We start from the raw sequence: 54071 nt of genomic DNA, 5'->3' as shown, positions 1-54071 counted from the left end.
ACATCCATCCACCCCTTCGCGGCGGCCTTTTACGCAGCTGCTCCGGCAAGTGCCTCCAACTTGAGTGCCCTCCTGGCCGGCCAGGCTATCAATCCAGCTGCAGATCCGTTCGGCGGGTCGGAAACGAACAACGGCGGCGTCTCCACCGCGCTCCCCATGTACAACCAGGCGACGCCCGGCGCGACGTATTCGGCTTGTGTGATCAATCAGGCCGGGACCGGCAACAAGCTTGGAAATTTCGCCTATTTGAGGTTCACCGTACCCACTGCCCGGAACTACACCATCTCCGTCTCGGGTGCTTCAGCGACGGACCCGGATTTCGTGGTCTATCACGGCGGCCAGATCGCCGCATCTGACGGACTGGGTTCGAGCGAATCGGCTGTTGTCGCTCTTCCGGCCGGCGAAAGCGTTCTGGTGATTGACGACTTCAACAACACTTCCCAGTCGACGGCGGCCTCGCCATCGGCGCAGACACCGACATGTTTTACCGTCACCATCCAATGATCGCGTCGGCTGTACGAAAAGGCGCATACGTGAGTTCGTTCGCGTTGCTGACGCTGGCACTTTCTTCCTTCGCCAGTGCCTCCTCCGATACCAGTAAGCCCGAGAAGGCGGCCGCAGGGCGTGCCGCCATGACGACGGCGCCCATGAAGGCGAACGGCTCCGGCGTTGTGGTCCAGTTTCGGGTCGACGGGACTCCGCAGGTGGGTGCCGCCACGTCGGTTGTGCTCACCCTGGGTGGGGTGACAGATCCGGCCGGCGCCTCGCTTCGTCTGCAAACGGAGGGTGGGCTGACACTCGGGGCGGCTGCCTCAACGGTCACACTGCCGGCCGGCAGTCCTACGACTTTGACGATCGCTGTGACGCCGACCGCGGACGGCATCGGTTACGTCCACGTTTTCACGACCCAGTACGGAGCTACCAGCGCGACGTCGATTCCGATCCAGGTGGGCAAGACCTCCCCGGCGCAATCTTCCGGAAATGAGCTCAAGCAATCGCCGAGCGGCGAAAAAATCCGCTCCATGCAGGTGAAGTAGCCTTTCTTCCTGGGCGCGGGACGCAGAGTTGCAGGATCGGCAGGGCCCGGGATATAATCGCCGGCTCTGCCTAAATTGCGTCTTCGAGACGGGGTTTGCGCAGAACTTTATCAACCTTCTTTCGCACACCAAACGCTGTCGCCAATTGAAGTGGCAGCGGCGGAAGTTTTGGAGAAAACCAATGAGTCTGAGCAACTCCCTCGGGTTGCTGGGCCGCAAGGTGGGGATGATGCGTCTCTTCACCGATGACGGGGATGCAGTTCCTGTCACGGTGGTGGATGTGTCCAACAACCGCGTGACCCAGATCAAGTCCCAAGAGAACGATGGCTACGTCGCACTTCAAGTGACGTTCGGTTCGCGCAAGGCATCGCGCGTGACCAAGCCCGCAGCCGGTCACCTCGCCAAGGCGGGCGTCGAAGCTGGCGAAATCATCCGGGAATTCCGCGTGACTGCAGATGCTGCTGCCCAGCATCAGGCTGGTGGCGCGATCGCCGTCGGCAGCGTTTTTGCTGTTGGCCAGAAGGTCGATGTGCAAGGCACCTCGATCGGTAAGGGCTACGCCGGCACGATCAAACGCCACAACATGGGTTCGCAGCGCGCGTCGCACGGTAACAGCCGTTCGCACAACGTTCCTGGCTCCATCGGTATGGCGCAGGACCCTGGTCGCGTGTTCCCTGGCAAGCGCATGACGGGTCACCTGGGTGACGTCACCGTGACGACCCAGAACCTCGACGTGATCCGCATCGACGAAGCGCGTCAGTTGCTCCTGATCAAGGGTGCGATTCCGGGCTCGAAGGGTGGCTTTGTCACCGTGCGTCCGGCCGTGAAGGCCAAGCCGCAAGCCGCTGAAGGAGCGAAGTAATGGAACTCGAACTCCTGAACGAACAAGGCCAGGCAGCGTCGAAGTACGACGCGCCGGAAACCGTGTTCGGCCGTGACTTCAACGAAGACCTGGTTCACCAGATCGTTGTCGCCTACCAGGCCAACGCACGCCAAGGCACTCGCGCCCAGAAGGACCGCGAGCAGGTCAAGCACTCGACCAAGAAGCCTTTCAAGCAAAAGGGAACGGGTCGTGCCCGTGCCGGTATGACTTCCTCGCCGCTGTGGCGTGGGGGCGGCCGCATCTTCCCGAACATGCCTGACGAAAACTTCACGCAGAAGATCAACAAGAAGATGTACCGCGCCGGCATGGCGTCCATCTTCTCGCAACTCGCTCGCGAAGGCCGTCTGGCTGTGGTCGATTCGATCAAGGTCGATTCGCCGAAGACCAAGGCACTGGCCGCCAAATTCAAGGCGATGAATCTCGAGTCCGTGCTCGTGATCGCCGAGGAAGTCGACGAGAACCTGTATCTGGCATCGCGCAACTTGGTCAACGTGCTCGTCGTCGAGCCGCGTTACGCCGACCCGGTCTCGCTGGTCCACTACAAGAAGGTGCTGGTCACCAAGGGTGCTGTCGACAAGCTCAAGGAGATGTTCGCATGAGCCGCATGAACCCTACTCCCCAGCAGCGTCAGTTCGACGAAGGTCGCCTGATGAACGTGCTGGTCGCCCCGATCGTGTCCGAAAAGGCAACGATGGTTGGCGAAAAGTCGAACGCAGTCACCTTCAAGGTGCTGCAGGATGCCACCAAGCCTGAGATCAAGGCCGCTGTCGAACTGATGTTCAAGGTCGAAGTTCAGGGCGTGTCGGTGCTCAACATCAAGGGCAAGACCAAGCGCTTTGGCAAGTCCGTCGGCCGTCGCGACAACGTTCGCAAGGCCTATGTGACGCTGAAGGCCGGTCAAGAGCTCAACCTCGTCGGGGAAGGCGCTTAATCATGGCCGTCATCAAGATGAAACCCACTTCGCCGGGCCAACGCGGCGCGGTGAAGATTTCGCGTGACCACCTGTTCAAGGGCCCGGCGCACGCCCCCCTGCTGGAATCGCAATTCCAGAAGGCTGGCCGTAACAACAACGGTCACATCACGACCCGTCACAAGGGTGGTGGCCACAAGCATCACTATCGCGTGGTGGACTTCGTGCGCAACAAGGACGGTATCCCGGCCAAGGTCGAACGTATCGAATACGACCCGAACCGCACTGCCCATATCGCGCTGGTGTGCTACGCCGACGGCGAGCGCCGCTACATCATCGCCCCGCGTGGTTTGGAAACCGGCGCGACGCTGCTGAGCGGTTCGGAAGCTCCGATCCGCGCCGGCAACACGCTGCCGATCCGCAACATTCCCGTGGGTTCGACGATCCACTGCATCGAACTGCAACCTGGCAAGGGTGCGCAGATCGCTCGCTCGGCCGGTACCTCGGCCACGCTGCTGGCCCGTGAAGGCGTCTACGCTCAGGTCCGTATGCGTTCGGGCGAAGTTCGCCGCGTGCACGTCGAGTGCCGCGCGACGATCGGTGAAGTCGCCAACGAAGAGCACAGCCTGCGCCAGCTCGGCAAGGCCGGTGTGAAGCGCTGGATGGGTATCCGCCCGACCGTTCGCGGCGTGGTGATGAACCCGGTCGACCACCCGCACGGCGGTGGTGAAGGCAAGACCGGCGAAGGCCGCCATCCTGTCGACCCATGGGGCAATTTGACCAAGGGTTATCGCACCCGTAACAACAAGCGCACGCAGGTCTTCATCGTGTCGCGTCGCAAGAAGTAAGGGATAGCAAATGACTCGCTCTCTCAAGAAGGGTCCGTTCGTCGACCACCACCTGCTGGCGAAGGCCGACAAGGCCGTGACGACCAAGGACAAGAAGCCGATCAAGACCTGGTCGCGTCGCTCGATGGTTCTGCCCGAGTTCATCGGCCTGACCATTGCCGTGCACAACGGCAAGCAGCACGTGCCCGTGTACATCACCGACCAGATGGTCGGCCACAAGCTCGGTGAATTTGCGCTCACCCGCACGTTCAAGGGCCACCCCGCGGACAAGAAAGTCCAGAAGAAGTAAGGAACGACCATGTCTGAAACACGTGCAGTCCTCCGCGGCGTCCGCCTCTCGGTCGATAAGGGCCGTCTGGTCGCCGACCTGATCCGCGGCAAGAAGGTCGATCAAGCCCTCAACATCCTGCAATTCACGCAGAAGAAGGCCGCTGTGATCGTGAAGAAGGTGCTCGAGTCGGCAATCGCCAACGCCGAGCACAACGACGGTGCCGACATCGACGAACTGAAGGTCAAGACCATCTACGTCGAGCAAGGCGCAACGCTCAAGCGCTTCACCGCGCGCGCCAAGGGTCGCGGTAATCGCATCAGCAAGCCCACGTGCCATGTGTACGTGACGGTTGGCAACTAAGAGGCCTGGAAGAAATATGGGACAGAAAATCCACCCAACCGGCTTCCGCCTTGCGGTCAGCCGTAACTGGTCCAGCCGCTGGTACGCAAGCAACCGCGACTTCGCCGGCATGCTGGCCGAAGACATCAAGGTGCGCGAGTACCTGAAGAAGAAGCTCAAGAACGCATCCGTCTCGCGCGTGCTGATCGAGCGCCCCGCAAAGAACGCACGCATCACGATTTATTCGGCACGTCCGGGCGTCGTGATCGGCAAGAAGGGCGAGGACATCGAGAACCTCAAGCGCGAACTCGGCCGCCAGCTGGGCGTGCCCGTCGCAGTCAACATCGAAGAAGTGCGCAAGCCTGAAATCGATGCCCAACTGATCGCCGACAGCATCACGCAGCAGCTCGAAAAGCGGATTATGTTCCGCCGCGCAATGAAGCGTGCGATGCAGAACGCCATGCGTCTGGGTGCCCAGGGCATCAAGATCATGTCGGCCGGTCGTCTGAACGGCATCGAAATCGCACGTACCGAGTGGTATCGCGAAGGTCGCGTGCCTCTTCATACGCTGCGCGCCGACATCGACTACGGCACCTCGGAAGCCAAGACCACCTACGGCGTCATCGGCGTCAAGGTCTGGGTCTACAAGGGCGACACGCTGGGTCGCAACGACCTCCCGGCCGTCGAAACGCCGCGTCCTGAAGAAGAGCGTCGCCCACGTGGCCCGCGTCGTGATGGCCGTCCTGGTGGCGACCGTCCCGGCTCTGACCGCCGTGGCCCGCGCGCCGGTGCCCGTGGTCCGATCGGTGGCAACGCCGCTCCGGCTGACGGCAGCGACAAGCCCGCGGAAGCGACCGGTGCAGACTCGAAACCCGCCGTTAAGCGCGTCCGCAAAGCCGCGCCCGCTGCAGCAGCGGACGGTGCCAAGACCGAGTGATCGGTCTTAGAACTACGGAGTAACAAAAATGCTGCAACCTGCACGCAGAAAGTTCCGTAAGGAACAAAAGGGCCGCAACACCGGCATCGCGACCCGCGGTAACGCGGTGTCGTTCGGTGACTTCGGCCTCAAGTCGATCGACCGCGGCCGCCTGACGGCCCGCCAGATCGAAGCCGCTCGTCGCGCGATCTCGCGTCACGTCAAGCGCGGTGGCCGCATCTGGATTCGTGTGTTCCCCGACAAGCCGATTTCCCACAAGCCCGCAGAAGTGCGGATGGGTAACGGCAAGGGCAACCCCGAGTACTACGTCGCCGAAATCCAGCCCGGCAAGGTGATCTACGAGATCGTCGGCGTTCCCGAAGAACTCGCTCGCGAGGCCTTCCGTCTGGCCGCTGCCAAGCTCCCGCTGCGCACGACCTTCGTCGCACGCCAGCTCGGCGCCTGATCGAGGAGAACACCATGGCAACACGTAAGAAGAAGGACGCCGCGGCAACCGCCAAGACGTCGAAGGCTGCCGAGCTGCGCAACAAGGACGTTGCCGGCCTACAAGCCGAAATCAAGGATCTGCAGAAGGCCCACTTCGGCCTGCGCATGCAGAAGGCCACGCAACAGCTGTCGAACACCGCTACGCTGCGCGTCACCCGTCGTGACATCGCGCGTGCGAAGACCATTCTTGCTCAGAAGCAGCAAGAAGCCGCCAAGTAAGGAGTGACCATGACGGAAGCTAAAAAGTCCCTCAAGCGCACCTTGATCGGCAAGGTGGTCAGCGACAAGCGCGCGAAGACTGTGACCGTTCTGGTCGAGCGTCGCGTGAAGCACGAGCTCTACGGCAAGATCGTCGCCAAGACCAGCAAGTACCACGCCCACGATGAAAAGGGCGAGTACAAGCTCGGCGACATCATCGAGATCACGGAAAGCCGTCCGATCTCGAAGTCGAAGAACTGGGTTGTGACCCGCCTGGTTGAAAAGGCCGCTCTGGTCTGATCTCCGGCGAAGCAGCCAACGCAAAAGCGGCCCACAATGTGGGCCGTTTTTCTTTTTCAGGAGCACTTCAAATGATCAAAGTTGGCGACACGCTTCCTTCCGCAACGCTGCAAGAGTACTCGGAGGTGGAAGGCGAGGGTTGCAGCATCGGCCCGAACGCCGTCGACGTGACCAAGGCCACAGCCGGAAAGACGATCGCGCTGTTTGCGTTGCCGGGCGCTTTTACGCCAACCTGCTCGGCCAAGCACGTTCCTGGCTACGTGCAGCATTTCGATGATTTCAAGGCCGCGGGCGTCGACGAAATCTGGTGCGTGAGCGTGAACGACGCATTCGTGATGGGTGCGTGGGCGCGCGATCAGAAGACCGCCGGCAAGGTGCGCATGCTGGCCGACGGCAGCGCCGCGTTCGCAAACGCCACTGGCCTGACGCTCGACCTGACTGCGCGCGGCATGGGCTTGCGCAGCAACCGCTATTCGATGCTCGTGAAGGATGGCAAGGTCGCTTCGCTCAATGTCGAGGCGCCTGGCAAGTTCGAAGTGAGCGACGCGGATACGCTGCTCGCTCAAGCGAAGGGCTGAGTCTGGTCCCGCCTTCGCGGGAGAGCTACAGATCAACCTTGAGGTAGTGCGACCCGGGAATCGGGTTGTGATAGTACGGGGGCACTTCGACGAAGCCCAGGTCTTCATAGAGTGCCCTTGCCGATTCCATGTCGTCGAGCGTATCGAGCAGAACGCACGCGTACCCGGCACCGCGAGCGGCATCGAGGATGGCTTCGGCCAGCTGCCTTCCCAGTCCCACGCCGCGAAACTCGGGCCGCACATAGAGGCGCTTCATTTCCGCGGCGTTAGGGTAGTCGGCAGAGTCCAGCGGGCGCAGCGCGCAGCAGCCCGCGACGTGTGCTAGACCGCCATTGGCTCGCTCCAACGGTTGAGCCTGCACCGGCACGGCGGTATCCGAAGTGCTGACGAGCGCCAGGAGCAACGCACCACGCGGTTCGGCGTACTCGCCAGGGAGGGCAGCCAGTTCCTCCTCGAAGTGCTGAAACCCGAGATCGATGCCCAGTGAGGCAGCGTAGTCGCGGAAGATGGCGCGAGTTGCGTCGAACTCGTGCGGCTCGTCTGGCGTGAGCAGGAGGATCTCCGGCATGTCTGCCAGCGGCAGCGGACGCGACGTCGAGTGGCTCATACGCGAAGCGACGCAATCCACGCGGCGAAGCCACCGCAGACGATGAACACCACGAGCGCGAGCGCCCGCGAGCCGGCATCGTCCCGACTCGGTGCCGCGGGCTGCGCGTACACCTGCTTGTCGCCGTCGATCATGGGGCGCAGAAGCTGCAGCCGCTTCACCCGTACGTAGAAGAAGATCGCCACGATGTGCACGATCACCAGGGTGATGACGGTCCACAACCCGAAGGTCACGTGCCAACTGCTTGCAAGACTCACAACAGCGCCCGAAACGAATCGCGTCAGCGGTCCCGATGCCGAGATCTCGTCATCGGCGACCAGCCCGGTCGACACCTGCGCGATCAGGATGGCGAGCAGCGCGAAGACCGACAGCGCACCCAGTGGCGTGTGTCCGACGAGGTGGTTCGGATGATGAGGCTGGCCTCGCAGATAGGCGATGAGCGAGCGGGGCGCGTAGACGAAGGACGAAAAGCGCGACCAGCGCCCGCCGATGAAACCCCAGATCACTCGGAACAGCAGAAGCGACAGCGCCGTGTAGCCGAATCGAAAATGCCACTCCATCACGCCGCCGAACCCGGTTGCGAGCAGGCAGATCACGGTGAGTGTCAGTGCCCAATGAAACAACCGCGTCGGCAGGTCCCAGACACGCACTGAACGCGCGCTGGCGTTGTCCGGCCCCGGGTGGCGTCTCGCGGGCTCGAGAGAAGCGGTCATGGATGGCGGTGGGCGCATTGCTGCGGGAAGCGGAGATTAGCAAACTTCGGCGCTGGCCCGCCCTGCGGGTTCTCTCTAATCTCGCCCGCCAGCAAATCCCTTAACTTGCCCGCGGCACCGTACCCCCCACGATCCATCCACAAGAAGGGTTCCCATGAAACGTCTTGTCACGCCTACGCTGGCGATTCTTTGCGCTGCCTTCTCCGTGTCGTCCCATGCCCAGTTCGCGAAGACCGAGGACGCGATCAAGTACCGCCAGAGCGCCATGTTCATCCAGAGCCAGCATGTGGCCCGACTCGGCGCGATGGCCAGCGGCCGGGCACCCTACGACGCCACAGCGGCAGTGGCGAATGCCGAGGTGGTCGCCCAGATATCCAGGCTCCCGTGGGCCGGATTCGCTCCGGGTACGGAAGGTGGCAAGGCGAAACCCGAGATCTGGAAGGAGCAGGCCAAATTCAAGGAGCTGAGCGAACGCCTCATGGCCGACACGGACAAGCTGCTCGTCGCCGCAAAAGCCGGCAATCTCGATGCGCTGAAAGCCGCCATGGGCCCACTGGGCGAGACCTGCAAGGCCTGCCACGACAGCTTCAGGAACCGCTGAAAAAACAAAGGCGCTGTCTGGGACAGCGCCTTGTCTTCCGGGATCACGAGGCCTGCTTCATGCCTCGGCGAGCAACTTCTCGATCAGCTTGTGCAGCTCGGCGAAATCCGGTTCGCCAACATACCGCTTCACGATCTCACCGCGCTTGTTGACCACGTAGGTGGTCGGCGTGAGCTTCACATCGCCCCAGGCCTGCGCCACGGCCCCGGTGTTGTCGATCGCCACCTTGAACGGCAGCTTGCGGGTCTCGGCGAAGTTGACGACATAGGCCGGCGGGTCGTAGCTCATCGCCACGGCCAGGGTGTCGTAGCCCTGATTCTTGTACTTGTCGTAGGTGGCGATCACCTTGGGCATCTCTGCCACGCAGGTGACGCAACTCGTCGCCCAGAAATTGACCAGCGTTACCTTGCCCTTGAGGTCATCGGTGCTCTTCTTGCTGCCATCGAGCAGGACGAAGGTCGATGCCGGCGCGGCAGAACTGCCGGTGTTCAGGTAAACGCCCGCCCCGGCAGCCAAGGCAACTGCCACAAGGGCGACGGGAATGAGCTTCTTCATCATGGGCGGTCAGGTCGGTGCCCGCGATTTTAGTTCCGCCGCGCGGATTGCGTGTGACGGCGGGCTCCCGCGATCGGGGCGGGTTCGATAATGACCGTTCCATGTCAATCCCCCTCCGATCGGGCCGGCCCGCGCTCTTCGCCGCAGCGGTCGTTCTCGCCGCCTGCAGCCCCACCTTCAACTGGCGTGAAGTCCCCATCGGCGACGCAGGTGTGATTGCGCTGTTGCCCTGCAAGCCGGAGCGAGCGACACGGGATCTTCCGCTCGGCACCGGAACGATCCCGGTCGACATGGCCGGCTGCAAGGCCGGCGGCGCGACTTTTGCCGTGGCGCACGCCCGGGCGGAGAGCGCCGAGCAGGCCGAACTCTGGCTGCGTGCCTGGCACACGGCGACTCGCAGCCAGCTGGCCGACGCGCCGGTCGTCGAATCGTCGCCGGTCCTTGCCAGAGCCGCACCGTCGCCCGCGCCGGCCCGTCTCGATACCCAAGCCACAACCGGTGCGCATGTGCTGTGGTTTGCCCATTTCCGCCCGGACGGCAAGGCGTCCGTCTATCAGGCCACCGTCTCGGGCGCGCCGTCATCGGGGGAAGCCGTGGCGACGTTCTTTGAGGGATTCCGCATTCCGTGACCGCCAAAAATCAAGCCCTGCGAACGAAGCCGCTTTCGTGGATGCCCCCGCATAATCGGCAAGCAGCAGATCGACCCGCATGAACAGCATCTTCATCATCGCCCACGTGCCGCTCGCGAATGCGCTGCGGCAGTGCGCGCTGCATGTGTTTCCGGATTGCGAGTCGTCGATCGCAGCGCTCGATGTGCTGCCCAACGTTTCGCCGGACGAGACCCTTGCGGCGGCGCGCATCACCCTGGCGCAGCTTCAGCGGTCGCCGCGGTCGCAGGTGCTCGTGCTGGCCGACGTGTTCGGCGCGACGCCCTGCAATGTTGCTCAGAAGCTCGTCGACGGCGTCCGCTCGCGTCTCGTGGCGGGGGTCAACCTGCCCATGCTGCTGCGCGCAGTCAGTTACCGCAACGAGCCGCTCGAAACCCTGGTGCAGCGCGCGCTCACCGGTGGCACCGCGGGCGTCATGCAAGTCGCAGTCACCGCTCCCCAGAACCAGGCAAGAAGAAAGCACAGTGATCAAGACATCCGTGACCATCAGCAATAAGCTGGGCCTGCACGCACGCGCCTCGGCCAAACTCACCAAGCTCGCCGGAAGCTATCCTTGCGAGGTCTGGCTGGCGCGCGGCGATCGCCGCGTCAATGCCAAGAGCATCATGGGCGTGATGATGCTGGCCGCCGGCCTCGGCGTGACGGTGGACGTCGAGACCAACGGCGAGCGCGAGCAGGAGGCGCTCGACGCGATCGTCGCGCTCATGAACGACAAGTTTGGCGAAGGTGAGTGATGAAGGCCCACCCCCAGCCTCGCCCACTTCGTGTGGCTCTGCACCCCCTCGAGGGGGCGCACCTGGCGGTCCGGCGGAGCCGGTTCCGCGGGTGCCTGCGAAGGGGCCTGCTTCGCGGCCTCGGCGGCCACGGTGGCGTTTGCGGGGGGTGGCGCTTGGCGCCTTGAAATCATGACGTTCTCGATCCACGGTCTTCCGGTTGCGCGTGGCATTGCCATCGGGCGCGCGGTGCTCGTGGTGTCGAGCCGGATCGATGTCGCGCACTACTTCATCAAGCCGGAGGAGGTCGAAGCGGAGATCGACCGTGTGCGCGTCGCGCGCAATGGCGTGGCGGAGGAACTGCAGAAGCTGCAGGCGAGCGTCGCGCTGATGGGGCCGAACGATGCGCCGCATGAGCTTTCCGCGCTGCTCGATGTGCATCAGATGCTCTTGCAGGACGAGGTGCTGACCACTGGCGTGAAGCATTGGATCGTGGAGCGTCTCTACAACGCCGAGTGGGCGCTGACCACGCAGCTGGAAATCGTCGCACGACAGTTCGACGAGATGGAGGACGAGTATCTGCGCGAGCGCAAGGCCGATCTCGAGCAGGTCGTCGAACGCCTGCTGCACCGGATGAAGGGCACGGCCGCGGTTCTTGCGCCTCCTCCTCCCAAGCGCAAGCGGGCCGCCGAGCACCACGACGAGGACCACACCGACCCGACCGCTGGCGAAGCGTTCGATGCCCCGCTGGTGCTGATCGCGCACGACCTGTCGCCGGCCGACATGCTGCAGTTCAAGAAGAGCGTGTTCGCCGGATTCGTCACCGATGTGGGCGGGCGCACCTCGCACACGGCGATCGTCGCGCGCAGCATGGACATCCCCGCGGTGGTCGGCGCGCGCAGCGCGAGCCAGCTCGTGCGGCAGGACGACTGGGTCATCATCGATGGCGATGCCGGCGTGGTGATCGTCGACCCGTCGCCGATCATCCTGGCCGAGTACGGCTTCAAGCAGCGGCAAGGCGATCTCGAACGCGGGCGGCTCTCGCGGCTGCGACACAAGCCTGCGGTCACGCTCGACGGGCAGCGAGTCGAACTGCTCGCCAATATCGAGATGCCCGAGGACACGCTCGGCGCCGTCAAGGCAGGCGCAGTCGGCGTGGGCCTCTTCCGAAGCGAATTCCTCTTCATGGGCCGCGAGTCGCAGAGCAAGACACGGCTGCCCGACGAGGAAGAACAGTACGAGGCGTACAGGCGTGCGGTCGATGGCATGCAGGGCATGCCGGTGACCGTTCGTACCGTCGACGTAGGCGCGGACAAGCCGCTCGACGGCAAGTCGGTACGCGACGACGCCCACCTCAACCCAGCGCTTGGTCTGCGTGCGATTCGCTGGAGCCTCGCCGATCCGGCGATGTTCCTCACGCAGTTGCGCGCGATCCTTCGCGCCGCCGCGCATGGCGAGATCCACATGCTGATCCCGATGCTCGCGCACGTGAGCGAGATCCGGCAGACGCTGTCGCTCATCGACTTCGCACGCGCCGAGCTGGACAACCGGGGCGTCGCCTACGGCCACGTGAAGGTGGGCGCGATGATCGAGATCCCCGCGGCCGCGCTCACGCTGCGCACCTTCCTGAAGTACTTCGACTTCCTCTCGATCGGCACCAACGACCTGATCCAGTACACCCTGGCGATCGACCGCGCCGACGAGTCGGTGGCGCATCTCTACGACCCCACGCACCCCGCTGTGCTGCGCCTGGTGGCCGACACCATTGCCGAGTGCCGCCGCCAGGGCAAGGGCGTGAGCGTCTGCGGCGAAATGGCAGGCGACGTGATGTTTACGCGCCTGCTGCTCGGGCTGGGCCTGCGCAGTTTCTCGATGCATCCCTCGCAGATCCTCGCGGTCAAGCAGGAAGTGCTGCGCGCGGACGTCAGCAAGCTCGAAGCGTGGGCGCGCGAAGTCGTCGACGCCGAGGATCCCGCGGCCGCCTTGGCACGCTAGAGCGCTGCGGGTCGCCGCGCTGCAATAAAACGAAACACAGCGAAACGGCCCCGAAAGGACTTCGGAGCGCCTCGCCGCGAGCATCGAGTCTTCCGATCGATCCCCGATCGCAACGCAAGGAAGACGCTCATGAAACCCTGGTTCAAACGATCCCTCTTCGGCCTCGCCGGTGCGGCGCTGGTCGCTGGCAGCCTCACTGGTTGCGGCTATCGCCACGGCGGATGGCACAACGCCACCGAGCAGGATCGCGCCGAGTTCCGCGCACGCATGGTCGAGCGTGTCAGCAGCAAGCTTGAGCTCGACGCCACGCAGAAGGCCAAGCTCGCGACGCTCGGCGAGAAGATCCAGGCCCAGCGCGCGGCGCTGCGCGGCGGCGGTGATCCGCGTGCCGAGTTCCGCTCCCTGTTCGCCGGCGCCAAGCTCGACCAGGAGCGCGCGAAGAAGCTCGTCGAAGACAAGACCGCCGCCATCCAGGCCGGCAGCCCCGATGTGATTGCCGCGGCGGCCGATTTCTTCGACAGCCTCAATCCAGATCAACAGCAGAAGGTCCGTGACTTCATGGACCGTGGACGTCGCTGGGGCCGGGGATGAGCTACGTCCCGCCTTCGTCCGGCGTCTCGCGCGCCGGGAGCTGGCAGCCGGCGTGGACCGCTCGCCGGCATGCGACCGATGTCGTCCCCGAGGGCGCCGTCTCCGGCGGCGTCCGCACGACGCTGCGCCTCGAAGGTCTCGCGGTGCTGTTCGCTTCCGTCATTGGCTATTCGCAGCTCGGTGCCGGCTGGGGCGCGTTCGCGATGCTGTTCCTCGTGCCGGACCTGTCGTTCCTCGGCTACCTGGGCGGCGCGCGCACCGGCGCGGCGATCTACAACCTTGCGCATTCGTATGTCGGTCCGGTTGCGCTCATCGCGCTCGGCTTGCTGGCCGACATGCCGGTCGCGCTCGCCGTCGGCCTGATCTGGAGCGCACACATCGGCTTCGATCGGATGCTCGGCTATGGACTGAAGTACGCCTCGGGCTTTGCGGCCACGCACCTGGGGCGCATCGGGCCGACCGATCCCTGGTGAAGCCTTGACCGGCGTATGCACAATGCCCGAATGCCACGCATCCTGCTGATCGACGACGACGAGCACCTGGGCGCGCCGCTCGCGAGCTACTTCGCGCGTTTCGACTACGTGCTGGAAAGCGCCACCCGCCCGAGCGATGGCCTCGCGAAGCTGCGCGCCGGCAGCTACGACGCCGCGATCCTCGACGTGATGCTGCCCGAGATGGACGGCTTTGCGCTCTGCCGCGAGATCCGCAAAGAAAGCGACATTCCCATCGTGATGCTGACCGCGCGCGGCGAGGTGATGGATCGCGTGGTCGGGCTCGAGCTTGGCGCGGACGACTACCTGCCCAAGCCATTCGAGCCGCGCGAGCTCGTGGCGCGGGTGCAGACCATCCTGCGCCGCCAGCGCACCGCGCCACCCGCACCACCGGCGCAGCGCAGGGATTTCGACGGACTGTCGATCGACCTCGACAAACGCGAAGTGCTGCGCCACGGCGAGCGCGTCGAGCTGACCGGCACCGAGTTCGAGCTGCTCGCATTGCTGGCCGACCAGCCCGGCAAGGTCTGGAGCCGCGACGACATCCTCAACCGCCTTCGCGGCCACGAGGCCGAGCTCTACACGCGAGCGGTCGACATCGTCATCAGCCGCCTGCGCAAGAAGCTCGAACCGCTGGACTGCATCAAGACGCTGCGCAACGCGGGCTACACGCTCGCCGTGGGCAAGAGCGCGTCATGAGGCGTCGCTACGGACGGCCCTCTGAATGGCGCCATCGCTGGGGCCACTCGCTGCGGGTGCGGCTCATCACGGTGTTCGTGCTCCTCGCGCTGGCGATGACGGCGGTCTTTCTCGGCGGCATGCAGCACGCGTTCTCCAGCGGTTGGCGCGATGCCGCACGGCCCATCGTGACCGACTACATGGACCGCCTCGCCGCCGACCTCGGCACTCCGCCCGACGTCGAGCGCGCAAAGGCCCTGGTCACTCGACTGCCGATTTCGATCCGCATCGAAGGACCGGTGGTGAACTGGGATTCACATCCGGATCGCCGCCGCTATGGTTTCGGCCCGCGCGGCGACTGGCTCAGCCGAACCACCGCGGACGGCCACCGCATCACCTTCGGACTCGGCACGCTGCCCTGGCAGCGCGAACCGCAGGGCATCGGCTGGATGACGCTTGCGCTGCTGCTGGGGCTCATCGTGCTGGCCTATGCGTACGTGCGGCGGCTGCTGAGGCCGCTGGACGACATCCGCGCCGGTGCCGAGCGCTTCGGCCGCGGCGCGTTCGATGCGCCGATTCCGCTGCGACGGCGCGATGAGCTTGGCGACCTCGCAGCGCGCATCAACACCATGGCTCGTGACATCCAGGGCATGCTCGATGCGAAGCGCGCCTTGCTGCTGGCGCTCAGCCACGAGCTGCGCTCGCCGCTCACCCGTGCGCGGCTCAATGCCGAGCTGCTGCCCGCAACGCCGGAAGGCGCCACCGAGCGTGCCGCGCTGCTTCGAGATCTGGCGGAGATGCGAGACCTGATCAGCGATCTGCTCGAAAGCGAGCGGCTCGCGAGCCCGCATGCCGCGCTGCATCGAGAGCCGGTCGATCTGGCGGTGCTGGTGCGCGAAGTGGCCGGGGAGCTCGATGGTGGCGAACGCGTCGTCATCGACCTGCCGGTCGATCTGCCGCCACTGTCGCTGGACCGATCGCGCATCCGCCTCCTGGTGCGCAATCTGCTCGACAACGCCATGCGTCACGGCACCGAAGGCCCGCAGCCACCGCACCTGACGCTGCGCCGTGCGGGTCAGGGCGTGGAACTTGAAGTGCGCGATTTCGGTCCGGGCGTCGATGCGGCGCAGCTCGATCGGCTGACCGAGCCCTTCTACCGCACCGACAGCGCACGTCAGCGCGCGACTGGTGGTGTCGGCCTTGGGATGTACCTGTGCCGTCTGGTCGCCGAAGCGCACGGGGGCCGGCTTTCAGTGCGCAACGCCTCGCCCGGGCTCGCGGTCACAGCAGTACTGGCGTGACCGAATCCACCTTCGCGGCGCCTGCGCGCTGGGCCTGCTGCACCGCGTCGTCCACGCTCCACGCCGCGTAGGCGCTCGGCGGCAGATCCCCGGATCGCACCTGGTCGAGCAGGTCGCGCAACCTGTCCTTCACGCGGGCAAGCGTCAGTTGGGCGCCGCGCTGGTGGACATGGGCCGCGAAGTCGCACAGGGCCTCGATGCTGGTGCCGTCCAGATCGGCCGATTCCTCGAGAACCAGCACCACGTGATCGAGACCTCGCACCTGCTCCAGCTTCGCCTGGATCGCGGAGAACACCGCTTCGACATTGCCGAAGAAGAGCGGCGTGTCGGGCCGCGCGATCAGCATGCCGGTCGGCACGCGCGCTTCGGGGTGCCGTGCGATGTCGACGAAATCGTGACCCTCGCCGAGTCGACCGAGCCAGCTCACGTGGGCCGTCGACATCCCGCGCAGCAGCAGCAGAAGGCTGACGCCGATCGCGGCGAGCAGGCCGTCCAGCACACCCAGCAGCAGCACCGCGACAAAGGCCACGAGCGCGACCAGCCGGTCGCGTCGCCACGAGAAATACGGTCTCAGGCTGCCGGGGTTCAGCGTGTGGCCGACCGCGTGGATCACGATGGCCGCGAGCAGCGGCTCAGGCGTGTGGGCGATCCACGGCAGCAGCGCGATGGCCGCCAGCAGGACCACGCCGCCCGCGATCAATCCGGCCGCACGGGACTGGGCGCCGGCGGCTTCATTGGCCGAGGTGGCCGAAAAGCCTGCGCCGACCGGCATGCCCTGGAACAGACCCGAGGCGAGATTGGCCGCGCCGAGCGCCATCAAATCGCGGTTGGCCGAGATGAGGTCGCCATGCCGCAGCGCGAACGTGCGGATCGATCCGTACGACTCCGCGTAGAGGATCAGTGCCATCGCAAAGGCCAGCTCGCCCATGCGCAGCCACAACTCGCGCGAAAGCTCCGGCAGGCTCGGTGCCATCAGCTTGAAATCGATGGGCCCCACCGCGTCGATGCCCCATTGCCGGCACACGCCGGCCAGGTCGAGCGCGATGCCTGCCGCGATCACCAGCAGCGCCGCCGGCACGGCGCGGGTCGCCCGCCAGTGGCCCAGTCCCTGCAGCAATGCCACGCCGATCGCGGCCATCGCGAGACCTGCGAGGTTCCAGTGCCCGACGCTCGCAACCAGCTCCCATGACAGCCGCAGGAAGTCGCTGTGTGCCGTGTGCACATCGACCACCTTGGGTATCTGCTTCACCACGATGGTCAGCGCCAAGCCCAGTGCGAAGCCGCGCAGGACCGGTTTGGCGATCAGGTTGGACACGGCGCCGAGCCGCGCCGCCGCGGCGATCAGGAAGAACACCCCCGTGAGCACGACGATGCCGGCGCCGAATGCGACTCGCATCGCGAGCTCGCCCGGCACCGCCGAGTTGGTGGCCGCCAGCAGCACGGCCGCGGACGACGATGTGGCCGAGACGATCGCGAAGCGGCTGGTGCCGAGCAGGCCGTAGACGAACAGGCCCACGAGCAGCGCGACCACACCGGCCTGCGGCGGCAGCCCCGCAATACCCGAATAGGCCACGGCCTCGGGCAGCAGCAGCCCGGCAATCGACAGGCCCGCCACCCAATCGGCCGCGCGAAAGGGACGAGGCGTGGACGGTGCGTCCACGCTCAGGCTCCGCGCCTCGCCTGTTGCCTGAACTCGCTCGGACTGCCGCCGGTGTGCTCGCGGAACACCCGGCTGAAGTGCGAGAGATTGCTGAATCCCGAAGCCAGCGCGATGTCGGTGATCGAGCGCGTCGCGTTCGACGGGTCCTGGAGGTCGCGGATGCACGCAGCGAGCCGCTGCTGGAGGATGTAGCCGGTCAGCGTGTCGTCGTCGCCCGCGAAGGCGTTGTGAAGCAGCCGCTTGCTGCACCGCAACGACTGCGCAATCGCCTCGATCGACAGGGCCGGGTCATGCAGGTGCTGCGCGACGTGGCGGTGGATGCGGTCTTTCAAGGCCTCGCGCTGGGTGCGCGGCGTGTCCTGTCCGGCCAGCTCCATCAGCGAGAGCCGCACCAGCTGGATGATGAGATCGCCCGCCCCGCGCGCCGCCGCCTCGCTCATGCAGGGCAGCTCCTGGTAGGTGTTGCGCATGGCCTCCAGCGCGACGCGCGAGATCCCGCTGCCGCCGCCGATGCGTCGCGCCACGAGGCCGCCGAGCGGCAGTCCCGGCGCGGCGATCTGGTCCTTGGGCAGCATCACGATCAGGTGATCGCTGCGCTCCGGATTGGCGACGGTGTAGTCGGTGGTGGTGTCGTAGAGCGTCCAGCCGCCGGCACGCACGGCGGCTGCGCGGCCGCATTGAACGACTTCCGCCGAGCCTTGCCATGGCGCGACGATCTTCAGGTAGGGCGCCTCGCTGGTCCGCGCCATCTGCCGGGTGCGCAGCACGCGGTGCCGGTTGGCTTCGAGACGCGTGAGGATCACGTCGCCCGCATTCGAGGCGGCGAGATGCCCTTCGAACTCGGTGTCGCCGTACAGGTCGGATTCGAGCCCGCCGAAATGGCGCCACACCCAGTCGCGCCACACCGGCGCGCGTTCGCGCGAGGGCACTTCGTCGGTCGACAGGAGTGAGGAGGCGGTCATGGATCGGAGTTTGAAAGCCCGCCTATTTTGGAGCGCGCGGATCGCTGCAAGGCTTGCGGGTTAACCACTAGCGGCTTGCACGCTGCGACAAGTGCTTTGTGCGCACAAGGCACAGCACGCGGCCGGCGTCCTTCCTACGATGCCCGCACCGGGCGCATCTCGACGCCGGGGAAGGAGACCGCATGCTTCACAACACCAATCGCCGCCGCTGGATCCAGGGCACCGCCACCGCGCTCGGCGCCGCCGCCGTCGCGCCGAAGCTCTTCGCGCAGAGCGGGCCGGTGCGCGTCGGTTACGCCATTGCCCGCACGGGCCCCTGGGCGGCCGGTGCGCAGGTCAGCCAGGAGCCCAACTACCTCTTGTGGGCCGAGCAGGTCAACGCCGCGGGCGGGCTTTCGGTGAAGGGCACGAAGCGGCCGATCGAGCTGATCGGCTACGACGATCGCAGCGAGACCGAAACCTGCGTTCGCACGTTCGAGAAGCTCATGGGCAGCGACAAGGTCGACCTGATCCTGCCGCCTTGGGGCTCGGGCGCGAACTTTGCCGTCGCGCCGCTCGCCAACCGGTTCGGCTATCCGCTGCTCGCGCCGACCGCGCTGTCGCGCAAGCTGATCGACATGCACCTGCCGTACTTCTTCTCGCTGCTGCAGCAGCCCGACAAGATGATGGGCGCGCTGGTCGACATGCTGGTCGCCAACAACGTGAAGTCCATCGCGATCGTCTACATGGACGACCTCTTCGGGCTCGAGAACTTCGCCGCGCTCAATGCCGCGCTCAAGAAGACCAGCATCCAGGTGCTCGACCGCAAGAGCTATCCGCTCGGCGTGAAGGACCTCGCACCGGTGCTACGCACCATCAAGGACCTGAACCCCGACGCCTTCATCGGTATCACCTATCCGCCGGACACGATCCTCGTGAGCAAGCAGTCGCGTGAGATCGGCTTCAACCCGAAGTTCTTCTACGCCTCGGTCGGCACCGCCTTCCAGCTCTATCCGACCGTCATGCAGGCGAACGCCGAAGGCGTGATCGGCATGGGCTCCTGGAACGCGAAGACCAGCCCTGAAGCCAAGGCCTACTTCGACGCGCACACCAAGAAGTTCGGCAAGGAGCCGGACCGCTGGGCCAGCGGCCATGCATGGGCGGGTCTGGAGATCCTGCAGCAGGCCGTCGGCAAGGTCGGTCTCGATCGGAAGGCGCTGCGCGACCAGATCGCGAAGAACGAGTTCAAGACGATCCTCGGTCCGATCCGCTTCGAGGGCAGCGAGAACGCCTCGATCCCCGGCACCGTCGCGCAGTGGCAGGGCGGCGAGTTCGAAGTCGTGTGGCCCAAGGACCGCGCCACCGCGCAACTCCAGGCCCCGAAGCCAGCCTGGAAATAACGTGTCGTGGAGTGGATGGGCCGAGCTGCTGGCCGGCGGATTGATCACGGGCGGCATCTATGCGCTCGTGGCGATCGGGCTGAACCTGCAGTACGGCCTGATGCGCATCATGAACATCTCGCACGGCGAGTTCCTGATGCTCGGCGCCTTCCTGACCTGGTGGGCGCACACCATGTGGGGCATCTCGCCGCTGGTGTTTCTGCCGGCAGCTTTCGTGGTGCTCATGGTGATCGGCATGGCGGTGCACTGGCTGTGCTTCCGGCAGGTGGCAGCACGCGCACCCAATGTGGAAGTGTTCGAGGCGCGCAGCCTGATGGTCGGCTTCGGCCTGATGTTCTTCGTGCAGAACACGGCGTTGCTCATTTGGGGCGGTGACCTGCGCGGCTACGACTATCTCGCGGAGCCGGTGCAGTTCGCCGACATGCGCTTCACCGCGAACAAGCTGGTGCTCTTCGGCGTCGCGCTGGCGTTGAGCCTTGCGCTTATTGCGCTGCTCAAGCTCACGCTGCTGGGCAAGGCGGTGCGCGCGTTGATGCAATCTCCGGTGGGCGCACAGCTTGTTGGCATCAACACGAAGCGCCTGCATCCGCTGATGTTCGGCATCGGGCTCGGGCTTTCAGGCGTGGCGGGTGCACTGCTGTCGATGACCTATGAAATCTCGCCTTCGATGGGCGAGCCCTACACCGTGACCGCGCTGATCGTGATCACGCTTGGCGGCTTCGGCAGCATCGCGGGGAGCCTCGTCGGCGGACTGCTGCTCGGCGTGGTCGAGGCGCTCGGGATGCACTTCACGAGCCCCTCTCTCAAGATGCTGCTGTCGTATGCCGTGTTCATCGGCGTGCTGATCTGGCGGCCCAACGGATTGTTCTCCCGATGAAAGCGCAGTTCGCCAACAGGCCCTGGCTGGTGCTGGGCATCGGCGTCGCACTTGCCGCGTGCATACCGTGGCTGGCTTCGGATTTCGTGGCCTCGGTGGCGCTGAGCTGCCTGATGTACATCGCGCTCGCCACCAGCTGGTCGCTGTTCTGCGGCGCGACGCGGTACCTGTCGCTAGCGACATCGGCCTTCTTCGGCCTCGGCGCGTATGCGAGCGCGATGCTGCTCGAAGTGCTGCCGTGGCCGCTTGTCATCCTGAGTGGGGCCTTGCTGGCGAGCGTGATCGCGGTGCTGATGGGGTCTGCCGTGCTGCACCTGCGTGGCACCTATTTCGCGGTGCTGACTTTCGGCATGACGGAGCTGATTCGCCATGCGGTGACCTTCGTCGAGAAGCAGGTCTCGGGCACTGTGGGCCGCGTGCTTGTGGTGGTGCCATCGAATGAGACTGTCTATCTCACCGTGCTCGCGATCGCGGCTGGTGCCATCGCGACGGCCATCATCGTCAAGCGCAGCCGCTTCGGACTGGCGCTGGCTGGCGTCGGTGCAGACGAGCAGCGCGCGCAGACGCTCGGCGTGGACACGCGGCGTATCAAGATCGCGGGCTTTGCGCTCACAGCCGCATTTGCCGGTGCGGTCGGCGCGGCGATGGCCGTGCGCTGGACCTATATCGAGCCGCCTGCGGTGTTCAGCCCGTTCATCGGCTTCCAGACCGTGCTGATCGCGCTGATCGGTGGCGCCGCAAGCATCGGCGGGCCGGTGGTTGCGGCGATCGTCTTCAGCCTGCTGGCGGAAGCGCTGCGGCTGCAACTGCCTTACGGCTACATGATGGTGCTGGGCCTGCTGCTGATCCTGTGCGTGATGTACCTGCCCAATGGGCTCGCGTCGCTGTGGCAGCGCAATGGCGCGCGAAGGAGGGGGAATGGCTGACGCGTCCATCCTGCTCGAAGCCCGCGATGTCACCGTGCGATTCGGTGGGCTCACCGCCGTCGATGCAGTCAACATGCAACTGCGCGCGGGGGAGTTGGTTGGCATCATCGGCCCGAACGGCGCGGGCAAGACCACCTTCTTCAACGCAGTCTCGGGCGTGGTCGCGCCAACCAGCGGACATCTCTTCGCGGAAGGCGTCGAACTCACCGGCCGCGGCCCGCATCTCTATGCGGCGCACGGCATTGCGCGCACCTTCCAGACACCGCGCGTGATGAGCGACATGACGCTCACCGACAACGTGCGCTTCGGCATGGAATTCGCGGGCCGCCGTCGCGAGCCCATCGCTGGCTTGCGCAGTGAACACGACATCCTCGACATGCTCGGGCTCGCATCGCTCGCCGATCGGCCTGCGTCTGAAGTGACGCCGTCGCAGCAACGCTTGCTCGAGATCGGCATGGCGCTCGGCACCCGGCCGCGCGTGCTGCTGCTCGATGAAGTCGCTGCAGGTCTCACGGAGGCGGAAGTGGACGCGATGGCGCGCCGCATCCGCAAACTGCGCGACGAACACGGCCTGACCGTCGTGTGGATCGAGCACGCTGTGACCACGCTGCTGAAGTACGTCGAGCGCGTGCTGGTGCTGCACCAGGGCCGCAAGATCGCCGACGGTACGCCGGCAGAAGTGGTGCGCAATGCCGAGGTGGTCGAGGCCTATCTGGGCGACGAGATGGTGGAGGTCGCCCCATGAGCGCCAGCCAGATGACCGTTCGCGGGCTCGTGGCCGGCTACCACGGCTTCCAGGTGCTGCAGGGCATCGACATCGATGTGCTGCCAGGCATCACCGTGGTCCTCGGCCCGAACGGCGCAGGCAAGACCACCTTGCTCAAGGCGCTCGCCGGACTGCTGCCGCGCACCGGTGACGTGAAGCTCGACGCTGCACCGTTGCCGGCGGAGGATGCGACCGCCTGCGTGCGCCAGGGACTTGCGCTCGTTGCAGAAGGCCGGCAACTGTTCCCGCAGATGACCGTCACCGAAAACCTCGAACTCGGCGGCTGGCTGGTGCCAGCCAAGGTGCGCGCCGAGCGGCTTGCACGTGCGTTCGACGACTTCCCGCGTCTCAAGGAACGCGCTACGCAACTCGCCGGCACCATGAGCGGCGGCGAGCAGCAGATGGTCGCGGTCGCGCGCGCCATGATGAGCGGGCCGCGTCTGCTGATGCTCGACGAGCCTTCGCTCGGTCTCGCGCCGCGCATGGTCGATGAACTGCTCGCGATCGTGCGGCGCATCGCGGCGCAGGGCGTTACCGTGCTGATGGTCGAGCAGAACGTGCGCAAGGCCTTGCAGGCCGCCGACCGGGGCTATGTGCTCGAACGCGGACGCGTCGTCGCTTCTGGCGATGCAGAGACGCTGCTTCATTCCGACGTGATTCGCCACGCCTACCTGGGCAAAACATGAGGCTCACCCCCAGCCTCGCCCGCGTCGTGTGGCTTTGCACCCCCTCGCTGGGGGCAACCCCGGTGGCCCGGCGAAGCCCGTTCCACGGGGTTCCTGGCATTGATCCCTTCGTTTGAGGAGTACTTACATGACCACCATTTCCATGCTCATCAACGGCGAGCGCCGACAGGCCGAAGGCGGCGCGACGTTCGAGCGCCGCAATCCGCTCGACGGCGGTGTTGCGACTCGGGCACCAGCCGCCACGGCACGCGACGCGATTGCTGCGGTCGAGGCTGCGCAGGCTGCTTTCGCGGCCTGGTCGCAGACCGGCCCCGGCGAACGCCGCGCCCTGCTGCAGAAGGCCGCGCATGCACTCGAAGCGCGCACCGACGATTTCGTGAAGGCCATGGCGCGCGAGACAGGCGCTTCTGCAATGTGGGCCGGCTTCAACGTGCATCTGGCCGCTGGGTTGCTCACCGAGGCCGCCGCCCTCACCACGCAGATCGGTGGCGAGGTCATCCCTTCGGACGTGCCCGGCAGCCTCGCGATGGGCGTGCGCCAGGCGGCCGGTGTGGTGCTCGGCATCGCGCCGTGGAACGCGCCGGTGATCCTCGCCACGCGCGCGATCGCCACGCCGCTCGCATGCGGCAACACCGTGGTGCTCAAGGGCTCGGAACTGTGCCCCGAGACGCACGCGCTGATCGTCGATGCGATGAACGAAGCCGGCCTGCCGCCGGGTGTCGTCAACTTCATCACCAACGCGCCGGCCGACGCGGGCACGGTCGTCGAGGCGATGGTGGCGCACCCGGCAGTGCGCCGCGTGAACTTCACCGGCTCCACGCGCGTGGGCCGCATCATTGCGCAGACCTGCGCGAAGTACCTCAAGCCCGTGGTGCTCGAACTCGGCGGCAAGGCGCCGCTGGTGCTGCTCGACGATGCCGACATCGACGCAGCGGTGAACGCGGCAGCGTTCGGCGCCTTTGCCAATTCGGGGCAGATCTGCATGTCGACCGAGCGCATCGTGGTCGATACAGCCATCGCGGATGAATTCGTCGCGAAATTCGCCGCAAAGGCGAAGAGCCTGCCGGTCGGCGATCCGCGCGAAGGGCCGGTTGTGCTCGGCTCTGTAGTAGATGCAAGCACCGTCGCGCGCTGCAATGCGCTCATCGACGATGCGCTCGCCAAGGGCGCGAAGCTGGTGTGCGGCGGGCGCGCCGAGAACACATTGATGCCGGCTACCGTCATCGACCATGTCACGCCGCAGATGCTGATCTACAGCGAAGAATCCTTCGGACCGGTCAAGGCCGTCGTGCGCGTGAACGGTGTCGAGGAAGCAATCGCGACGGCCAATGACAACGAATTCGGCCTGTCGTCGGCGGTGTTCGGGCGCGACATCGCACGTGCCTTCAACGTGGCGCGTCGCATCGAATCCGGCATCTGCCACGTGAACGGCCCTACGGTGCACGACGAGGCGCAGATGCCTTTCGGTGGCGTCAAGGATTCGGGCTACGGCCGATTCGGCGGCAAGGCCGGCATCGAGGCTTTCACCGAGCTTCGCTGGATCACGGTGCAAACCACGCCGCGCCACTACCCGTTCTGACCCTGCGCGCTTGTCGCCTTCGCTACCCACGGTGGCGCCGGCCGGGGCTACGATCCGCAGCCCCAGCCCTGAAGGAGACGCGCGCATGACCACCACCCTGAGCAACCGGCAGATCCGCCTCGCCAAGCGACCGCAAGGCGCGGCCACCCGCGACGACTGGCAATTCACCACCGAGCCGGTCGCCGATCCGGCGGATGGCGGCGTGCTGGTCAAGACGCTGTCGCTTTCGCTCGACCCCGCGATGCGCGGCTGGATGAACGAGGGCAAGAGCTACATCGCGCCGGTCGAACTGGGCGCGGTGATGCGCGCCGGCGGCGTGGGCCGCGTGGTCGCCTCGCGCAACCCGGCGTTCGCGGTGGGCGATGTCGTCTACGGCACGCTGGGCGTGCAGGAATACGCGCTGGTCCCGCAAGAGGAGATCAAGCGCTCGGGCCTCGTGAAGATCGACCTTTCGATGGGCACGATCGGCCAATGGCTCAATGTGCTCGGCATGCCGGGCATGACCGGTTACTTCGGCCTGATGGACATCGGCGAGCCCAAGCCGGGCGAGACCGTGGTGGTTTCCGGCGCGGCCGGCGCAGTGGGTCAGACCGTCGGCCAGCTCGCGAAGATCAAGGGCTGCCGCGCGGTCGGCATCGCCGGCGGACAGGCCAAGTGCGACTTCGTGGTCAAGGAACTGGGCTTCGACGCCTGCATCGACTACAAGGCCGGCCCTGCTGCGGTGCGCGACGGGCTGAAGGCCCATTGCCCGAAGGGCATCGACATCTACTTCGACAACGTGGGCGGCGACATCCTCGACGCGGCGCTCGCGAAGATCACGCGCGGCGCGCGGATCATCATCTGTGGCGCGATCAGCCAGTACAACAACACGACGCCGATCCAGGGGCCGAAGAACTACCTGAGCCTGCTGATGAACCGCGCGCGCATGCAGGGCATGGTGGTGTTCGACTACGCCGACCGCTACCACCTCGCGATCGCGGAGATGTCGGCCTACCTGAAGGATGGCCGCATGAAGAGCCGCGAAGATGTGGTGGAAGGGCTTGAAACCTTCCCGGAAGCGCTGACGAAGCTCTTCACCGGCGAGAACTTCGGCAAGCTGGTGCTCAAGGTCGCGGACTGAGTCTCAACGTGCCCGCGTGCCCATGACGGCCGCGGAGATGATGAGGACGGCCGCGAGCGCGATCGTCCAGCTCAGCGGCCGCTGTGTCACAAGCATCAGCAATGCGGTCGAAGCCAGTGGCGTGATGTAGCTCAGGATGCCGATCTGGCGCGCATCGCCGCGCTTGAGCGCCATGTCCCAGAAGAAGAATGCCGCGCCGAGCGGGCCAAGCCCGCAGAGCGCGACCAGCAGCCAGTCGCGTGCGGAGAGGGCGACGGAAGGCTCCAGCAGCGCGTGGCAGACGAGCGAAAGCGCACCCGACACCAGCCCGAACAGGCCGATCGCCGTCGTCGAAAATGCGGCGACGCGCTGCGTCCACAGCGAATAGCTCGCCCAGATGAAGGCCGAGCCGAGCGCGGGCAGAAAGCCCCAGTAGCTTCCACCGCCTGAAGCCGCACCGCGCGCGCCGAGGATCGCGATTGCCGCGCCCGTGAATCCCAGCAGCGCGGCCACGATATGCAAGGCCCGCAGCGACATGCCCGGCAACAACACTGGCGCAAGCACCACCATGAAGAGCGGCCAGAGGTAGTTGACCAGGTTGGCTTCCACCGGCGGCGCAAGCCGCAGCGCGATGAAAAGCAGGAAGTGAAAGCCGAACAGCCCATAGACGCCCAGCGCCAGCGTGCGTGCCGGCACGGCCCAGACGCGCGGATTGCGCAGCACCAGCGGCCAGCTCATCGCGCTGCCGATCATCAGCGCGAGGCCGGTGAGCAGGAATGGCGGCAGGTGCGAGAGTGAAGTGCCCAGCGAAGCCAGGGTGGCCCAGAGGGCGATGGCGGCGAGGGCGTACAGGGTCGAGGACATGGCCGCCGAGCTTAAGCGCAGCGATCGTCGCGAAACGACGGCGCGTCGTCGCGCGACGACGGTTTTTGGGGGCTTCAGCCCGCGTTGGCCGAGCGCCGCATCGCCGCCGTCAGCGCCGAAGGCGATCGGTAGCCCGTGCGCCTAGCGGTCTCGGCAACACCGATGCCACGGTCGCGCAACTGACGCGCGTGAAGCAGGCGTTGCGCACGCAGCCAGTGCATGGCACTCATGCCTTGCTCGTCGCGGCAGCGTTGCGCGAACTGGCTGGGGCTCAGGCAGACGACGGCCGCGAGGTCCGCGACGCCGAGGGGGCGATGCCAGCGGCTTCGCGCCCAATCGGAGAGCCCTTGCCAGTCGATCGCGCGGCGACGGCCGTTCGGCAGCAGCGGACCCCACGCTTCGAGCAGCAAGGCGGGCGCCTGATGCAGCGCGGTCGGCGACGTCGTGGGCTCCGACACGCACAGGGCCAGGTAGCGCGCAAGCGCCAGAAGCTGCGGCGAGAGCGGTGTTCGGCCTGCGCACTGCGCCCACAGGTCCTGCGTGGTGTCGAGGACGAGGCAGTGGCTGCCGTTTCTCGATTCGAAGTCGTGCCGGTCGCCGGGCGTCACCACCCAGCCGTCGCCCGCGCCGACGCGGTGGCCGCGTCCTTCGACTTCCAGGTCCAGCACCCCATCGAGGCCGATCAGTACCTGGAAATGGTCGTGCGCATGGCTGCCGCGCGATGCGCCGTAGCGTCGCAGCGAAAGCCCATTGGAGGAAGGAAGTGCAGCGGCCATGGAAGTCGATTGATTCTCCATGCCTCGCGCGACCCTGTCACCCGAGCCGCAGCAGCAGGGCCGTCGCGCCGCACAGCAAGAGGAACGGAATGCTGATGCGATGGAACTCGCGCAGTCCGTTCGGCAGCTTGGCAAGGCGCAGTGCGATCAGGTTGGCCAGCGAGCCCAGCACGCAGCCGAATCCGCCGACGCTCACGCCCGCCGCCAGCGCGGGCAGGTCGTGCACGAAGCCGTCGAGCAGGATGGTCGCCGGCACGTTGCTGATGACCTGCGAAGTCACGATGGCCGCAAGGTACGCACGCCAGCCTTCGCGGATCGGCAAATCCGCGAACACCGCGGTCACCGCGGGCAGATCCGCGAGCTGGCGCAGGTCGATGAACATCAGCGCGATGATCAAGAGCAGCGTCCAGTCCACCCCGAGCAGCACGCGCGGGCGCAGCAGCAGGAAAGCGCCGAACACCAGAACGAGCCCCGGCACCATCCAGTGCCGGTCCAGCGCGATCACGAAGGCGACGAACAGAATGCCGGAAAGGGTCAGCAGGCGCGGCTCGACGGGCACTTCATCGCCCGAGGGCTTGAGCAGGATCGGTGCGCGCGGCACCAGGAAGCGGATCGCGACGAAGAGCCAGAACAGCATGACCGCGACGGTCGGCGCCATCATGGTCATGAAGCCGATGAAACTGTCGCCCGAGCGGTGCCAGAGGAAGAGGTTCTGCGGATTGCCGATCGGCGTCAGCGCCGACCCCGCGTTGACCGCGAGCGCCTGAAGCACCACCAGACGCCCGAGCGGCAGGTGGGCCTGCTCGGCCAGCACGCGCGTGAGCGGCACGAGCAGAAAGAGACTGACGTCATTGGTGACCAGCGCCGAAAGCAGCGCTGCGCTGGCGGTCAGCAGGTAGACGAGATGGCGAAGCTCGGTGGTGCGAGAAAGCAAGCGCGTCGCGAGCTTCTGCAGCATGCCGCTGCGCTCGACACCCTGCGTGATCGCAAGCAGGCCGGCCAGCGCGCCGATGGTCTGCCAGTCGACGAGCCGAACGTAGTCGACAGGCGCGCGCGGCCGCACGAAAGCGAAGACGGCCGCCGCCGCGAGCAGCACCCACAACAGGCCGTTGCCGCCGCCCTCCTTATGGGCGCCGGCTGTGCCTTCAGCGGATTTCGCGTTCACGCAATTCGCGCTTGAGCACCTTGCCGATCGCGCTGCGCGGAAGCTCGTCGATGAAGTTCAACCGCGCGAGGCGCTGCGTCTTGCCCAACTGCGCGTTGGTCCATTGCAGCACGGCGTCGGCATCCGTGGCGTCGCCTTCGCGCCGCACCACGAAGGCCACAGGCGTTTCGCCCCATTGTTCAGAGGGTACGCCGACCACCGCGACGTCCGCTACCGCCGGATGGCCGCGCACCACGGTTTCGAGATCGCTCGGGTAGATGTTGAAGCCGCCGCTGATGATCATGTCCTTCTTGCGATCGAACAGCGTAAGGAAGCCGTCCGCATCGAAGCGGCCAACGTCGCCAGTGCGGATGAAGCGCTTGCCAGTGGTGTCGAACCACTCGACCTCGCGTGTCTTCGCCGGCTGGCGGTGGTAGCCGACCATCATGCCGGCCGAGTGGCCGACGACCTCGCCGGCTTCTCCAACGGGGACTTCGCGGCCCGATTCGTCGATCAACCGGATGTCGCTGCCTTCTGCCGGCGTGCCGACGGTGTGCAGCTTGTCCGGGTGCAGATGCGCTTCGAGGATGCAGGTGCCGCCGCCTTCGGTCATTCCGTAGAACTCGATCAACCCGCCCGGCCAGCGCGCGAGCACGTCGGCCTTGAGTGCAGCGTTGAATGGCGCGCTGGTGCTGAACTTGAAGCGGAAGCTCGACAGGTCGTGCGCATCGAAATCGGGCCGTGCCATCAGCCGTTGGTACTGCACCGGCACCAGCATCGTGTGCGTGACGTGGAGGCGTTCGGCGAGCTTGAGATAAGCCGCGGCGTCGAACTTGGGCATGAGCACGACGCAGCCGCCGAAGGCGATGGTCGGGAAGAACACGACCAGCGTGGTGTTCGAGTAGAGCGGCGTCGACAGCAGCGTGACGGTCTCGGGGCCGTACTCGTACTTCGCGCCGCGACGCACATGGGCCCAGCGCATGCCGTGGCCCTGCACGATGCCCTTGGGCTCGCCAGTGGTGCCGGAGGAATAGATGATGTTGAAGGGCCAGGCGGGTTGCGGCTCGACGGATGCGGGTACGCTGCCTGCCGCCGCAAGCCACGCGTCGAAATCGCTCCCGGCCTTGGAGCCGTCAATGGCGATGCGTGGGACGGAAGGCGCTGCGGCCTCTCCGATGGTCTCTGCAGCCGCCGCGTCGACGAAGAGGATGCGCGCGCCAGCGTCCTCGATCATGCGCGCGAGGCTTGCAGGCGTGGAGCCCGGTGCGAGCGGTGCCACCGCGACCCCTGCGCGAAGCGCGCCCAGGAAGATGGCGGCGTAGTTCACGCTCGATGCCGCGCAGATGGCGATGGCATCGCCGGACTGCAGCCCATCGCGCTGAAGGCTGGCTGCGATGCGGTCCATCAACGCATCGAGCGCGCGGTAGCTCAGCGTGTGCTCGGCGTCTGCGAGCGCTGGGCGTTCCGGCGATTGCTGCGCATGGAGATGAACGAGTTCGGCGATCACGCCGAAATCCCGCTCGATGGCTCGTTCGAAGTCGCTCATTGTTCTTCTGCCTGGAATGTTCGCCCGTCTCCCGGGCGAGGGCGATCAGACGCCCGCCGCGTGCGCCTGCTGGTCCGCGTGGTAGCTGCTGCGCACCATCGCACCCACTGCAGCGTGGCTGAAGCCCATCTTGTAGGCCTCGTCCTCGAACATCTTGAAGGTGTCGGGATGCACGTAGCGGCGCACCGGCAGGTGGCTGTTGCTCGGCGCAAGGTACTGGCCGATGGTCAGCATGTCGATGTCGTGCGCGCGCATGTCGCGCATGACCTGCAGGATTTCTTCGTCGGTCTCACCGAGGCCGACCATGATGCCGCTCTTGGTCGGCACGTCAGGGTGCAGCGCCTTGAACTTCTTGAGCAGGTTCAGGCTGAACTGGTAGTCGCTGCCCGGGCGTGCTTCCTTGTACAGGCGCGGCGCGGTCTCCAGGTTGTGATTCATCACGTCCGGCGGCGCGGCCTTGAGGATCTCGAGCGCGCGGTCGTCGCGGCCGCGGAAGTCGGGCACCAGGATCTCGATCTGCGTTTGGGGCGACAACTCGCGGATGTTGCGGATGCAATCGACGAAGTGCTGGCTGCCGCCGTCGCGCAGATCGTCGCGGTCGACGCTCGTGATCACGACGTACTTGAGGCGCAGCTTCGCGATGGTCTTCGCGAGGTTGAGCGGCTCGTCCTTGTCGAGCGGGTCGGGCCGGCCATGGCCCACGTCGCAGAACGGGCAGCGGCGCGTGCACTTGTCGCCCATGATCATGAAGGTCGCGGTTCCGTTGCCGAAGCATTCGCCGATGTTCGGGCACGAGGCTTCTTCGCAGACCGTGTGCAGGTTGCTTTCACGCAGGATCTGCTTGATCTCGTAGAAGCGGGTGGTGGGCGAACCGGCCTTCACGCGGATCCACTCGGGCTTCTTGAGCACCTCGCCCTGGACCACCTTGACGGGGATCCGGGACAGCTTGGCTGCGGCCTTCTGCTTGGCCGAGGGGTTGTAGTCGGCGGCACTTTGGGCCTCTCGGACCACGGTGGGTTCAGCGTGCGGGGTGCTCATGCGTTCTCTCTGGCGGGCTCAAGGTGCGAGGTAGACGTTGAGCTTACTGCCCAGCACCTGCGCCGCTTCGTCCCAGGTTGTTCGGACGCCGATTGTAAAAAGGTCGACGGTTTTCAGCCCTGCATAGCCGCAAGGGTTGATGCGGTTGAAGGGTTCAAGGTCCATTGCCACGTTGAGGGCGACGCCGTGGTAAGTGCAGTGCCGGCTCACCTTGATGCCCAGTGCGGCGATCTTGCCAAGGCCCCGGAACGGGTCGTCCGGGTGTGTCGGGCCGGTGAGCGCGGCATGCGAGAAAGGATCGTCGAGGCGCACATAAATGCCGGGGGCGCCACTTATGCGGTGCCCGGTCACGCCGAAGTGGGCGAGGGTGCGGATCACCGATTCCTCAATCCGGTAGACGTATTCCTTGACGTAGTAACCGGCGCGGCGCAGGTCGATCAGCGGATAGGCCACCACCTGGCCGGGGCCGTGGTAGGTCACCTGCCCGCCGCGATTCGTTTGCACGACGGGGATTTCGCCGGGGTTCAGGACATGGTCAGCCTTGCCGGCCAGACCTTGCGTATAGACCGGCGGGTGTTCGCAGATCCAGAGCTGGTCGAGCGAATCCGCTGAGCGCTCCTCCGTCGCCTTCTGCATCGCCGCATAGGTCCCGGCGTAGTCGACGCGACCCAGCAGCGAGACTTGCAGGGCGCTCAGAGCACCACCTTGACCATCGGGTGACTGGAAAGCGCGCGATACAGATCGTCGAGCTGCTCGCGACTCGTTGCAGTGACGGTGATCGTCACGCCGAGGTAGTTTCCGGCCTTGCTGGGGCGCAGCTCCACGGTGCTGGCGTCGAAGGTCGGGTCGAAGCGCTCGGCGACCTGCGTGATCGCATGCACGAAGCCGTCGACCTTGGCGCCCATGACCTTGATCGGGAACTTCGAGGGGTACTCGATCAGCGAATCCTTGCGGGCATCCACCGGGGTGTCGGGCGTTTCGCCGGTGGGCGGGGTGGTGGGGGTGCTCATGCTGTGACTCCGATGTCCTGGGTGCTGCGCGCCTTCGCGTCTTCCTTGGCTTGCTGGTAGGCGGCAAAAAGGGTCTGGTAGATGGGGCCGGGTTGGCCGTTGCCGATCGTGAGGCCGTCGAGCGTCGCGACAGGCAGGACTTCCTTGCTGGCCGAAGACAGCAGAAGTTCGTCCGCGGCGAAGACCTCGTCGCGTCCAATGCGGCGCAAGGTGAAAGGAATGCCTGCTTCGGCGCATAGGCGCTCGATGAGGCCGTAGCGGATGCCGGCGAGCACCAGTTCATCTTTCGGCGGCCCGATCACCGCGCCCTGCTTGACGATCCACACGTTGCTCGATGACGCTTCGCTCAGCCAGTCGCCGCGAAACATGATGGTTTCCGCCGCGCCCGCCTCGACGCTGATCTGCCGCGCGAGCACTGCGCCCAGCAGGCTGGTGCTCTTGATGTGCGCCTTCTGCCAGCGGAAATCATGCGCGCTGACGCAAGCCACGCCCTTGGCGCGCACAGCGTCCGGAACGGGCTTCATCGGGTTCACCATCACGAAGACGGTCGGCTTCAATCCTTGCGGCATGGCATGTTCGCGAGGTGCGACGCCGCGTGTGACTTGTATGTAGAGGCCTTGCATGCCGGCGCGCGCGGAGGCCGGCGAGGCTTCAATGAGTTGAGCGGCGATGGCACGCCATTGCACAGCCGTCAGTGGATTGGCGATCTGCAGTTCGGCCAGCGAGCGATCCAGCCGCGCCATGTGTTCTTCGAAGCAGAAAAGATGCCCCTCATAGACCGGCACGACTTCGTAGACGCCATCTCCGAAGATGAAGCCTCGATCGAGCACGCTCACCTTCGCGTCGCGAAGCGGCGTATAGGTGCCGTCGAGGTAACAGAGTGAATCGGGAAGAGCGTCGATGATCGGGTGCATGGGGAATTATGGTGGGGGCGCATGAGAGCTTTCCAAGCGGCCCAATGCCGATTCGGCATCCGACGCAAGGACCAAATCCCGCCATGTGTCGCCAACTTGGTCGAAGCGCGTGGCTTTCTACCTATAATCAATGGCTTTGTAGAAATTCTGGGTCGTCATCCGGGCTTCATTCGACATGAAAACAATCGCCCGCGATGTCTCAAAGGGAATCCATGAGGACACTCCCGACCTGGACGGAGAATTCAAGCCGCTGACCGCCGAGGAGGCGCAGCGGCTTCGTGACAGGAAGCCGTTGGTCTCGCCGTGGCGCGTGATCGCGATTCAGGTTGCGGCGGGACTCCTGGTGGCATTGGCCGCCTGGGGGCTCACAGGGAGGCAAAATCTGGGATGGTCCGCCGGATACGGCGCGCTCGCGGTCGTTCTGCCCGCGGCGGTGTTCGCGCGGGGGCTGACCGGCAGGTTTGCTTCACTGAATCCGGGTACTGCGGTATTCGGATTCTTTTTGTGGGAAATGGTCAAGTTGGCCTTGACGATGGCGATGCTGATCGCCGCGCCAAGGCTCGTAATGGCGCTGAGCTGGCCAGCAATGCTGATCGGCTTGGTGGTGACAATGAAGGCGGCTTGGGTGGCTGTGATGCTGGCTCCCAAGCGCCCGAAACTTTGAGACGAGTAACGGATGGCTGCTGAAAACGCTGCGGAACATGGTCAAACCGCTGGTGAATACATCGTTCACCATTTGACGCATCTTCAGAGCTCCACGCCCAAAGGTGTGGCTGATCTGTCCGTTCTCAACTTCGACTCGCTTTTCTTCTCCATCGTGCTGGGCGTGGTGGCTTGCTGGCTCATGTGGCTCGCCGCCCGCAAGGCCACCTCGGGTGTGCCTGGCCGATTCCAGGCGGCGGTCGAAATCCTCGTCGAAATGGTCGACCAGCAAGCCAAGGGCATCGTCCACAACGCGCAAAGCCGCAAGTTCGTCGGCCCGCTCGCGCTGACGATCTTCATCTGGATCCTGATGCTGAACGCAATGGATCTGTTGCCCGTCGACCTGCTCCCGTACCTCTGGGGCCAGGCCTACACCGCCACCGGCGGCGATCCGCACCATGCGTACCTGCGCGTCGTCCCCACGGCCGACCTCTCGGTGGCCATGGGCTTCTCGGTTTCCGTGCTGCTGATCTGCCTGTACTACAACATCAAGATCAAGGGTCTGGGTGGCTGGGTGCACGAGCTCTTCACCGCGCCTTTTGGCAATCACTGGGCGCTGTACCCGTTCAACTTTGCCATGCAGATCATCGAGTTCGTGGCCAAGACCGTGTCGCATGGCATGCGGTTGTTCGGCAACATGTACGCCGGCGAACTGATCTTCCTGCTCATCGCGCTGATGGGTGGTGCCTGGACGCTCTCTGCCACCGGCATCCTCCTCGCGCTGGGTCACATCATTGCCGGCACCGCCTGGGCCATCTTCCACATCCTGATCATCACGCTGCAGGCGTTCGTGTTCATGATGCTGACCCTTGTCTACGTGGGTCAGGCACACGATCACCACTGATCGTCCGTTTCAGTTTCGTTTTTCTTTTCTCTTCAACCAAAGTCCTCTAGGAGTCATCATGGAAGTTATTAGCTTTGTCGCTCTGGCCGCTGGCCTGATCATCGGTCTGGGTGCTGTTGGCGCTTGTATCGGTATCGGCATCATGGGTAGCAAGTACCTCGAGTCGGCTGCGCGTCAACCTGAGCTGATGGGCGAACTGCAAACCAAGATGTTCCTGCTGGCTGGTCTGATCGACGCCGCGTTCATTATCGGTACCGGTATCGCGCTGTGGTTCGCAACCGCCAACCCGTTCCTCTCGCAAATCGCCAACCTGCCGAAGTAATCGGTCCTAGGCTTTCTCGTCGAACCCATGTCGTTCATCGCTGAATGACGTTGGATTCATTCCCAAAGAGAGGGTGAAAAGTGAGCATTACCGGTACCCTGATCATCCAGATGATCGTGTTCCTGATCCTGGTCGGGTTCACGATGAAGTATGTGTGGCCGCCTATCGCCAAGGCGCTGGACGATCGTGCCCAGAAAATCGCCGAAGGCCTGGCTGCTGCCGACAAGGCCAAGTCCGAACTGAGCGCCGCCAACAAGCGCGTCGAAGCTGAACTCGGCCAGGCTCGGAACGAGTCCGCCCAGCGTCTTGCAGATGCCGAACGTCGTGCGCAGGCCATCGTTGAAGAGGCCAAGGCTCGCGCCACGGAAGAAGGCAACAAGATCATCGCGGCTGCCCGTGTCGAAGCCGACCAGCAGGCCATGAAGGCGCGCGAAGCCCTGCGTGAGCAGGTCGCTGCGCTGGCCGTCAAGGGCGCCGAGCAGATTCTGCGCAAGGAAGTGAATCCGGCCGTCCACGCCGATTTGCTGTCCCGCCTGCAGACGGAACTCTGATCAAGCCATGGCAGAACTCGCCACCATTGCACGCCCCTACGCAGAAGCGCTCTTCAAGGCCTCCGCGTCGGATCTGAGCGGCGCGGCAGCCTGGCTCGAAAAGGTTGCGGCCATTGGCGCCAACCCCGAACTTCAGCAGTTTGCGGACAACCCGAAGGTCACGGCCGATCAAGTGATCGGCGTGGTTGGCGGTGCGTTCGGCGCGCCCCTGCCGCCTGCCGCGAACAACTTTCTGATGGCGCTGCTCGAGAACGGGCGTTTCCATGCGCTGCCGGAAATCGCGAAGCAGTTCCGGACCCTGGCGAACGCGCAGAGCGGTACGTCCGATGCCGTGGTGTACAGCGCCTTCCCCATCGATGCGACCGCGTTGGGCAACGTCGCCGCCACGCTCGAAAAGCGTTTCGGCCGCAAGCTGCAGGTCACCGTCCAGCAGGACCCGTCGCTGATCGGCGGCATCCGTGTGGTGGTCGGCGACGAAGTGCTCGACACCTCCGTCAAAGCGCGTCTTGAACAAATGAAAGTTGCGCTGGTGGCCTGAGGCCACCAGCCCCCTTAACGAAAGAAGGAAAGAGTCATGCAACTCAATCCCGCAGAAATTTCCGAACTGATCAAGAGCCGCATCGAAGGTCTCGGCGTCAGCGCGAACATCCGCAATGAAGGCACCGTGGTGTCGGTGACCGACGGCATCGTGCGCGTGCACGGCCTGTCGGACGCCATGCAGGGCGAAATGCTCGAGTTCCCGCCCACGGCCGATGGCACGCCGTCGTTCGGCCTCGCGCTGAACCTGGAGCGCGACTCCGTCGGCGCCGTGATCTTGGGCGAGTACGAGCACATCTCCGAAGGCGACACCGTCAAGTGCACGGGCCGCATTCTGGAAGTGCCGGTGGGTCCCGAGCTGATCGGCCGCGTGGTGAACGCACTGGGCCAGCCAATCGACGGCAAGGGTCCTGTCAACGCCAAGCTCACCGACGTGATCGAAAAGGTCGCGCCGGGCGTGATCGCACGTCAGTCGGTTGACCAGCCGATGCAGAGCGGCCTGAAGTCCATCGACTCGATGGTGCCGATCGGCCGTGGCCAGCGCGAACTGATCATCGGCGACCGTCAGACCGGCAAGACCGCCGTGGCGATCGACGCGATCATCAACCAGAAGGGTCAGAACATGACCTGCGTCTACGTCGCGATCGGCCAGAAGGCCTCGTCGATCAAGAACGTGGTCCGTGCTCTGGAACAAGCCGGCGCGATGGAATACACCATCGTCGTGGCAGCGTCCGCTTCTGAATCGGCCGCCATGCAGTACGTGTCTGCGTACTCGGGCTGCACGATGGGCGAATACTTCCGCGATCGCGGTCAAGATGCCCTGATCATTTATGACGACCTGTCCAAGCAGGCCGTGGCCTACCGTCAGGTGTCGTTGCTGCTGCGTCGTCCGCCCGGCCGCGAAGCCTACCCTGGCGACGTGTTCTACCTCCACAGCCGTCTGCTGGAGCGTGCTGCTCGCGTGAACGCCGACTACGTCGAAGCTTTCACCAAGGGTGAAGTCAAGGGCAAGACCGGTTCGCTGACCGCACTGCCGATCATCGAAACGCAAGCCGGCGACGTGTCCGCCTTCGTTCCGACCAACGTGATCTCGATCACGGACGGCCAGATCTTCCTGGAAACCAACCTGTTCAACGCCGGTATCCGCCCCGCCATCAACGCCGGTATCTCGGTGTCGCGCGTGGGTTCGTCGGCACAGACCAAGGTCATCAAGGGCCAGTCGGGCGGTATCCGTACCGACCTCGCCCAGTACCGTGAACTCGCAGCCTTCGCACAGTTCGCTTCCGACCTGGACGAAGCGACCCGCAAGCAGCTCGACCGCGGTGCCCGCGTGACCGAACTGCTGAAGCAGGCCCAGTACAGCCCGCTGCCCATCTCGCTGATGGGTGCCTCGCTGTTCGCGGTGAACAAGGGCTTCATGGACGATATCGACGTGAAGCAGGTTCTGCCGTTCGAGCATGGTCTGCATCAATTCCTGAAGGCGAGCCATGGCGCGCTGCTCGACAAGATCGAGCAGTCCAAGGCCCTCGACAAGGACGCCGAAGCCGAGCTGAACGCAGCCGTCACCGCGTTCAAGAAGTCGTTCGCCTGATCGACCGAGCAAGGAGCCCCAATGGCAGCTGGTAAGGAAATCCGCGGCAAGATCAAATCGGTGGAGAACACCAAGAAGATCACCAAGGCCATGGAAATGGTGGCCGCGTCGAAGATGCGCAAGGCGCAGGATCGCATGCGTGCCGCCCGCCCCTACAGCGAGAAGATCCGCAGCATCGCGGCCAACCTCGGCCAGGCGAACCCGGAGTACACCCACGCGTTCATGAAGACGCACGACGCGAAGGCGGCGAGCTTCATCGTCGTGACGACCGATAAGGGTCTGTGCGGCGGCATGAACACCAACGTGCTGCGTGCCGTGACGGCCAAGATGCGCGAGCTGCAGTCGGCCGCTACGGCCATCGAGGCTGTGGCGATCGGCAACAAGGGCCTGGGTTTCCTGAACCGCGTCGGCGCTCGTGTGGTGTCGCATGTCACCCAGCTGGGTGACACGCCTCACCTCGACAAGCTGATCGGTCCGGTCAAGGTGGCGCTCGACGCCTACGCCGAGGGCAAGCTCAGCGCGGTCTATCTCTGCTACACGAAGTTCATCAACACGATGCGCCAGGAATCGGTGGTGGAGCAACTGCTGCCGCTGCCGGCGGAGTCGCTGAAGGCCGAGAAGGACCAGCATTCCTGGGACTACATCTATGAGCCCGATGCGCAGAGCGTGATCGACGAACTGCTGGTGCGCTACGTCGAATCGCTGGTGTACCAGGCCGTCGCAGAGAACATGGCTTCCGAACAGTCGGCGCGCATGGTTGCCATGAAGGCAGCCACGGACAACGCTGGCAACGTGATCAACGAACTCAAGCTGGTCTACAACAAGACCCGCCAGGCAGGCATCACGAAGGAACTGTCCGAGATCGTTTCGGGCGCTGCGGCCGCCGCTGGCGTCTGAGCCAGCCAGGTGTCGGACGTCAACCAGATTTAAATTTTTATCGGAGCAGATGATGGCTCAAGAAAACGCAGTTCAAGGCAAGATCGTTCAATGTATTGGCGCCGTGGTCGACGTGGAGTTTCCGCGTGACAAGATGCCCAAGGTCTACGACGCCCTGAAGTACGAAGGCGGCGGCCTGACCCTCGAAGTGCAACAGCAACTCGGCGACGGCGTGGTCCGTACCATTGCACTCGGTTCGTCGGACGGTCTGCGCCGCGGCATCACCGTGGTCAACACCGGTGCGCCGATCACGGTGCCCGTCGGCAAGGCCACGCTGGGCCGCATCATGGACGTGCTGGGCAACCCGATCGACGAGCGTGGTCCCGTCGGCCAGGAACTCACCGCACCGATCCATCGCAAGGCACCGGCTTACGACGAGCTCTCTCCCTCGCAGGATCTGCTCGAAACCGGCATCAAGGTGATCGACCTCGTCTGCCCGTTCGCCAAGGGCGGCAAGGTGGGTCTGTTCGGTGGCGCCGGCGTGGGCAAGACCGTGAACATGATGGAACTCATCAACAACATCGCCAAGGCTCACTCGGGTCTGTCGGTGTTCGCCGGTGTGGGTGAGCGTACCCGCGAAGGCAACGACTTCTATCACGAAATGTCGGACGCCAAGGTGGTGGACCAGGAGAACCTGGCGAACTCCAAGGTGTCGATGGTCTACGGCCAGATGAACGAGCCGCCGGGCAACCGTCTGCGCGTGGCACTGACCGGCCTGACGATCGCCGAATCGTTCCGCGACGAAGGCCGTGACGTTCTTTTCTTCGTCGACAACATCTACCGCTATACGCTGGCCGGTACCGAAGTGTCCGCTCTGCTGGGCCGTATGCCTTCCGCCGTGGGCTACCAGCCGACGCTGGCTGAAGAAATGGGCCGCCTGCAGGAACGGATCACGTCGACCAAGGTCGGCTCGATCACCTCGATCCAGGCCGTGTACGTGCCGGCGGATGACTTGACCGACCCGTCGCCTGCAACGACCTTCGCCCACTTGGATTCGACCGTGGTGTTGTCGCGTGACATCGCTTCGCTCGGTATCTACCCCGCTGTGGACCCGCTCGACTCGACCTCGCGTCAGCTCGATCCGCACGTGGTCGGCGAAGAGCACTACGGCGTGGCCCGTGCGGTGCAAGGCACCCTGCAGCGCTACAAGGAACTGCGCGACATCATCGCGATTCTGGGCATGGACGAACTCGCGCCGGAAGACAAGCTGGCCGTGGCTCGCGCCCGGAAGATCCAGCGTTTCCTGTCGCAGCCTTTCCACGTCGCAGAAGTGTTCACGGGGTCGCCTGGCAAGTACGTGCCGCTGTCCGAGACCATCCGCGGCTTCAAGATGATCGTGAACGGCGAATGCGACCACCTGCCGGAACAGGCGTTCTACATGGTGGGCGGCATCGACGAAGCGTTCGAGAAGGCCAAGAAGGTCGCTTAAGGAATCACCATGGCAGGCACCATTCACGTGGACGTGGTCAGCGCCGAGGAGTCCATCTTCTCGGGCGAGGCCAAGTTCGTCGCGCTCCCCGGCGAAGCTGGTGAGCTCGGCATCTACCCGCGCCACACGCCGCTGATCACGCGCATCCGTCCCGGCGCCGTGCGCATCGAGACGGCTGACGGCGGTGAGGAATTCGTCTTCGTGGCCGGTGGCATCCTGGAAGTGCAGCCGACCACGGTGACCGTGCTGTCCGACACCGCGATCCGCGGCAAGGACCTGGACGACGAGAAGGCTAGCGCCGCAAAGTCCCGCGCGGAAGAGGCACTGAAGAACGCCAAGAGCGACATCGACATTGCCCTGGCTCAGTCCGAACTCACCGTCATGGCCGCGCAGATCGCGGCGCTGCGGAAGTATCGAGACAAGAAGTAGCTCGCCCCCAGCCTCGCCCACTTCGTGTGGCTCGGGTACCCCCCAACCGGGGGCAACACCAGCAGCCCGGCAGAGCCGGTTCTGCGGTGTTCCTGGTAAAGAAAAAGCCGCCTTTGGGCGGCTTTTCTGTTTCTGACGTTGCGGTTTGCGCCCGTTCGGCCTGAATTTGTCCGAAGTTAAGTCTTGTTCGGCTGAAGATCTCCTCCTAGTATTCGCCTTCGTCCGATTGCCCCTCGGTACCGGACGCTACAAAGAACAGACGGAGACAACGAGTGACCCCCTGGAGTCGCCTGACCGCCGACGAGATGCAGTTGCTCGAGACCACTTTCTGGTCCGCGGGGAACTCGCGCCACGGCATGGCGGAACAGCTGGGCTTCTCCAAGAGCAAGGCAAACGCCTTGATCGCGGGCCTGGTCGAGCAAGGGCTCCTCTCCGAGATCGGCCTGCAGCGATCGACCGGCGGACGCCGGCCTGAAAGCCTCCAACTCCACGCAGGGTTGGGCGTGCTGGTCGGCGTCGACATCGGCGCGACCAGCCTCGATGTCGCTGTCCTCGCCCCAGACCTGACCGTGCTCGCGCATCACGCGGAACCGGCGGACGTGCGCGAAGGCCCTGGCGTGGTGCTCGCGCGCGTTCGTGGGCTCATCAAGGAATTGCTGGCGCGCGCTGGCTTCACCGCCAAGCAAGTACTGGGCATCGGAATCGGCGTCCCCGGCCCGGTCAATTTCGAGATTGGCCAACTCGTGAATCCGCCGCTGATGCCGGCGTGGGACAGCTTCTCGATCCGCGACTACCTGCGCGAAGACTATGCCGCCCCGGTCTTCGTCGACAACGACGTCAATCTCATGGCGCTGGGCGAGCTGTGGCGGCTCAAGCGCTCGCTCTCCAATTTCCTCGTCATCAAGGTCGGCACCGGCATCGGCTGCGGCATCGTCTGCCATGGCGAGGTGTATCGAGGCGCCGCGGGATCAGCCGGCGATGTGGGCCACATCTGCGTCGACCAGGAAGGGCCGCGCTGCCACTGCGGCAACCTCGGCTGCGTCGAAGCGATGGCCGCCGGTCCCGCGATCACGCGCATGGCCGTGCAGGCCGCCGAAGCGGGCGAAAGCGCCGCGCTCGCCGAATGCCTGCGCACGCAGGGACGCATCGAAGCGATCGACGTCGGCCAGGCAAGCCGTGCGGGCGATGCCGCAGCGAATGCGATCGTCCAGCGCGCCGGCAACCTGATCGGCCAGATGCTGGCGTCCATCGTCAATTTCTTCAATCCGTCGCATGTCTTCATCGGCGGCGGCATCACGCGCATCGGACCTCTGTTTCTCGCGGCGGTGCGGCAGAGCGTCTATCAGCGTTCGCTGGCACTGTCGACGCGCCATCTCGAGATCCAGTACACGCCGCTCGAAGGTCAGGCCGGCCTGATCGGCGCCGGCGTGCTCGCGATGCAGGAAACCCTCAAGGTGCGAGGTGTGGCGCCATGACGAGCACCGCAGCCATCGCCACGCCGCGACAGAAGGCCGCAGTCGCTGTCGAGTTCGACCACGTGGTGAAGGCGTTCGGGCCGGTGCAAGTGCTGCACGGCGTGAGCTTCTCGCTCGAACCCGGCCGGGTCTATGGCCTGCTCGGCGAGAACGGCGCGGGCAAGTCGACGCTGATGAAGATCCTCGCAGGCTACGAGTCGCTCACCGGCGGCAGCTTGCGCGTCAACGGGCAGCCGCAGCAGTTCGTCAGCTCGCGCGACGCGGAGGCGCTGGGCATCGTGCTGATCCACCAGGAGTTCAACCTCGCCGAAGACCTCAGCATCGCGCAAAACATCTTCCTCGGTCATGAAAAGAAGAGGGGCTGGCTGCTCGACGATGCTGCGATGGCGCGGGATGCTGCCGCCGCGTTGGCCGAAGTGGGCCTGCATGTCGATCCGGCCACCAAGGTGCGTCGCCTGATCGTCGCCGAGAAGCAACTCGTCGAGATCGCGAAAGCGCTCTCTCGCCACGCGCGGCTGCTGATCATGGACGAGCCGACCGCCACGCTGACTCCCGGCGAAACCGAGCGGCTCTTCAAGCTCATCGCGCAGTTGCGGGCAGATGGCGTGACGGTGGTCTACATCTCGCACAAGCTCGACGAAGTCGAGCGCGTCACCGATGAGGTGATCGTGATGCGCGACGGCCGCTTCGTCGCGCGGGCGCTGACGGCCGACGTCACCCGGCACAAGATGGCGAACCTCATGGTCGGCCGCGAACTTGCCGACCTCTATCCGCCGCGCGACGAAGTGGTCGCGGACGTCGCGCCGGCGATGCGCGTCAGCAACTTCACCGTGCCCGGTTGGGCCGAGGATGCGAGCTTCGAAGTACGACCGGGCGAGATCCTGGGCTTCGCCGGTCTCGTCGGGGCAGGGCGTACTGAACTGTTCGAAGGCCTGCTCGGGCTGCGCCCTTCGAGCGGCCATGTCGAGATCCACGGGCAGGCCGTTCAACTGCGCAATCCGCGTCAGGCCGCGAAGCACGGCCTGACCTATCTCAGTGAAGACCGTAAAGGCAAGGGCCTTCACGTCAACTTCGGCTTGCGCCAGAACCTCACGCTGATGGCGCTCGAACGCTACGCGACTCCGTGGCTTCATCCCGAAGCGGAGCGCAGCGCGCTCGCGGCGGCGGTGAAGGACTACGGCATCCGTACCGGTGACCTCGATGCGCGCGCCTCGTCGCTCTCCGGCGGCAACCAGCAGAAGCTGGCGCTCGCGAAGGTGCTGCAGCCGCAACCGAAGATCGTGGTGCTCGACGAACCCACGCGCGGCGTGGACGTCGGCGCCAAGCGCGACATCTATTTCCTGATCCAGCGTCTCGCGCGCGAAGGGCTCGCGGTAGTCGTGGTCTCGTCCGAGTTGATGGAGCTGATCGGCCTGTGCCATCGCGTCGCCGTGATGCGCGCCGGTCATCTCGTGACCACCTTGAACGCCGACAAACTGACAGAAGAGGAGCTAATTGCTCATGCCACCGGAACAGCCATCGAGCACTGAGTCGCAGGTGCAGCATCGCGCCGAGGCCAAGCCGCGCTGGACCGAGCGCCTGCACGGCTTCGGTCCCGTCATCGGTCTCGTGTTGCTGTGCATCGCGGGCACGCTGCTCAACAGCGACTTCGCGACGCTCGACAACGCGATGAACGTGCTCACGCGCACCGCCTTCATCGGCATCATCGCGGTCGGTATGTGCTTCGTGATCATCTCAGGCGGCATCGATCTCTCGGTGGGTTCGATGGCGGCGCTGATCGCGGGCTGCGTGATCATGTTCATCAACGCGATGGGGCCGATGGTCGGTTCACCGGTGCTCGCGGTGGTGCTGGGCGCCGTGCTCGCCGTGGTGCTCGGGGCGGTGTTCGGCCTCGCGCACGGGCTGCTCATCACCAAGGGGCGGATCGAACCTTTCATCGTGACGCTGGGCACGCTGGGCATCTTCCGCGCCTACCTGACCTACTTCGCCAATGGCGGCGCGCTCACGCTCGACAACGAGCTTTCGGATGTCTATGCACCGGTCTATTACGCGAGCTTGCTCGGCGTGCCGATCCCGGTGTGGGTCTTTCTCATCGTCGCGGTCATCGGCGGGCTGATCCTCAACCGCACGGCCTATGGACGCTACGTGCAGGCCATCGGCTCGAACGAGCAGGTTGCGCGCTATGCGGCAGTCGGCGTCGATGGCGTGAAGGTGCTCACCTATGTGTTCCTCGGCGTGTGCGTGGGCATCGCGACCCTGCTTTACGTGCCGCGCCTTGGCTCGGCATCGCCCACGACCGGCTTGCTATGGGAGCTCGAAGCGATCGCAGCCGTGATCGTCGGTGGCACCGCGCTCAAGGGCGGATCGGGCAGCGTCATCGGCACGGTGATCGGCGCGATCCTGCTTTCGGTCATCAGCAACATCCTCAACCTCACCAGCATCATCAGCGTGTACCTCAACGCGGCGGTGCAGGGTTTCGTCATCATCGTCGTCGCGTTCCTCCAGCGGGGCCGCCGATGACGCAAGGGTTTCCCGTCCGTTCCGTTTCATCAACCAAGGAGACAAGCAGCATGAAGACTTCCATTTCCCGTCGCATGGTCCTGAGCGCGGTCGCTGCGGCGAGCTTCGCCGCGATCCCGGTCCTTGCGGCCGCGGAGCCGGTGAATCTTGGCGTATCGATCCCCGCCGCGACGCACAGCTTCATGGGCGGCATCAACTACTGGGCCAACCAGGCGAAGAAGGACCTCGAGAAAGAGCACAAGGATCTGAAGATCACGATCAAGACTGCTGCCAACGCGCCCGAGCAGGCGAACCAGCTGCAGGATCTCTCGACCGTGAGCAAGATCAACGCGCTCGTGATCTTCCCGTTCGAGTCGGCGGCGCTCACCAAGCCGGTCGCACAGGTCAAGGCCAAGGGCACCTATGTGACGGTGGTCGATCGCGGCCTGACCGACACCAGTGCGCAGGATGCCTATGTCGCCGGCGACAACACCGCCTTCGGCAAGATCCCGGCCGAATACATCGCCAAGAAGCTTGGCGGCAAGGGCAATGTCGTCGCGCTGCGCGGCATCCCGACCACGCTCGACAACGAGCGCATGGACGCCTTCAACAGCGTGCTCAAGAACTACCCCGACATCAAGCTGCTGGACGCGAAGTACGCCAACTGGAACCGCGACGACGCCTTCAAGGTCACGCAGGACTACCTGACGCGCTTCAAGGACATCGACGCGATCTGGGCGGCGGACGACGACATGGCCGTGGGCGTGCTCAAGGCGATCGAGCAAGCCAAGCGCAACGACATCAAGGTGATCTTTGGTGGTGCGGGTGCGAAGGGCATGGTCAAGACCATCGTCGACGGCAAGGACAAGCGCATCGATGCCGACGTGAGCTATTCGCCGAAGTTCATCTACGACGCGATCAAGCTTACGGCCGAAGCGCGCCTGAAGGGCGAGAAGCTGCCGGCGACGACGATCATTCCTTCGGTGCTCATCACGAAGGACAACGCCAAGGACTTCTACCACCCGGATTCACCTTTCTAACCCCCCAGCCTCGCTCACTTCGTGTAGCTCTGCACCCCCTTTCAGGGGGCGACACCGGCGGCCCGGCAAAGCCGGTTCCGCGGTGTCTCCCGCTTGGGAGCGCGGCCGTTGTCGGATATTGGAAAGTCTTGAATGACTGAAATGACTCTACGCAAACTGCGCTATGCCATGGTGGGTGGCGGGCGCGATGCATTCATTGGTGCGGTGCACCGCAAGGCGATCGCGCTGGATGGGCAGGCCGAGTTCGTGGCCGCTGCGCTTTCTTCGAACCCGGAGAAGGCGAAGGCCTCGGGGCGCGACTTGTTCCTGCCCGACGATCGCAACCACGGCGACTGGCGCGGCCTGCTCGACGACGAGTTGAAGCGGCCCGCGCACGAGCGCATCGACTTCGTGTCGATCGTCACGCCCAACCACATGCACTTCCCGGTGGCGCAGGCTTTCGTGGAGGCGGGCTTCCATGTGGTTTGCGACAAGCCGCTGGTGCATACGCGCGAGCAGGCGGATGCACTGGTGGAAGCGGTCGCCCGCAAGGGCACCGTCTTCGGCGTGACCTACAACTACACCGGCTATCCGATGGTGAGACAGGCACGCGAGATGGTGCGCTCGGGCGAACTCGGCGAAATCCGCAAGATCGTCGTCGAATACAACCAGGGATGGCTCGCGACGCGGCTCGAAGGCGAGGGCAACAAGCAGGCCGCGTGGCGCAGCGATCCGGCGCAGAGTGGCGCGGCCGGCGCCATCGGCGACATCGGCTCGCATGCGGAAAACCTCGTCGCCACCGTGACGGGGCTGGAGATCGAAAGCCTCTGCGCCGACCTGACATCGTTCGTGCCCGGCCGGCCGCTGGACGACGACGGCAGCCTACTGTTGCGGTTCAAGGGTGGCGCGCGCGGCGTGCTGGTCGCATCGCAGATCAACACTGGCCTTGAGAACGACCTGCGCCTGCGTATCTCCGGCGCGCAGGGCACGCTCGTATGGCGGCAGGAGCGACCGAGCGAACTGACTCATCTGCCGCACGACGGCCCGAAGCGCATCCTCACACGCGGCGCGCCCTGGCTCTGCGAATCGGCCCGTCGCGCGAGCCGCATTCCGAGCGGGCATCCTGAAGGCTTCATCGAGGCCTTTGCCAACATCTACGGCGGCGTGATCGCGGACATCCGCGCGAAGCTGGCCGGCGTTGCGGCCGACCCGCTCGCGGCGGACTACCCGCGTGTGGAAGACGGCGCGCGCGGCGTGCGGTTCATCGAACGCACGGTGACCTCGGCGAAGAGCGAGGTCAAGTGGACCGCCTGGTAGGTGCTCGCCTGACGTCGGCCTGAACCGACACCAGGTCGCGCCCGGTGCGCGGCGCATCAATCGGCGGGCCGGCCTACGATGTGCTCCGCACCATGGCCGAATCCGCGAACGTCTCTTCGCCTCGCGACCTCGTCGTCGCGCGCCCGGAAGGGCTCTACTGCCCGCCGGGCGATTTCTACATCGACCCGTGGCGGCCGGTCGATCGCGCGGTCATCACGCATGCGCATTCGGACCACGCGCGCGTCGGGCATGGGCACTACCTCGCACACCGCGACAGCGCAGGCACGCTGCGCGTCCGGCTTGGCGACATCACCCTGCAGACGCTCGCGTACGGCGAAGCGATCGAACACAACGGCGTGCGAATCTCGCTGCATCCGGCGGGCCATGTGCTGGGTTCGGCGCAGGTCCGCATCGAGCATGGCGGCCGCGTGTGGGTCGCCTCGGGCGACTACAAGACCGAAGCCGACGGCACCTGCACGCCCTTCGAGCCGGTGCCGTGCGACACCTTCATCACCGAATCGACCTTCGGTCTGCCGATCTACCGGTGGCCCGCGCAAGCAGTGCTGTTCGACGAGATCAACGAATGGTGGCGTGCGAACGCGGAGCAGGGCAGGGCGTCGGTGCTGCTCTGCTATGCCTTTGGCAAGGCGCAGCGCATCCTGCACGGAGTGGATGCGAGCATCGGGCCGATCATCGTCCACGGTGCGGTCGAGCCGCTGAACCAGATCTACCGGGCAGCAGGCGTCGCGCTGCCACCAACGCTGCGGGTGACGGACCCCGGCGTCGATGCCGCGACGATCAAGCGCGCTCTGGTGCTTGCACCACCGTCGGCACATGGCACGCCGTGGATGCGGCGCTTCGGCAGCTATTCGGATGCCTTCGCGAGCGGATGGATGCAGCTTCGCGGCACGCGGCGGCGTCGCGGGGTCGATCGCGGCTTCGTGATGTCCGACCACGCCGACTGGCCCGGCCTGCAGGAAGCGATCGCGGGCACCGGCGCGGAGCGCGTCTTCGTCACCCACGGCAGCGTCGCGGTGATGGTGCGATGGCTCGCCGAATCGGGTCTGGATGCGCAGGTGTTCAAGACCGAGTACGGCGACGAGGATGCGGTTGCTGGCGCAACCGAAGGCGGCGCGGAATCATGAAGCAGTTCGCCGCGCTCTATCGCGAACTCGATGCCACGACTTCCAGCCTTGCCAAGCAGTCGGCTTTGCAGCGGTATCTGCAAAGCGCCGATCCGCGCGATGCGGCCTGGGCGGTCTACTTCCTGGCGGGCGGCAAGCCGCGCCAGCTCGTGCCGAACAAGCTGCTGAGGCTGCTTGCGCAGGAGTCGGCCAGCCTGCCCGAATGGCTCTTCGACGAAAGCTACGAAGCGGTTGGCGATCTCGCGGAAACCATCTCGCTGCTGCTTCCACCGTCGACCGAGGCGCACGGCATGGGCCTTGCCGATTGGGTCGAACGCCACCTGCTGCCGCTTCGCAACACGCTGCCGGACGCGCTCGCCGACAAACTGCGCTGGCAATGGCAGCGGCTGGCGGTGGACGAGCGGCTTGTCTATTTCAAGCTGATCACCGGAGGGTTCCGCGTCGGCGTCTCGCGGCTGCAGGTCACGCAGGCGCTGGCGGCGGTCGGCGGGCTCGACCCCAAGCGCGTCGCGCAGCGGCTGATGGGCTACACGCACATCAGCGGGCAACCAGGCGCGAGCGACTACGCCGCGCTCATTGCGCCCGAGGACACCGGCGAGCTTGACCGACAGACCAGCGGCCAGCCCTATCCCTTCTTTCTCGCGCATCCGTTCAACCTTCCGCTGGAGGACTTCGATGCAGCGCTCGGCCCACCCGCGCACTGGATCGTCGAATGGAAGTGGGACGGCATCCGCGCGCAACTCGTCAAACGAGCGGGGAGGGTGTGTCTGTGGTCGCGCGGCGAGGAACTGGTGACCGACCGCTTCCCCGAACTCGCGCTGATGGGCGAGGCGCTGCCCGACGGCACCGTCATCGACGGCGAGATCGTCGTCTGGCGCGACGATCGCGTGCAGCCCTTTGCGGAACTGCAGAAGCGCATCGGCCGCAAGACGCTCGGCGCAAAGCTGCTGCGCGAGATCCCCGTCGTTCTGTTGGCGTACGACCTGCTCGAATGCGAAGGCCGCGACCTGCGCACGCTGCCGCAGCACGAACGCCGGGTGCAGCTCGATTCACTGATCGCGGACGCGCAGCATCCGTCGCTCATCGCCAGCCCCATGCTTCATGGCGAGGACTGGAACGATCTCTCCCGTCAACGCGAAGCCGCACGCTCGATGGGCGTCGAGGGGCTGATGCTCAAGCAGCGCGACGCGCACTACGGCGTCGGGCGCACCAAGGATGTCGGCGTGTGGCGGAAGTGGAAGATCGATCCGCTGTCCATCGATGCGGTGCTCGTCTATGCCCAACGCGGCCACGGCCGCCGCGCAAGCCTCTACACCGACTACACCTTCGCGGTGTGGGACGCACCGCCCGACGCGCCGGACCGCAAGCTTGTGCCCTTCGCCAAGGCCTACTCGGGCCTGACCGATGCGGAGATCGCGCGCGTGGACGCGGTGATCCGCCGGACCACGGTCGAAAGCTTCGGCCCGGTGCGCAGCGTCACGCCGACGCTGGTCTTCGAGCTCGGCTTCGAAGGCATCGCGCGCAGCACCCGGCATAAGAGCGGCATCGCGGTGCGCTTCCCGCGCATGTTGCGGTGGCGCGAAGACAAGCCGCTGGAAGAGGCCGATACGCTGCAGACGCTTTCGGCACTCCTGCCGGCCTGAAGTGCATACCTTCGACGAATGGCACCGGAAGCTGGCCTCGCTGACAATCGTGCCCCATGGACGCATCCGGAACTCCTCGCATCGACCTTCGCTCGCACGCCGTCTTCATGCTCACGCAGGCAGCGCCAATGTCCGGCATGACCGAAGAAGAGGCCGAACTCGTGGTGGACGCGATGCGGCCGGTGCACGTTCTGGCGGACACCCTCCTGTTCGAGGAAGGCGACACCGAGGACACCGACTACATGGCGCTCGTGCTCGAAGGCCAGGTGCGCGCCGAGACCCGCACCGGCATGCCCGGCGAGGAAGTGGTGATCTCGATCATCGGCCCCGGCCATCTGATCGGCGAGATGGGCGTGATCGACGGCGAGCCGCGTTCGGCGAGCTGCACCGCGCTGACCGACGTCAAGCTTGGCGTGCTCTCGCGCGAGGCGCTCATGAAGCTGCTGGACCAGCACCCGGGCGCCGCCTCGCGTCTCGTGCTCGCGTTGTCGAAGGGACTCGCGGAGCGGCTTCGCGAGAGCAATCGCCGCCTTCGCACCCTGTCGCAGGTCACGCGCGCGCTGCAGGCCGAGCTGGACGCGGTGCATGCCGTCAACCGCAGGCTGCTCGACGCCGGCTAGTCGTCAGCGTCTCTCCCGAACCGTCAAGTCAGAGGATCACCGGCGCGTCCGGAAGCTCGTTCCGGTCCGCCGCGCCCTCGGCCAGCGGAAAGTGCTCGACCAGCACGGCGGACACTTCCTCGAGCGCCTGCGTAAGCCCATCCTCGAACCGCCCTTCGCGGAATGCTTCACCCATGCGCTTGGCCATCGCAGCCCAGTCTTCGGTGTCCACGTGCAGATCGATGCCGCGATCGGCCACGATCTCGATCGCGTGCTCGGCCAGCAGCAGGTAGATCAGCACGCCGTTGTTGTGCGCCGTGTCCCAGATGCGCAGCTTGCTGAACATCATGATGGCGCGCTCGCGAGCCGTTGCATCGCGCCACAGGTAGGACATCGGCAGTCCGGCCTCGACGCAGATGCGGATTTCGCCGGTGTGCCGGCGTTCGCTTGCACCGACGCGTTGTTCCAGGCGTTTGAGCATGTCGGCCGGCAGTGCCCGACGCACGTCGGCATCGTCGACCCAGCGATGGCGCCAGATACGTGCGAGGCGTGAAGTCAGCGAAGCCATGGTCACCAGTCTCCCGAGGCGCCGCCGCCGCCGAAATCGCCACCGCCGCCCGAACTGAAGCCGCCGCCTCCGCCGGAGGACCCGCCGCCCCAGCCGCCACCGCCACGCCCAGCGCCCCAGCCGCCGCCAAGACCGCCACCCAACCCACCGCCGAGGCCGCCACGGCGCATGGGGCCCGCGCCGAACGCCATCGACAGCAGCGTGAACAGCAACGCGCCCAACCCTGCCAGAACCGCGATCACGATGCTCGACGTCACCATCATCACCACGAATCCGGTGACGCCACCCATCGCCAGCGAGCCCAGGGTCTTGCCGAAGATGCGCCGCGCGATCGGCCCGCCGACCAGCACGGCGATGAAGAAGAACACCGCGAGGTCTTGCCAGTCGAAGCCACCGCCGCCGCGACCCTCACCGCTGAAGTCTCCGCCGCGCGCATCGACTTCCGGCAGCGGCTCGCCCTTGACGCGCGCGATGAGCTGGTCCGCCGCCGCGTCGAGCCCGCCGGCGAAGTCGTTCTGGCGGAAGCGTGGCTTCATCGCGTCGTCGATGATGTGTGCCGCCGCGAGGTCGGGCACCGCGCCTTCGAGCGTCTTGGCGACCTCGATGCGCATCTTGCGGTCGTTCTTCGCGACGATCACGAGGATGCCGTCGCCGACATCGCGCCGGCCGATCTTCCATGTGTTGCCGACGCGATTGGCGTAGCTCGCGATGTCCTCGGGCGCAGTGGTCGGCACCATCAGCATCACGATCTGCGAGCCCTTCTCCTTTTCGAAGGCCTGCAGCTTGGCTTCGAGCGCGGCGCGTTGCGTGGGCGTGAGCGTGCCTGTCTGGTCGATGACGCGCGCATCGAGCTTCGGCACCGGCAGCAGGTCCTGCGCCCGCGCATGCCCGCTACCCAACAGTGCCGCCGCGAGCAGCAGCAATGCCGTCAGGGCTTGCCAGATGCGCGGGAGGCGCGGCAGGCGCAGGATGCGGACCATCAGCATGGCAGGCGGCCGTGCCGGCTTACTTCTTCGGCGCGTTGAAGTCGACGGTCGGCGGTGTCGAGATCTGTGCCTCGTTCTGCACCGAGAAGTTCGGCTTGGGGTCGTAGTTGAAGATCTTGGCCGTCAGGTTGGTCGGGAAGCTGCGCGCGAGCACGTTGTATTCCTGGACCGTCTGGATGTAGCGGTTGCGCGCCACGGTGATGCGGTTCTCGGTGCCTTCGAGCGTCACCCGCAGATCGCGGAAAGCTTGGTTGGCCTTGAGGTTCGGGTACTGCTCCGATACCACCATCAGCCGCGACAGGGCGCTCGACAGCTCGCCCTGCGCCTGCTGGAACTTGTTGAAGGCCTCGGGGTTGTTGAGCGTCTCCGGCGTCACCTGGATCGACGTCGCCTTGGCCCGCGCCTCGATCACCTTGGTGAGTGTTTCCTGCTCGAAATTGGCTTCACCCTTGACGGTAGCCACGATGTTCGGCACGAGATCCGCGCGCCGCTGGTATTGATTGAGCACCTCGCTCCAGGCCGATTTGCTGGCCTCGTCGAGCCGCTGGAAATCGTTGTAGCCGCAGCCCGAGAGGGCGAGTGCGGCGAGGATGATCAGTAGCCAGCGTTTCATCATCGCGAGGTCCCTTGTTGTGAAGTTGGCAAAGGTAGCATAGCGGCATGCCGGTCGACCCCATCCATGCGTTGCAGGCGGGCCAGCGGGGCCCGGTGCAGCGTGCTGCGGATGCGGGCACGGGAACCCTCCTCGTTGCTGGCGCCACCGGTGTGCTGGGCCAGGAGCTGGTCCGGCGCCTGGCGGGCAGGCACCGTTTCGACCACACGCTGGTGCTGGTGCGCGAGCCGATCCTCGAAGGGCTGAGCGGTGTCGAGACCGTGCTCACGCCCGACGCCCCCATCGACGAATGGCCGCTGGTGGAGGCCGATACGGCGCTCATCCTGTTCGAGCCGCCCCGCCTCTATTACGACCGCGAACGCGCACTCTGGACACCCACGCCGGACCAGTTGCCGGCACTCGCGCGATGGCTGCGCGCAAGCGGCGTCGAAACCCTTGCAGTCGTACAGCCGCACGCGCAGGGGCGCTTGCCCGAAGCGCTGAAGCGGGGCCTCGCCTCGCTCGACGAGCAGGCCGTGGTCGCCGAAGGCTTCGAGCGCGTGATCCTCGTGCGCACCGCGCAGAAGCCTGCGAAGGTGCGTTACACGAACCCGGCGGAGCGGCTCGCGGCGTGGATGCTCTCTATCACGCGCTTCATGGTCCCATCGAGCGAGCAGCCGGTGCGCGCATCCAAGGTCGCCGAGCTGGTCGACGTCGCGCTGCGCCTTGCGCCTCCGGGTGCGCACGTGATGGCGCCCGAAACGGTGTGGCAGGCGTCGCAGGGCGATGTGCGCCAGGTCGTCGGAGCCTGGCTGGCCGGGTCGCCCTGAGTCGCCTTGGGGCACCCAGCCGCACGGGTCCGAGGCAAAATCCACCTTTCCGGCAGATCCACCCATGTCCACCAAAACAAAACTCCGCGCCGCGACGATCGGCGGCACCGCCGACGACGTCGAGACGGCTTTCTACGAGGCGCTGCAGCGCGGCGACGTCGAGGCCCTGATGGACTGCTGGGCCGACGAGGACGAGATCTTCTGCGTCCACCCCGGCGGTCCAAGGCTGGTGGGTGCCGATGCGATTCGCGCCGCCTTTGAGAACATGTTCGGCAACGGCGGTGCGATCCACGCGACGCCGGCGCGGGTGCGCAAGGTCGAGTCGCTCGCGAGCGCCGTGCACAACGTGCTCGAACGCATCGACGTGCTGACCACCGAAGGGCGCAAGCACGCCTTCGTGCTCGCCACCAACGTCTATCACAAGACCGCGCAGGGCTGGCGCATGGTGGCGCACCATGCAAGCCCCGGCAGCGCGCAGGAGCCGGGCGACGCCCCCGAGGCGCCGCAGACCCTTCATTGATGCAGTACGTTGCACCGCGCTGGTTGCCGGGTGGCAACCTCCAGACCATTTGGGCCGCCCTGTACGGCCGGCGCGTGATGACGCCACTGCCGGCGTATCGGCGCGAACGCTGGACCACGCCCGACGGCGACTTCATCGACGTCGATTTTCTTGAGGCGCAGGGCTCGGGCCCGAAGCCGCTGCTGGTGCTTTTCCACGGGCTCGAAGGCTCCTCGCGCAGCCACTATGCGGAGGCGTTCGCGGCCTTCGCGCTGGAGCGTGGCTGGGACTACGCGGTGCCGCACTTCCGCGGCTGCAGCGGCGAGATCAACCTCGCGCCGCGCGCCTATCACTCGGGGGATTTCGAGGAGATCGACTGGATCCTCGCGCGCCTGCATGATGGCCGCGAAGCCGTTCGGGCGGTGGGCGTTTCGCTCGGCGGCAACGCGTTGATGCGGTGGGTGGAAGAGTCGGGTGACGAGGCCTCGAAGCGCGTGCGCGCGGTGGCGTCGATCTGTGCGCCGCTCGATCTTGCAGCCGGAGGCGCTGCGATCAGCCGGGGCTTCAACAAGCTCGTCTACACGCGCATGTTTCTCGCGACCATGAAGCCCAAGGCGCTGGCCAAGCTGGCA

Annotated in this window: 65 protein-coding genes (2 of these 65 running past the window's edge); 49 read left to right on the top strand and 16 right to left on the bottom strand. The window is 65.4% G+C overall.

Going from position 1 to position 54071, the window contains the following annotated elements; all coding sequences use genetic code 11:
• From FHW64_RS22810 to FHW64_RS22750, 13 genes are all read left to right on the top strand, one after another.
• On the top strand, window positions 1-504 hold the end of the coding sequence (locus FHW64_RS22810; protein ID WP_184530410.1) for a hypothetical protein. 942 nt of this gene lie to the left of the window's left edge; only the last 504 of its 1446 coding nucleotides appear in the window; its start codon lies beyond the left edge, outside the window; its stop codon occupies window positions 502-504.
• A 29-nt stretch (window positions 505-533) separates the two neighbouring features.
• Entirely contained in the window at window positions 534-1037 is a 504-nt protein-coding gene (locus FHW64_RS22805) for a hypothetical protein (RefSeq protein ID WP_184530409.1), read from the top strand.
• Window positions 1038-1218: 181 nt separating this feature from the next.
• Complete coding sequence (gene rplC, locus FHW64_RS22800; RefSeq protein WP_184530407.1) at window positions 1219-1899, top strand: 50S ribosomal protein L3; 681 nt, start codon at window positions 1219-1221, stop codon at window positions 1897-1899.
• Window positions 1899-2519, top strand: a complete 621-nt coding sequence (gene rplD / locus FHW64_RS22795; RefSeq protein WP_184530404.1) for a 50S ribosomal protein L4 — start codon at window positions 1899-1901, stop codon at window positions 2517-2519. The genes rplC and rplD overlap by 1 nt, the downstream gene beginning before the upstream one ends.
• Before the next feature lie 5 nt (window positions 2520-2524).
• Window positions 2525-2851: a 50S ribosomal protein L23 gene (gene rplW / locus FHW64_RS22790; protein ID WP_184530496.1), complete on the top strand. Its 327-nt coding sequence runs from the start codon at window positions 2525-2527 to the stop codon at window positions 2849-2851.
• 2 nt (window positions 2852-2853) lie between these two features.
• Window positions 2854-3678: a 50S ribosomal protein L2 gene (gene rplB, locus FHW64_RS22785; RefSeq protein WP_184530402.1), complete on the top strand. Its 825-nt coding sequence runs from the start codon at window positions 2854-2856 to the stop codon at window positions 3676-3678.
• Window positions 3679-3688: 10 nt separating this feature from the next.
• The gene (rpsS, locus tag FHW64_RS22780; protein WP_068640579.1) at window positions 3689-3967 is read left to right on the top strand and encodes a 30S ribosomal protein S19; all 279 of its coding nucleotides are present in this window, start codon (window positions 3689-3691) and stop codon (window positions 3965-3967) included.
• A gap of 9 nt (window positions 3968-3976) precedes the next feature.
• Entirely contained in the window at window positions 3977-4309 is a 333-nt protein-coding gene (gene rplV, locus FHW64_RS22775) for a 50S ribosomal protein L22 (RefSeq protein ID WP_019657678.1), read from the top strand.
• Window positions 4310-4325: 16 nt separating this feature from the next.
• On the top strand, window positions 4326-5225 hold the full coding sequence (gene rpsC, locus FHW64_RS22770; RefSeq protein WP_184530401.1) for a 30S ribosomal protein S3: 900 nt from the start codon (window positions 4326-4328) through the stop codon (window positions 5223-5225).
• Between the two features lie 28 nt (window positions 5226-5253).
• Window positions 5254-5670 carry a 50S ribosomal protein L16 gene (gene rplP, locus FHW64_RS22765; protein ID WP_028250943.1) on the top strand — a complete coding sequence of 139 codons (417 nt, stop codon included), beginning with the start codon at window positions 5254-5256 and terminating at the stop codon, window positions 5668-5670.
• A gap of 14 nt (window positions 5671-5684) precedes the next feature.
• Window positions 5685-5930: a 50S ribosomal protein L29 gene (rpmC, locus tag FHW64_RS22760; RefSeq protein WP_184530399.1), complete on the top strand. Its 246-nt coding sequence runs from the start codon at window positions 5685-5687 to the stop codon at window positions 5928-5930.
• A 9-nt stretch (window positions 5931-5939) separates the two neighbouring features.
• Complete coding sequence (rpsQ, locus tag FHW64_RS22755; protein ID WP_088954957.1) at window positions 5940-6209, top strand: 30S ribosomal protein S17; 270 nt, start codon at window positions 5940-5942, stop codon at window positions 6207-6209.
• Between the two features lie 71 nt (window positions 6210-6280).
• Window positions 6281-6787 carry a peroxiredoxin gene (locus FHW64_RS22750; RefSeq protein WP_184530397.1) on the top strand — a complete coding sequence of 169 codons (507 nt, stop codon included), beginning with the start codon at window positions 6281-6283 and terminating at the stop codon, window positions 6785-6787.
• A gap of 25 nt (window positions 6788-6812) precedes the next feature.
• Here FHW64_RS22750 and FHW64_RS22745 read toward each other — a convergent pair whose 3' ends face one another.
• On the bottom strand, window positions 6813-7394 hold the full coding sequence (locus tag FHW64_RS22745; protein ID WP_184530395.1) for a GNAT family N-acetyltransferase: 582 nt from the start codon (window positions 7392-7394) through the stop codon (window positions 6813-6815).
• The gene (locus FHW64_RS22740) at window positions 7391-8107 is read right to left on the bottom strand and encodes a cytochrome b/b6 domain-containing protein (RefSeq protein WP_184530393.1); all 717 of its coding nucleotides are present in this window, start codon (window positions 8105-8107) and stop codon (window positions 7391-7393) included. Before FHW64_RS22740 ends, FHW64_RS22745 begins: the two co-directional genes overlap by 4 nt.
• A gap of 154 nt (window positions 8108-8261) precedes the next feature.
• On the opposite strand from FHW64_RS22740, the gene FHW64_RS22735 reads away from it, so the two are divergent.
• Window positions 8262-8708, top strand: coding sequence for a cytochrome c (locus FHW64_RS22735; RefSeq protein WP_184530391.1), 447 nt, complete (start codon window positions 8262-8264; stop codon window positions 8706-8708).
• Window positions 8709-8765: 57 nt separating this feature from the next.
• On the opposite strand, the gene FHW64_RS22730 is transcribed toward FHW64_RS22735, so the two are convergent.
• The gene (locus tag FHW64_RS22730) at window positions 8766-9263 is read right to left on the bottom strand and encodes a TlpA disulfide reductase family protein (RefSeq protein WP_184530494.1); all 498 of its coding nucleotides are present in this window, start codon (window positions 9261-9263) and stop codon (window positions 8766-8768) included.
• A gap of 101 nt (window positions 9264-9364) precedes the next feature.
• Here FHW64_RS22730 and FHW64_RS22725 point away from each other — a divergent pair, with 101 nt between their 5' ends.
• The 8 genes from FHW64_RS22725 (at window position 9365) to FHW64_RS22690 (ending at window position 15700) form a co-directional block, all read left to right on the top strand.
• Window positions 9365-9892: a hypothetical protein gene (locus tag FHW64_RS22725; protein ID WP_184530389.1), complete on the top strand. Its 528-nt coding sequence runs from the start codon at window positions 9365-9367 to the stop codon at window positions 9890-9892.
• A gap of 79 nt (window positions 9893-9971) precedes the next feature.
• Window positions 9972-10427: a PTS sugar transporter subunit IIA gene (locus FHW64_RS22720; RefSeq protein WP_184530387.1), complete on the top strand. Its 456-nt coding sequence runs from the start codon at window positions 9972-9974 to the stop codon at window positions 10425-10427.
• Window positions 10396-10665, top strand: a complete 270-nt coding sequence (locus FHW64_RS22715; RefSeq protein WP_093162213.1) for an HPr family phosphocarrier protein — start codon at window positions 10396-10398, stop codon at window positions 10663-10665. Before FHW64_RS22720 ends, FHW64_RS22715 begins: the two co-directional genes overlap by 32 nt.
• Before the next feature lie 171 nt (window positions 10666-10836).
• Window positions 10837-12639, top strand: a complete 1803-nt coding sequence (gene ptsP / locus FHW64_RS22710; protein WP_184530385.1) for a phosphoenolpyruvate--protein phosphotransferase — start codon at window positions 10837-10839, stop codon at window positions 12637-12639.
• Between the two features lie 129 nt (window positions 12640-12768).
• Entirely contained in the window at window positions 12769-13230 is a 462-nt protein-coding gene (locus FHW64_RS22705) for a Spy/CpxP family protein refolding chaperone (RefSeq protein WP_184530383.1), read from the top strand.
• A complete protein-coding gene (locus FHW64_RS22700; protein ID WP_184530381.1) occupies window positions 13227-13703 on the top strand; it encodes a DUF4260 domain-containing protein in 477 nt (158 codons plus the stop codon). The genes FHW64_RS22705 and FHW64_RS22700 overlap by 4 nt, the downstream gene beginning before the upstream one ends.
• Before the next feature lie 30 nt (window positions 13704-13733).
• A complete protein-coding gene (locus tag FHW64_RS22695) occupies window positions 13734-14420 on the top strand; it encodes a response regulator transcription factor (RefSeq protein WP_184530379.1) in 687 nt (228 codons plus the stop codon).
• Window positions 14417-15700, top strand: a complete 1284-nt coding sequence (locus FHW64_RS22690; RefSeq protein ID WP_184530377.1) for a HAMP domain-containing sensor histidine kinase — start codon at window positions 14417-14419, stop codon at window positions 15698-15700. Before FHW64_RS22695 ends, FHW64_RS22690 begins: the two co-directional genes overlap by 4 nt.
• On the opposite strand, the gene FHW64_RS22685 is transcribed toward FHW64_RS22690, so the two are convergent.
• Together FHW64_RS22685 and FHW64_RS22680 are read right to left on the bottom strand one after the other, a co-directional pair.
• Window positions 15681-17360 carry a SulP family inorganic anion transporter gene (locus FHW64_RS22685; protein ID WP_184530375.1) on the bottom strand — a complete coding sequence of 560 codons (1680 nt, stop codon included), beginning with the start codon at window positions 17358-17360 and terminating at the stop codon, window positions 15681-15683. The genes FHW64_RS22690 and FHW64_RS22685 overlap by 20 nt on opposite strands.
• Before the next feature lie 2 nt (window positions 17361-17362).
• A complete protein-coding gene (locus tag FHW64_RS22680; protein ID WP_184530373.1) occupies window positions 17363-18322 on the bottom strand; it encodes a helix-turn-helix domain-containing protein in 960 nt (319 codons plus the stop codon).
• A 182-nt stretch (window positions 18323-18504) separates the two neighbouring features.
• Between FHW64_RS22680 and FHW64_RS22675 the strand changes: the two genes are divergently transcribed.
• The 7 genes from FHW64_RS22675 (at window position 18505) to FHW64_RS22645 (ending at window position 25655) form a co-directional block, all read left to right on the top strand.
• A complete protein-coding gene (locus tag FHW64_RS22675) occupies window positions 18505-19701 on the top strand; it encodes an amino acid ABC transporter substrate-binding protein (protein WP_184530371.1) in 1197 nt (398 codons plus the stop codon).
• Window position 19702: 1 nt separating this feature from the next.
• Window positions 19703-20578, top strand: coding sequence for a branched-chain amino acid ABC transporter permease (locus tag FHW64_RS22670; RefSeq protein WP_184530369.1), 876 nt, complete (start codon window positions 19703-19705; stop codon window positions 20576-20578).
• The gene (locus tag FHW64_RS22665; protein ID WP_184530367.1) at window positions 20575-21504 is read left to right on the top strand and encodes a branched-chain amino acid ABC transporter permease; all 930 of its coding nucleotides are present in this window, start codon (window positions 20575-20577) and stop codon (window positions 21502-21504) included. The genes FHW64_RS22670 and FHW64_RS22665 overlap by 4 nt, the downstream gene beginning before the upstream one ends.
• Window positions 21497-22249 carry an ABC transporter ATP-binding protein gene (locus FHW64_RS22660; protein ID WP_184530365.1) on the top strand — a complete coding sequence of 251 codons (753 nt, stop codon included), beginning with the start codon at window positions 21497-21499 and terminating at the stop codon, window positions 22247-22249. The genes FHW64_RS22665 and FHW64_RS22660 overlap by 8 nt, the downstream gene beginning before the upstream one ends.
• Window positions 22246-22956, top strand: coding sequence for an ABC transporter ATP-binding protein (locus FHW64_RS22655; protein WP_184530363.1), 711 nt, complete (start codon window positions 22246-22248; stop codon window positions 22954-22956). The genes FHW64_RS22660 and FHW64_RS22655 overlap by 4 nt, the downstream gene beginning before the upstream one ends.
• Window positions 22957-23083: 127 nt before the next feature.
• The gene (locus FHW64_RS22650; RefSeq protein ID WP_184530361.1) at window positions 23084-24535 is read left to right on the top strand and encodes an aldehyde dehydrogenase; all 1452 of its coding nucleotides are present in this window, start codon (window positions 23084-23086) and stop codon (window positions 24533-24535) included.
• A gap of 85 nt (window positions 24536-24620) precedes the next feature.
• Entirely contained in the window at window positions 24621-25655 is a 1035-nt protein-coding gene (locus FHW64_RS22645) for an NADP-dependent oxidoreductase (RefSeq protein WP_184530359.1), read from the top strand.
• Window positions 25656-25658: 3 nt separating this feature from the next.
• On the opposite strand, the gene FHW64_RS22640 is transcribed toward FHW64_RS22645, so the two are convergent.
• The 8 genes from FHW64_RS22640 to FHW64_RS22605 form a co-directional block, all read right to left on the bottom strand.
• Entirely contained in the window at window positions 25659-26498 is an 840-nt protein-coding gene (locus FHW64_RS22640) for a DMT family transporter (RefSeq protein WP_184530357.1), read from the bottom strand.
• Window positions 26499-26572: 74 nt separating this feature from the next.
• A complete protein-coding gene (locus FHW64_RS22635; protein WP_184530355.1) occupies window positions 26573-27274 on the bottom strand; it encodes an AraC family transcriptional regulator in 702 nt (233 codons plus the stop codon).
• Window positions 27275-27311: 37 nt separating this feature from the next.
• Window positions 27312-28439, bottom strand: a complete 1128-nt coding sequence (locus tag FHW64_RS22630) for an SLC13 family permease (RefSeq protein ID WP_184530353.1) — start codon at window positions 28437-28439, stop codon at window positions 27312-27314.
• Entirely contained in the window at window positions 28420-29964 is a 1545-nt protein-coding gene (locus FHW64_RS22625) for a class I adenylate-forming enzyme family protein (protein ID WP_184530352.1), read from the bottom strand. The genes FHW64_RS22630 and FHW64_RS22625 overlap by 20 nt, the downstream gene beginning before the upstream one ends.
• A gap of 45 nt (window positions 29965-30009) precedes the next feature.
• Window positions 30010-31002: a lipoyl synthase gene (gene lipA / locus FHW64_RS22620; protein WP_184530350.1), complete on the bottom strand. Its 993-nt coding sequence runs from the start codon at window positions 31000-31002 to the stop codon at window positions 30010-30012.
• A gap of 18 nt (window positions 31003-31020) precedes the next feature.
• The gene (gene lipB / locus FHW64_RS22615; protein ID WP_184530492.1) at window positions 31021-31689 is read right to left on the bottom strand and encodes a lipoyl(octanoyl) transferase LipB; all 669 of its coding nucleotides are present in this window, start codon (window positions 31687-31689) and stop codon (window positions 31021-31023) included.
• Between the two features lie 5 nt (window positions 31690-31694).
• A complete protein-coding gene (locus FHW64_RS22610; RefSeq protein WP_184530348.1) occupies window positions 31695-32012 on the bottom strand; it encodes a YbeD family protein in 318 nt (105 codons plus the stop codon).
• Window positions 32009-32926 carry a D-amino acid aminotransferase gene (locus tag FHW64_RS22605; RefSeq protein WP_184530346.1) on the bottom strand — a complete coding sequence of 306 codons (918 nt, stop codon included), beginning with the start codon at window positions 32924-32926 and terminating at the stop codon, window positions 32009-32011. The genes FHW64_RS22610 and FHW64_RS22605 overlap by 4 nt, the downstream gene beginning before the upstream one ends.
• 175 nt (window positions 32927-33101) lie before the next feature.
• Between FHW64_RS22605 and FHW64_RS22600 the strand changes: the two genes are divergently transcribed.
• The 17 genes from FHW64_RS22600 (at window position 33102) to FHW64_RS22520 (ending at window position 49985) form a co-directional block, all read left to right on the top strand.
• Complete coding sequence (locus FHW64_RS22600) at window positions 33102-33590, top strand: ATP synthase subunit I (RefSeq protein WP_184530344.1); 489 nt, start codon at window positions 33102-33104, stop codon at window positions 33588-33590.
• Between the two features lie 12 nt (window positions 33591-33602).
• Window positions 33603-34472, top strand: coding sequence for a F0F1 ATP synthase subunit A (gene atpB / locus FHW64_RS22595; protein ID WP_184530342.1), 870 nt, complete (start codon window positions 33603-33605; stop codon window positions 34470-34472).
• A 58-nt stretch (window positions 34473-34530) separates the two neighbouring features.
• A complete protein-coding gene (atpE, locus tag FHW64_RS22590; RefSeq protein ID WP_019657641.1) occupies window positions 34531-34794 on the top strand; it encodes a F0F1 ATP synthase subunit C in 264 nt (87 codons plus the stop codon).
• 80 nt (window positions 34795-34874) lie between these two features.
• Window positions 34875-35345 carry a F0F1 ATP synthase subunit B gene (locus FHW64_RS22585; protein ID WP_184530340.1) on the top strand — a complete coding sequence of 157 codons (471 nt, stop codon included), beginning with the start codon at window positions 34875-34877 and terminating at the stop codon, window positions 35343-35345.
• A 7-nt stretch (window positions 35346-35352) separates the two neighbouring features.
• Entirely contained in the window at window positions 35353-35883 is a 531-nt protein-coding gene (locus tag FHW64_RS22580) for a F0F1 ATP synthase subunit delta (RefSeq protein ID WP_184530337.1), read from the top strand.
• A gap of 36 nt (window positions 35884-35919) precedes the next feature.
• On the top strand, window positions 35920-37473 hold the full coding sequence (atpA, locus tag FHW64_RS22575) for a F0F1 ATP synthase subunit alpha (RefSeq protein WP_184530335.1): 1554 nt from the start codon (window positions 35920-35922) through the stop codon (window positions 37471-37473).
• Between the two features lie 21 nt (window positions 37474-37494).
• Window positions 37495-38370 (top strand): F0F1 ATP synthase subunit gamma, encoded by an 876-nt coding sequence (gene atpG / locus FHW64_RS22570; RefSeq protein WP_184530333.1) that lies wholly within the window; start codon window positions 37495-37497, stop codon window positions 38368-38370.
• A 52-nt stretch (window positions 38371-38422) separates the two neighbouring features.
• Window positions 38423-39838 carry a F0F1 ATP synthase subunit beta gene (gene atpD, locus FHW64_RS22565; RefSeq protein ID WP_184530331.1) on the top strand — a complete coding sequence of 472 codons (1416 nt, stop codon included), beginning with the start codon at window positions 38423-38425 and terminating at the stop codon, window positions 39836-39838.
• Window positions 39839-39847: 9 nt separating this feature from the next.
• On the top strand, window positions 39848-40267 hold the full coding sequence (locus tag FHW64_RS22560) for a F0F1 ATP synthase subunit epsilon (RefSeq protein ID WP_184530329.1): 420 nt from the start codon (window positions 39848-39850) through the stop codon (window positions 40265-40267).
• 305 nt (window positions 40268-40572) lie between these two features.
• Window positions 40573-41742, top strand: coding sequence for an ROK family protein (locus FHW64_RS22555; protein ID WP_184530490.1), 1170 nt, complete (start codon window positions 40573-40575; stop codon window positions 41740-41742).
• A complete protein-coding gene (locus FHW64_RS22550; RefSeq protein WP_184530327.1) occupies window positions 41739-43271 on the top strand; it encodes a sugar ABC transporter ATP-binding protein in 1533 nt (510 codons plus the stop codon). The genes FHW64_RS22555 and FHW64_RS22550 overlap by 4 nt, the downstream gene beginning before the upstream one ends.
• Window positions 43243-44262, top strand: a complete 1020-nt coding sequence (locus tag FHW64_RS22545; protein WP_184530326.1) for an ABC transporter permease — start codon at window positions 43243-43245, stop codon at window positions 44260-44262. The genes FHW64_RS22550 and FHW64_RS22545 overlap by 29 nt, the downstream gene beginning before the upstream one ends.
• 74 nt (window positions 44263-44336) lie before the next feature.
• Entirely contained in the window at window positions 44337-45281 is a 945-nt protein-coding gene (locus FHW64_RS22540) for a substrate-binding domain-containing protein (RefSeq protein WP_260306288.1), read from the top strand.
• A gap of 132 nt (window positions 45282-45413) precedes the next feature.
• The gene (locus FHW64_RS22535) at window positions 45414-46577 is read left to right on the top strand and encodes a Gfo/Idh/MocA family protein (RefSeq protein ID WP_184530322.1); all 1164 of its coding nucleotides are present in this window, start codon (window positions 45414-45416) and stop codon (window positions 46575-46577) included.
• 92 nt (window positions 46578-46669) lie between these two features.
• Complete coding sequence (locus FHW64_RS22530) at window positions 46670-47722, top strand: ligase-associated DNA damage response exonuclease (RefSeq protein ID WP_184530320.1); 1053 nt, start codon at window positions 46670-46672, stop codon at window positions 47720-47722.
• Window positions 47719-49365 carry an ATP-dependent DNA ligase gene (locus FHW64_RS22525; RefSeq protein WP_184530318.1) on the top strand — a complete coding sequence of 549 codons (1647 nt, stop codon included), beginning with the start codon at window positions 47719-47721 and terminating at the stop codon, window positions 49363-49365. The genes FHW64_RS22530 and FHW64_RS22525 overlap by 4 nt, the downstream gene beginning before the upstream one ends.
• Before the next feature lie 56 nt (window positions 49366-49421).
• The gene (locus FHW64_RS22520; RefSeq protein ID WP_184530316.1) at window positions 49422-49985 is read left to right on the top strand and encodes a Crp/Fnr family transcriptional regulator; all 564 of its coding nucleotides are present in this window, start codon (window positions 49422-49424) and stop codon (window positions 49983-49985) included.
• A 28-nt stretch (window positions 49986-50013) separates the two neighbouring features.
• On the opposite strand, the gene FHW64_RS22515 is transcribed toward FHW64_RS22520, so the two are convergent.
• From FHW64_RS22515 to FHW64_RS22505, 3 genes are read right to left on the bottom strand one after another with little or no spacing between them, the layout of a single operon-like run.
• On the bottom strand, window positions 50014-50532 hold the full coding sequence (locus FHW64_RS22515) for a TPM domain-containing protein (RefSeq protein WP_184530315.1): 519 nt from the start codon (window positions 50530-50532) through the stop codon (window positions 50014-50016).
• A 2-nt stretch (window positions 50533-50534) separates the two neighbouring features.
• Window positions 50535-51512: a YgcG family protein gene (locus FHW64_RS22510; protein ID WP_184530488.1), complete on the bottom strand. Its 978-nt coding sequence runs from the start codon at window positions 51510-51512 to the stop codon at window positions 50535-50537.
• A gap of 25 nt (window positions 51513-51537) precedes the next feature.
• Entirely contained in the window at window positions 51538-52131 is a 594-nt protein-coding gene (locus FHW64_RS22505) for a LemA family protein (protein ID WP_184530313.1), read from the bottom strand.
• A gap of 47 nt (window positions 52132-52178) precedes the next feature.
• Between FHW64_RS22505 and FHW64_RS22500 the strand changes: the two genes are divergently transcribed.
• The 3 genes from FHW64_RS22500 to FHW64_RS22490 form a co-directional block, all read left to right on the top strand.
• Entirely contained in the window at window positions 52179-52940 is a 762-nt protein-coding gene (locus FHW64_RS22500) for a hypothetical protein (protein ID WP_184530311.1), read from the top strand.
• A gap of 64 nt (window positions 52941-53004) precedes the next feature.
• A complete protein-coding gene (locus FHW64_RS22495) occupies window positions 53005-53460 on the top strand; it encodes a nuclear transport factor 2 family protein (RefSeq protein WP_184530309.1) in 456 nt (151 codons plus the stop codon).
• Window positions 53460-54071, top strand: partial view of a YheT family hydrolase gene (locus tag FHW64_RS22490; protein ID WP_184530307.1) — the 5' portion only. The gene runs 351 nt beyond the window's last position; the window shows 612 of its 963 coding nt (coding positions 1-612); the start codon lies at window positions 53460-53462; its stop codon lies off the right edge, out of view. Before FHW64_RS22495 ends, FHW64_RS22490 begins: the two co-directional genes overlap by 1 nt.

It is taken from the genome of Variovorax sp. Sphag1AA, from assembly GCF_014192575.1.
In the GTDB taxonomy this organism is placed as follows: domain Bacteria; phylum Pseudomonadota; class Gammaproteobacteria; order Burkholderiales; family Burkholderiaceae_C; genus Variovorax.
The sequence above is the reverse complement of the archived record's forward strand: the minus strand, read 5'-3'. Positions and strand labels throughout refer to the sequence as shown.

Coding starts and splice junctions, on each gene's coding strand:
- FHW64_RS22580 (WP_184530337.1), top strand. CDS start 35,353: ATGGCAGAACTCGCCACCATTGCACGCCCCTACGCAGAAGCGCTCTTC.
- rpmC (WP_184530399.1), top strand. CDS start 5,685: ATGGCAACACGTAAGAAGAAGGACGCCGCGGCAACCGCCAAGACGTCG.
- FHW64_RS22530 (WP_184530320.1), top strand. CDS start 46,670: ATGGCCGAATCCGCGAACGTCTCTTCGCCTCGCGACCTCGTCGTCGCG.
- FHW64_RS22550 (WP_184530327.1), top strand. CDS start 41,739: ATGACGAGCACCGCAGCCATCGCCACGCCGCGACAGAAGGCCGCAGTC.
- FHW64_RS22505 (WP_184530313.1), bottom strand. CDS start 52,131: ATGAAACGCTGGCTACTGATCATCCTCGCCGCACTCGCCCTCTCGGGC.
- FHW64_RS22655 (WP_184530363.1), top strand. CDS start 22,246: ATGAGCGCCAGCCAGATGACCGTTCGCGGGCTCGTGGCCGGCTACCAC.
- FHW64_RS22600 (WP_184530344.1), top strand. CDS start 33,102: ATGAAAACAATCGCCCGCGATGTCTCAAAGGGAATCCATGAGGACACT.
- FHW64_RS22640 (WP_184530357.1), bottom strand. CDS start 26,498: ATGTCCTCGACCCTGTACGCCCTCGCCGCCATCGCCCTCTGGGCCACC.
- atpB (WP_184530342.1), top strand. CDS start 33,603: ATGGCTGCTGAAAACGCTGCGGAACATGGTCAAACCGCTGGTGAATAC.
- FHW64_RS22545 (WP_184530326.1), top strand. CDS start 43,243: ATGCCACCGGAACAGCCATCGAGCACTGAGTCGCAGGTGCAGCATCGC.
- rplW (WP_184530496.1), top strand. CDS start 2,525: ATGAACCCTACTCCCCAGCAGCGTCAGTTCGACGAAGGTCGCCTGATG.
- FHW64_RS22525 (WP_184530318.1), top strand. CDS start 47,719: ATGAAGCAGTTCGCCGCGCTCTATCGCGAACTCGATGCCACGACTTCC.
- lipA (WP_184530350.1), bottom strand. CDS start 31,002: ATGAGCACCCCGCACGCTGAACCCACCGTGGTCCGAGAGGCCCAAAGT.
- rpsC (WP_184530401.1), top strand. CDS start 4,326: ATGGGACAGAAAATCCACCCAACCGGCTTCCGCCTTGCGGTCAGCCGT.
- FHW64_RS22515 (WP_184530315.1), bottom strand. CDS start 50,532: ATGGCTTCGCTGACTTCACGCCTCGCACGTATCTGGCGCCATCGCTGG.
- FHW64_RS22650 (WP_184530361.1), top strand. CDS start 23,084: ATGACCACCATTTCCATGCTCATCAACGGCGAGCGCCGACAGGCCGAA.
- rplB (WP_184530402.1), top strand. CDS start 2,854: ATGGCCGTCATCAAGATGAAACCCACTTCGCCGGGCCAACGCGGCGCG.
- FHW64_RS22610 (WP_184530348.1), bottom strand. CDS start 32,012: ATGAGCACCCCCACCACCCCGCCCACCGGCGAAACGCCCGACACCCCG.
- rpsQ (WP_088954957.1), top strand. CDS start 5,940: ATGACGGAAGCTAAAAAGTCCCTCAAGCGCACCTTGATCGGCAAGGTG.
- FHW64_RS22665 (WP_184530367.1), top strand. CDS start 20,575: ATGAAAGCGCAGTTCGCCAACAGGCCCTGGCTGGTGCTGGGCATCGGC.
- rpsS (WP_068640579.1), top strand. CDS start 3,689: ATGACTCGCTCTCTCAAGAAGGGTCCGTTCGTCGACCACCACCTGCTG.
- FHW64_RS22645 (WP_184530359.1), top strand. CDS start 24,621: ATGACCACCACCCTGAGCAACCGGCAGATCCGCCTCGCCAAGCGACCG.
- FHW64_RS22745 (WP_184530395.1), bottom strand. CDS start 7,394: ATGAGCCACTCGACGTCGCGTCCGCTGCCGCTGGCAGACATGCCGGAG.
- FHW64_RS22675 (WP_184530371.1), top strand. CDS start 18,505: ATGCTTCACAACACCAATCGCCGCCGCTGGATCCAGGGCACCGCCACC.
- FHW64_RS22510 (WP_184530488.1), bottom strand. CDS start 51,512: ATGGTCCGCATCCTGCGCCTGCCGCGCCTCCCGCGCATCTGGCAAGCC.
- FHW64_RS22680 (WP_184530373.1), bottom strand. CDS start 18,322: ATGACCGCCTCCTCACTCCTGTCGACCGACGAAGTGCCCTCGCGCGAA.
- FHW64_RS22660 (WP_184530365.1), top strand. CDS start 21,497: ATGGCTGACGCGTCCATCCTGCTCGAAGCCCGCGATGTCACCGTGCGA.
- FHW64_RS22500 (WP_184530311.1), top strand. CDS start 52,179: ATGCCGGTCGACCCCATCCATGCGTTGCAGGCGGGCCAGCGGGGCCCG.
- FHW64_RS22520 (WP_184530316.1), top strand. CDS start 49,422: ATGGACGCATCCGGAACTCCTCGCATCGACCTTCGCTCGCACGCCGTC.
- FHW64_RS22700 (WP_184530381.1), top strand. CDS start 13,227: ATGAGCTACGTCCCGCCTTCGTCCGGCGTCTCGCGCGCCGGGAGCTGG.
- FHW64_RS22495 (WP_184530309.1), top strand. CDS start 53,005: ATGTCCACCAAAACAAAACTCCGCGCCGCGACGATCGGCGGCACCGCC.
- rplV (WP_019657678.1), top strand. CDS start 3,977: ATGTCTGAAACACGTGCAGTCCTCCGCGGCGTCCGCCTCTCGGTCGAT.
- FHW64_RS22635 (WP_184530355.1), bottom strand. CDS start 27,274: ATGGCCGCTGCACTTCCTTCCTCCAATGGGCTTTCGCTGCGACGCTAC.
- rplP (WP_028250943.1), top strand. CDS start 5,254: ATGCTGCAACCTGCACGCAGAAAGTTCCGTAAGGAACAAAAGGGCCGC.
- FHW64_RS22695 (WP_184530379.1), top strand. CDS start 13,734: ATGCCACGCATCCTGCTGATCGACGACGACGAGCACCTGGGCGCGCCG.
- FHW64_RS22730 (WP_184530494.1), bottom strand. CDS start 9,263: ATGAAGAAGCTCATTCCCGTCGCCCTTGTGGCAGTTGCCTTGGCTGCC.
- rplD (WP_184530404.1), top strand. CDS start 1,899: ATGGAACTCGAACTCCTGAACGAACAAGGCCAGGCAGCGTCGAAGTAC.
- atpG (WP_184530333.1), top strand. CDS start 37,495: ATGGCAGCTGGTAAGGAAATCCGCGGCAAGATCAAATCGGTGGAGAAC.
- FHW64_RS22560 (WP_184530329.1), top strand. CDS start 39,848: ATGGCAGGCACCATTCACGTGGACGTGGTCAGCGCCGAGGAGTCCATC.
- atpD (WP_184530331.1), top strand. CDS start 38,423: ATGGCTCAAGAAAACGCAGTTCAAGGCAAGATCGTTCAATGTATTGGC.
- atpA (WP_184530335.1), top strand. CDS start 35,920: ATGCAACTCAATCCCGCAGAAATTTCCGAACTGATCAAGAGCCGCATC.
- FHW64_RS22750 (WP_184530397.1), top strand. CDS start 6,281: ATGATCAAAGTTGGCGACACGCTTCCTTCCGCAACGCTGCAAGAGTAC.
- FHW64_RS22605 (WP_184530346.1), bottom strand. CDS start 32,926: ATGCACCCGATCATCGACGCTCTTCCCGATTCACTCTGTTACCTCGAC.
- FHW64_RS22740 (WP_184530393.1), bottom strand. CDS start 8,107: ATGACCGCTTCTCTCGAGCCCGCGAGACGCCACCCGGGGCCGGACAAC.
- ptsP (WP_184530385.1), top strand. CDS start 10,837: ATGACGTTCTCGATCCACGGTCTTCCGGTTGCGCGTGGCATTGCCATC.
- FHW64_RS22535 (WP_184530322.1), top strand. CDS start 45,414: ATGACTGAAATGACTCTACGCAAACTGCGCTATGCCATGGTGGGTGGC.
- FHW64_RS22690 (WP_184530377.1), top strand. CDS start 14,417: ATGAGGCGTCGCTACGGACGGCCCTCTGAATGGCGCCATCGCTGGGGC.
- FHW64_RS22540 (WP_260306288.1), top strand. CDS start 44,337: ATGGTCCTGAGCGCGGTCGCTGCGGCGAGCTTCGCCGCGATCCCGGTC.
- atpE (WP_019657641.1), top strand. CDS start 34,531: ATGGAAGTTATTAGCTTTGTCGCTCTGGCCGCTGGCCTGATCATCGGT.
- FHW64_RS22720 (WP_184530387.1), top strand. CDS start 9,972: ATGAACAGCATCTTCATCATCGCCCACGTGCCGCTCGCGAATGCGCTG.
- FHW64_RS22555 (WP_184530490.1), top strand. CDS start 40,573: ATGCAGTTGCTCGAGACCACTTTCTGGTCCGCGGGGAACTCGCGCCAC.
- FHW64_RS22625 (WP_184530352.1), bottom strand. CDS start 29,964: ATGAGCGACTTCGAACGAGCCATCGAGCGGGATTTCGGCGTGATCGCC.
- rplC (WP_184530407.1), top strand. CDS start 1,219: ATGAGTCTGAGCAACTCCCTCGGGTTGCTGGGCCGCAAGGTGGGGATG.
- FHW64_RS22705 (WP_184530383.1), top strand. CDS start 12,769: ATGAAACCCTGGTTCAAACGATCCCTCTTCGGCCTCGCCGGTGCGGCG.
- FHW64_RS22735 (WP_184530391.1), top strand. CDS start 8,262: ATGAAACGTCTTGTCACGCCTACGCTGGCGATTCTTTGCGCTGCCTTC.
- FHW64_RS22725 (WP_184530389.1), top strand. CDS start 9,365: ATGTCAATCCCCCTCCGATCGGGCCGGCCCGCGCTCTTCGCCGCAGCG.